Annotated in this window: 53 protein-coding genes and 2 pseudogenes (2 of these 55 only partly in view); 35 read left to right on the plus strand and 20 right to left on the minus strand. The window is 72.4% G+C overall.

Translation table 11 applies throughout. The annotated features are described in order from the left end of the window. From KWI83_RS00250 to KWI83_RS00270, 5 genes are all read right to left on the minus strand, one after another. Positions 1 to 639, minus strand: partial view of a CoA ester lyase gene (locus KWI83_RS00250; RefSeq protein WP_218512168.1) — the 5' portion only. 324 nt of this gene lie to the left of the window's left edge; 639 of the gene's 963 nt are visible here — the first part of the coding sequence; its start codon is at positions 637 to 639; its stop codon lies beyond the left edge, outside the window. Next, positions 636 to 2,663 (minus strand): protein meaA, encoded by a 2,028-nt coding sequence (locus KWI83_RS00255; RefSeq protein ID WP_218512169.1) that lies wholly within the window; start codon positions 2,661 to 2,663, stop codon positions 636 to 638. Before KWI83_RS00255 ends, KWI83_RS00250 begins: the two co-directional genes overlap by 4 nt. Before the next feature lie 8 nt (positions 2,664 to 2,671). Continuing rightward, positions 2,672 to 4,009, minus strand: coding sequence for a crotonyl-CoA carboxylase/reductase (gene ccrA / locus KWI83_RS00260; protein ID WP_218512692.1), 1,338 nt, complete (start codon positions 4,007 to 4,009; stop codon positions 2,672 to 2,674). A gap of 418 nt (positions 4,010 to 4,427) precedes the next feature. Continuing rightward, positions 4,428 to 5,234, minus strand: coding sequence for a TetR family transcriptional regulator (locus tag KWI83_RS00265; protein ID WP_256361594.1), 807 nt, complete (start codon positions 5,232 to 5,234; stop codon positions 4,428 to 4,430). Between the two features lie 160 nt (positions 5,235 to 5,394). Continuing rightward, positions 5,395 to 7,200: a 3-hydroxyacyl-CoA dehydrogenase family protein gene (locus KWI83_RS00270; protein WP_218512171.1), complete on the minus strand. Its 1,806-nt coding sequence runs from the start codon at positions 7,198 to 7,200 to the stop codon at positions 5,395 to 5,397. Positions 7,201 to 7,568: 368 nt separating this feature from the next. Between KWI83_RS00270 and KWI83_RS00275 the strand changes: the two genes are divergently transcribed. Next, the gene (locus KWI83_RS00275) at positions 7,569 to 8,150 is read left to right on the plus strand and encodes an adenylosuccinate lyase (protein WP_218512172.1); all 582 of its coding nucleotides are present in this window, start codon (positions 7,569 to 7,571) and stop codon (positions 8,148 to 8,150) included. 456 nt (positions 8,151 to 8,606) lie between these two features. On the opposite strand, the pseudogene KWI83_RS00280 reads toward KWI83_RS00275, so the two are convergent. From KWI83_RS00280 to KWI83_RS00295, 4 genes and pseudogenes are all read right to left on the minus strand, one after another. Beyond that, positions 8,607 to 9,122: pseudogene (locus tag KWI83_RS00280) on the minus strand (N-acetyltransferase family protein); the annotation flags it as partial. Beyond that, on the minus strand, positions 9,119 to 9,517 hold the full coding sequence (locus KWI83_RS00285) for a RidA family protein (RefSeq protein WP_218512174.1): 399 nt from the start codon (positions 9,515 to 9,517) through the stop codon (positions 9,119 to 9,121). The pseudogene KWI83_RS00280 and the gene KWI83_RS00285, both read right to left, overlap by 4 nt. A 57-nt stretch (positions 9,518 to 9,574) precedes the next feature. Continuing rightward, entirely contained in the window at positions 9,575 to 11,131 is a 1,557-nt protein-coding gene (locus KWI83_RS00290) for an alpha/beta hydrolase (protein ID WP_218512175.1), read from the minus strand. Positions 11,132 to 11,266: 135 nt separating this feature from the next. Beyond that, positions 11,267 to 12,304, minus strand: coding sequence for an Rv2578c family radical SAM protein (locus KWI83_RS00295; protein ID WP_218512176.1), 1,038 nt, complete (start codon positions 12,302 to 12,304; stop codon positions 11,267 to 11,269). A 179-nt stretch (positions 12,305 to 12,483) separates the two neighbouring features. Here KWI83_RS00295 and KWI83_RS00300 point away from each other — a divergent pair, with 179 nt between their 5' ends. From KWI83_RS00300 to KWI83_RS00355, 12 genes are all read left to right on the plus strand, one after another. After that, a complete protein-coding gene (locus KWI83_RS00300; RefSeq protein ID WP_218512177.1) occupies positions 12,484 to 12,927 on the plus strand; it encodes an SRPBCC family protein in 444 nt (147 codons plus the stop codon). Positions 12,928 to 13,089: 162 nt separating this feature from the next. Continuing rightward, positions 13,090 to 15,477 carry an MFS transporter gene (locus tag KWI83_RS00305; RefSeq protein ID WP_218512178.1) on the plus strand — a complete coding sequence of 796 codons (2,388 nt, stop codon included), beginning with the start codon at positions 13,090 to 13,092 and terminating at the stop codon, positions 15,475 to 15,477. A 140-nt stretch (positions 15,478 to 15,617) separates the two neighbouring features. Beyond that, entirely contained in the window at positions 15,618 to 18,065 is a 2,448-nt protein-coding gene (locus KWI83_RS00310; RefSeq protein WP_218512179.1) for a SpoIIE family protein phosphatase, read from the plus strand. 154 nt (positions 18,066 to 18,219) lie between these two features. Next, entirely contained in the window at positions 18,220 to 18,945 is a 726-nt protein-coding gene (locus KWI83_RS00315) for a class I SAM-dependent methyltransferase (protein WP_218512180.1), read from the plus strand. Positions 18,946 to 19,256: 311 nt separating this feature from the next. Next, positions 19,257 to 20,090: a M55 family metallopeptidase gene (locus KWI83_RS00320; RefSeq protein ID WP_218512181.1), complete on the plus strand. Its 834-nt coding sequence runs from the start codon at positions 19,257 to 19,259 to the stop codon at positions 20,088 to 20,090. Next, the gene (locus KWI83_RS00325; RefSeq protein ID WP_218512182.1) at positions 20,083 to 21,387 is read left to right on the plus strand and encodes a M20/M25/M40 family metallo-hydrolase; all 1,305 of its coding nucleotides are present in this window, start codon (positions 20,083 to 20,085) and stop codon (positions 21,385 to 21,387) included. The genes KWI83_RS00320 and KWI83_RS00325 overlap by 8 nt, the downstream gene beginning before the upstream one ends. A 4-nt stretch (positions 21,388 to 21,391) precedes the next feature. Then, on the plus strand, positions 21,392 to 23,356 hold the full coding sequence (locus KWI83_RS00330) for a prolyl oligopeptidase family serine peptidase (RefSeq protein ID WP_218512183.1): 1,965 nt from the start codon (positions 21,392 to 21,394) through the stop codon (positions 23,354 to 23,356). Further along, complete coding sequence (locus KWI83_RS00335; protein WP_218512184.1) at positions 23,353 to 24,276, plus strand: LD-carboxypeptidase; 924 nt, start codon at positions 23,353 to 23,355, stop codon at positions 24,274 to 24,276. Before KWI83_RS00330 ends, KWI83_RS00335 begins: the two co-directional genes overlap by 4 nt. A gap of 127 nt (positions 24,277 to 24,403) precedes the next feature. Next, complete coding sequence (locus KWI83_RS00340) at positions 24,404 to 26,188, plus strand: CocE/NonD family hydrolase (protein WP_218512185.1); 1,785 nt, start codon at positions 24,404 to 24,406, stop codon at positions 26,186 to 26,188. A gap of 31 nt (positions 26,189 to 26,219) precedes the next feature. Next, on the plus strand, positions 26,220 to 26,780 hold the full coding sequence (locus tag KWI83_RS00345; protein WP_218512186.1) for a GNAT family N-acetyltransferase: 561 nt from the start codon (positions 26,220 to 26,222) through the stop codon (positions 26,778 to 26,780). 225 nt (positions 26,781 to 27,005) lie between these two features. Beyond that, complete coding sequence (locus KWI83_RS00350) at positions 27,006 to 27,509, plus strand: phage holin family protein (protein ID WP_218512187.1); 504 nt, start codon at positions 27,006 to 27,008, stop codon at positions 27,507 to 27,509. Positions 27,510 to 27,515: 6 nt separating this feature from the next. Further along, positions 27,516 to 28,538, plus strand: coding sequence for an SDR family oxidoreductase (locus KWI83_RS00355; RefSeq protein WP_374106258.1), 1,023 nt, complete (start codon positions 27,516 to 27,518; stop codon positions 28,536 to 28,538). A gap of 12 nt (positions 28,539 to 28,550) precedes the next feature. Here KWI83_RS00355 and KWI83_RS00360 read toward each other — a convergent pair whose 3' ends face one another. Then, a complete protein-coding gene (locus tag KWI83_RS00360; protein ID WP_218512188.1) occupies positions 28,551 to 29,513 on the minus strand; it encodes an LLM class F420-dependent oxidoreductase in 963 nt (320 codons plus the stop codon). A gap of 162 nt (positions 29,514 to 29,675) precedes the next feature. Here KWI83_RS00360 and KWI83_RS00365 point away from each other — a divergent pair, with 162 nt between their 5' ends. The 13 genes from KWI83_RS00365 (at position 29,676) to KWI83_RS00425 (ending at position 39,363) form a co-directional block, all read left to right on the plus strand. After that, positions 29,676 to 31,322, plus strand: coding sequence for an NAD(P)/FAD-dependent oxidoreductase (locus KWI83_RS00365; RefSeq protein WP_218512189.1), 1,647 nt, complete (start codon positions 29,676 to 29,678; stop codon positions 31,320 to 31,322). Next, positions 31,319 to 33,166, plus strand: a complete 1,848-nt coding sequence (locus KWI83_RS00370) for a transketolase (protein WP_218512190.1) — start codon at positions 31,319 to 31,321, stop codon at positions 33,164 to 33,166. The genes KWI83_RS00365 and KWI83_RS00370 overlap by 4 nt, the downstream gene beginning before the upstream one ends. Then, complete coding sequence (ligD, locus tag KWI83_RS00375) at positions 33,163 to 34,089, plus strand: non-homologous end-joining DNA ligase (protein WP_218512191.1); 927 nt, start codon at positions 33,163 to 33,165, stop codon at positions 34,087 to 34,089. Before KWI83_RS00370 ends, ligD begins: the two co-directional genes overlap by 4 nt. A gap of 105 nt (positions 34,090 to 34,194) precedes the next feature. Then, entirely contained in the window at positions 34,195 to 34,548 is a 354-nt protein-coding gene (locus tag KWI83_RS00380; protein ID WP_218512192.1) for a gas vesicle protein, read from the plus strand. Positions 34,549 to 34,590: 42 nt separating this feature from the next. Next, positions 34,591 to 35,022: a gas vesicle structural protein GvpA gene (locus tag KWI83_RS00385; protein ID WP_218512193.1), complete on the plus strand. Its 432-nt coding sequence runs from the start codon at positions 34,591 to 34,593 to the stop codon at positions 35,020 to 35,022. After that, the gene (locus KWI83_RS00390) at positions 35,019 to 35,792 is read left to right on the plus strand and encodes a GvpL/GvpF family gas vesicle protein (RefSeq protein WP_218512194.1); all 774 of its coding nucleotides are present in this window, start codon (positions 35,019 to 35,021) and stop codon (positions 35,790 to 35,792) included. The genes KWI83_RS00385 and KWI83_RS00390 overlap by 4 nt, the downstream gene beginning before the upstream one ends. Positions 35,793 to 35,796: 4 nt before the next feature. Continuing rightward, a complete protein-coding gene (locus tag KWI83_RS00395; RefSeq protein ID WP_218512195.1) occupies positions 35,797 to 36,060 on the plus strand; it encodes a gas vesicle protein GvpG in 264 nt (87 codons plus the stop codon). After that, entirely contained in the window at positions 36,057 to 36,710 is a 654-nt protein-coding gene (locus KWI83_RS00400) for a DNA primase (RefSeq protein ID WP_218512196.1), read from the plus strand. Before KWI83_RS00395 ends, KWI83_RS00400 begins: the two co-directional genes overlap by 4 nt. Further along, entirely contained in the window at positions 36,707 to 37,789 is a 1,083-nt protein-coding gene (locus KWI83_RS00405) for an SRPBCC family protein (RefSeq protein ID WP_218512197.1), read from the plus strand. Before KWI83_RS00400 ends, KWI83_RS00405 begins: the two co-directional genes overlap by 4 nt. Next, the gene (locus KWI83_RS00410) at positions 37,786 to 38,112 is read left to right on the plus strand and encodes a gas vesicle protein (RefSeq protein ID WP_218512198.1); all 327 of its coding nucleotides are present in this window, start codon (positions 37,786 to 37,788) and stop codon (positions 38,110 to 38,112) included. The genes KWI83_RS00405 and KWI83_RS00410 overlap by 4 nt, the downstream gene beginning before the upstream one ends. After that, positions 38,109 to 38,897 carry a GvpL/GvpF family gas vesicle protein gene (locus KWI83_RS00415; RefSeq protein ID WP_218512199.1) on the plus strand — a complete coding sequence of 263 codons (789 nt, stop codon included), beginning with the start codon at positions 38,109 to 38,111 and terminating at the stop codon, positions 38,895 to 38,897. Before KWI83_RS00410 ends, KWI83_RS00415 begins: the two co-directional genes overlap by 4 nt. Further along, on the plus strand, positions 38,894 to 39,082 hold the full coding sequence (locus tag KWI83_RS00420) for a gas vesicle protein (protein WP_171109447.1): 189 nt from the start codon (positions 38,894 to 38,896) through the stop codon (positions 39,080 to 39,082). Before KWI83_RS00415 ends, KWI83_RS00420 begins: the two co-directional genes overlap by 4 nt. Next, the gene (locus KWI83_RS00425) at positions 39,079 to 39,363 is read left to right on the plus strand and encodes a gas vesicle protein K (RefSeq protein ID WP_218512200.1); all 285 of its coding nucleotides are present in this window, start codon (positions 39,079 to 39,081) and stop codon (positions 39,361 to 39,363) included. Before KWI83_RS00420 ends, KWI83_RS00425 begins: the two co-directional genes overlap by 4 nt. 14 nt (positions 39,364 to 39,377) lie before the next feature. On the opposite strand, the gene KWI83_RS00430 is transcribed toward KWI83_RS00425, so the two are convergent. The 3 genes from KWI83_RS00430 to KWI83_RS00440 form a co-directional block, all read right to left on the minus strand. Further along, positions 39,378 to 39,548: a hydrophobic protein gene (locus KWI83_RS00430; protein WP_218512201.1), complete on the minus strand. Its 171-nt coding sequence runs from the start codon at positions 39,546 to 39,548 to the stop codon at positions 39,378 to 39,380. Between the two features lie 40 nt (positions 39,549 to 39,588). Continuing rightward, the gene (locus tag KWI83_RS00435) at positions 39,589 to 40,410 is read right to left on the minus strand and encodes a class I SAM-dependent methyltransferase (protein ID WP_218512202.1); all 822 of its coding nucleotides are present in this window, start codon (positions 40,408 to 40,410) and stop codon (positions 39,589 to 39,591) included. 102 nt (positions 40,411 to 40,512) lie between these two features. Beyond that, a complete protein-coding gene (locus KWI83_RS00440; protein ID WP_218512203.1) occupies positions 40,513 to 42,009 on the minus strand; it encodes a bifunctional phosphatase PAP2/diacylglycerol kinase family protein in 1,497 nt (498 codons plus the stop codon). Positions 42,010 to 42,081: 72 nt separating this feature from the next. Between KWI83_RS00440 and KWI83_RS00445 the strand changes: the two genes are divergently transcribed. After that, on the plus strand, positions 42,082 to 42,753 hold the full coding sequence (locus KWI83_RS00445) for a histidine phosphatase family protein (RefSeq protein WP_218512204.1): 672 nt from the start codon (positions 42,082 to 42,084) through the stop codon (positions 42,751 to 42,753). Between the two features lie 387 nt (positions 42,754 to 43,140). Continuing rightward, positions 43,141 to 44,760 carry an ABC-F family ATP-binding cassette domain-containing protein gene (locus tag KWI83_RS00450; protein WP_218512205.1) on the plus strand — a complete coding sequence of 540 codons (1,620 nt, stop codon included), beginning with the start codon at positions 43,141 to 43,143 and terminating at the stop codon, positions 44,758 to 44,760. A 6-nt stretch (positions 44,761 to 44,766) separates the two neighbouring features. Here KWI83_RS00450 and KWI83_RS00455 read toward each other — a convergent pair whose 3' ends face one another. Continuing rightward, positions 44,767 to 45,882, minus strand: coding sequence for a Vms1/Ankzf1 family peptidyl-tRNA hydrolase (locus KWI83_RS00455; RefSeq protein WP_218512206.1), 1,116 nt, complete (start codon positions 45,880 to 45,882; stop codon positions 44,767 to 44,769). Positions 45,883 to 45,939: 57 nt separating this feature from the next. Here KWI83_RS00455 and KWI83_RS00460 point away from each other — a divergent pair. After that, positions 45,940 to 46,197: pseudogene (locus KWI83_RS00460) on the plus strand (DUF6158 family protein); the annotation flags it as partial. Positions 46,198 to 46,355: 158 nt separating this feature from the next. On the opposite strand, the gene KWI83_RS00465 reads toward KWI83_RS00460, so the two are convergent. The 4 genes from KWI83_RS00465 to KWI83_RS00480 form a co-directional block, all read right to left on the minus strand. Then, entirely contained in the window at positions 46,356 to 46,898 is a 543-nt protein-coding gene (locus KWI83_RS00465) for a type 1 glutamine amidotransferase domain-containing protein (RefSeq protein ID WP_218512207.1), read from the minus strand. A gap of 35 nt (positions 46,899 to 46,933) precedes the next feature. Next, the gene (locus KWI83_RS00470; RefSeq protein WP_218512208.1) at positions 46,934 to 47,389 is read right to left on the minus strand and encodes a CBS domain-containing protein; all 456 of its coding nucleotides are present in this window, start codon (positions 47,387 to 47,389) and stop codon (positions 46,934 to 46,936) included. 2 nt (positions 47,390 to 47,391) lie between these two features. Next, positions 47,392 to 47,772 (minus strand): DUF2795 domain-containing protein, encoded by a 381-nt coding sequence (locus KWI83_RS00475; protein WP_218512209.1) that lies wholly within the window; start codon positions 47,770 to 47,772, stop codon positions 47,392 to 47,394. A gap of 62 nt (positions 47,773 to 47,834) precedes the next feature. Then, the gene (locus tag KWI83_RS00480) at positions 47,835 to 49,628 is read right to left on the minus strand and encodes a thiamine pyrophosphate-requiring protein (RefSeq protein WP_218512210.1); all 1,794 of its coding nucleotides are present in this window, start codon (positions 49,626 to 49,628) and stop codon (positions 47,835 to 47,837) included. Between the two features lie 244 nt (positions 49,629 to 49,872). On the opposite strand from KWI83_RS00480, the gene KWI83_RS00485 reads away from it, so the two are divergent. The 4 genes from KWI83_RS00485 to KWI83_RS00500 all read left to right on the plus strand — a co-directional run bounded on the left by KWI83_RS00485 (position 49,873) and on the right by KWI83_RS00500 (position 54,004). Further along, the gene (locus KWI83_RS00485) at positions 49,873 to 50,685 is read left to right on the plus strand and encodes an RNA polymerase sigma factor SigF (RefSeq protein WP_218512211.1); all 813 of its coding nucleotides are present in this window, start codon (positions 49,873 to 49,875) and stop codon (positions 50,683 to 50,685) included. 228 nt (positions 50,686 to 50,913) lie between these two features. Further along, the gene (locus KWI83_RS00490; RefSeq protein ID WP_218512212.1) at positions 50,914 to 51,537 is read left to right on the plus strand and encodes a hypothetical protein; all 624 of its coding nucleotides are present in this window, start codon (positions 50,914 to 50,916) and stop codon (positions 51,535 to 51,537) included. A gap of 134 nt (positions 51,538 to 51,671) precedes the next feature. Continuing rightward, entirely contained in the window at positions 51,672 to 52,919 is a 1,248-nt protein-coding gene (locus tag KWI83_RS00495) for an aminotransferase class I/II-fold pyridoxal phosphate-dependent enzyme (protein WP_218512213.1), read from the plus strand. Then, entirely contained in the window at positions 52,916 to 54,004 is a 1,089-nt protein-coding gene (locus KWI83_RS00500) for an MBL fold metallo-hydrolase (RefSeq protein WP_218512214.1), read from the plus strand. Before KWI83_RS00495 ends, KWI83_RS00500 begins: the two co-directional genes overlap by 4 nt. A 75-nt stretch (positions 54,005 to 54,079) precedes the next feature. Here KWI83_RS00500 and KWI83_RS00505 read toward each other — a convergent pair whose 3' ends face one another. Together KWI83_RS00505 and KWI83_RS00510 are read right to left on the minus strand one after the other, a co-directional pair. Then, a complete protein-coding gene (locus tag KWI83_RS00505; RefSeq protein WP_218512215.1) occupies positions 54,080 to 54,706 on the minus strand; it encodes a DedA family protein in 627 nt (208 codons plus the stop codon). Next, the gene (locus tag KWI83_RS00510) at positions 54,703 to 55,476 is read right to left on the minus strand and encodes an MBL fold metallo-hydrolase (RefSeq protein ID WP_218512216.1); all 774 of its coding nucleotides are present in this window, start codon (positions 55,474 to 55,476) and stop codon (positions 54,703 to 54,705) included. The genes KWI83_RS00505 and KWI83_RS00510 overlap by 4 nt, the downstream gene beginning before the upstream one ends. A gap of 83 nt (positions 55,477 to 55,559) precedes the next feature. Between KWI83_RS00510 and KWI83_RS00515 the strand changes: the two genes are divergently transcribed. After that, the gene (locus tag KWI83_RS00515; RefSeq protein WP_218512217.1) at positions 55,560 to 55,961 is read left to right on the plus strand and encodes a hypothetical protein; all 402 of its coding nucleotides are present in this window, start codon (positions 55,560 to 55,562) and stop codon (positions 55,959 to 55,961) included. A gap of 103 nt (positions 55,962 to 56,064) precedes the next feature. Continuing rightward, positions 56,065 to 56,324: the beginning of a phage holin family protein gene (locus KWI83_RS00520; RefSeq protein ID WP_308121956.1), read on the plus strand. The gene runs 1,828 nt beyond the window's last position; only the first 260 of its 2,088 coding nucleotides appear in the window; it begins with the start codon at positions 56,065 to 56,067; the stop codon falls past the right edge of the window.

Genomic DNA, 56,324 nt, shown 5'->3' on the forward strand with positions numbered 1-56,324 from the left:
CAGGTAGGGGCCGTCGATCGCCTGGAGGTTGTTGGCGCGGGCGGCCATCAGGATCTTCATCAGGATGTAGTGGTAGGCGTCCGCCGGGTAGCCGGGCGGCTGCTCGCCCACGACCAGCGACTTCATGTTGATCGACGCCATGAAGTCGGCCGGGCCGAAGATGATCGTCTCGATGCGCGGCGAGGCCTGCGCGATCTCGTTGACGTTGTTCAAGCCCTGCGCGTTCTCGATCTGCGCCTCGATGCCGATCCGCCCGACCTCGAAGCCCATGGTCTTCTCGATCTGCGTCAGCAGCAGGTCCAGAGCGACGATCTGCTGGGCGTCCTGCACCTTCGGCAGCATGATGCAGTCCAGGTTCGGGCCCGCGCCCTCGACCACCGTCACGACATCGCGGTACGTCCACTCCGTCGTCCAGTCGTTGACGCGCACGACCCTCGTCTTGCCGGTCCAGTCGCCCTCGTTGAGGAACTTGACGATGGTGTGCCGCGCCTCCGGCTTGGCGAGCGGCGCGCACGCGTCCTCCAGGTCCAGGAAGACCTGGTCGGCCGGGAGGCCCTGCGCCTTCTCCAGGAAGCGGGGGTTCGAGCCCGGTACCGCCAGGCAGGAACGCCGGGGACGAAGGCGGTTGACCGTGGTCATGCGGGGACCTCCAGGGGGTCGAGCTTGTTCGCTGTGCGGATCTCGTCGACGATACGGCCGATGATCCCGGTGATGTCGAAGTCCTTCGGCGTGAAGACCGCGGCCACTCCGGCGGCCCTGAGCTGCTCGGCGTCGCCGTTCGGGATGATCCCGCCGGCGATCACCGGGATGTCGGTGGCACCGGCGTCGCGCAGCCGGTCCAGCACGTCCGGGACCAGCTGGGCGTGCGAGCCGGAGAGGATCGACAGGCCGACCGCGTGCACGTCCTCGGCGAGGGCCGCGTCCACGATCTGCTCGGGCGTCAGCCGGATGCCCTGGTAGACCACCTCGAAGCCGGCGTCACGCGCACGGACGGCGATCTGCTCGGCGCCGTTGGAGTGCCCGTCCAGGCCCGGCTTGCCGACCAGGAAACGCAGCTTGCCGACGCCGAGCTCCTGGGCGGTCAGATCCACCTTGCGGCGGACCTGGGACAGGGCGCTGCCCTGCTCGGCGGGGACGGCCACCGGCGCCGAGGAGACGCCCGTCGGTGCGCGGAACTCGCCGAACACCTCGCGCAGGGCCCCCGCCCACTCGCCGGTCGTGACCCCGGCGCGGGCGCACTCCAGGGTGGCCTCCATGAGGTTGTCGGTGCCCTTGGCGGCCTCCTTCAGCCGCTCCAGCGCCTTGCAGGGGCGGGGGTGGTTGAAGGGCGGCTGGTAGCGGGTGTCGCGCCAGTTCTGGAGCGCGGTGATGACACGGGCCTCGACCGCCGGGTCGACCGTCTGGATCGCGGTGTCCAGGTCGGCGGTCAGCGGGTTCGGCTCGGTCGTCTCGAAGATGTTGACGCCGACGATCTTCTCCTCGCCGGACTCGATCCGCGCCCGGCGCTCGGCGTGCGAGGCGACGAGCTGCGACTTGAGGTAGCCGGACTCGACGGCGGCCATCGCGCCGCCCATCTCCTGGATGCGGTCGATCTCGGCGAGGGACTCCTCGACGAGTTCGCTCACCTTCGCCTCGATCACCTTCGAGCCCTCGAAGATGTCGTCGTACTCCAGCAGGTCGCTCTCGTGGGCGAGCACCTGCTGGATGCGCAGGGACCACTGCTGGTCCCAGGGGCGGGGCAGGCCCAGGGCCTCGTTCCACGCGGGGAGCTGGACGGCACGCGCGCGGGCGTCCTTCGAGAGGGTCACGGCCAGCATTTCGAGGACGATCCGCTGGACGTTGTTCTCCGGCTGCGCCTCGGTCAGGCCGAGGGAGTTGACCTGGACGCCGTAGCGGAACCGGCGGTGCTTGGGGTTCTCGATGCCGTACCGCTCGTGGGTGATCCTGTCCCAGATGCGGCCGAACGCACGCATCTTGCACATCTCCTCGATGAAGCGGACGCCCGCGTTCACGAAGAAGGAGATGCGGCCGACGACGTCGCCCATGCGCTCCTGCGGCACCTGGCCGGAGTCACGGACGGCGTCCAGCACGGCGATCGCGGTGGACATCGCGTACGCGATCTCCTGCACCGGCGTGGCGCCCGCCTCCTGCAGGTGGTAGCTGCAGATGTTGATCGGGTTCCACTTCGGGAGGTGGGAGACCGTGTACGCGATCATGTCCGTCGTCAGGCGGAGGCTCGGCCCCGGCGGGAACACGTGCGTCCCCCGCGACAGGTACTCCTTGACGATGTCGTTCTGGGTCGTGCCCTGGAGCTTGGTGATGTCCGCACCCTGCTCCTCCGCGACGACCTGGTAGAGCGCCAGCAGCCACATGGCCGTGGCGTTGATGGTCATCGAGGTGTTCATCTGTTCCAGGGGGATGTCCTGGAACAGCCGGCGCATGTCACCGACGTGCCCGATCGGCACGCCGACCCGGCCGACCTCGCCGCGGGCGAGGATGTGGTCGGAGTCGTAGCCGGTCTGGGTCGGCAGGTCGAACGCGACCGACAGACCGGTCTGACCTTTGGCGAGGTTGCGCCGGTACAACTCGTTGGACGCCTCGGCCGTGGAGTGACCGGCGTATGTGCGCATGAGCCACGGCCGGTCCTTCTGACGCTCACTCATGTGTGCCCTCAGATGTTCCGGAAGCGGTTGATGGCGTCGAGGTGCTTGGCGCGCATCTCCTGGTCGCGCACGCCCAGGCCCTCCTCGGGGGCCAGGCAGAGGACGCCGACCTTGCCCTGGTGGGCGTTGCGGTGGACGTCGTGGGCGGCCTGGCCGGTCTCCTCCAGCGGGTAGACCTTCGACAGCGTCGGGTGGATCTTGCCCTTGGCGATGAGGCGGTTGGCCTCCCAGGCCTCGCGGTAGTTGGCGAAGTGGGAGCCGATGATCCGCTTCAGGGACATCCACAGGTAACGGTTGTCGTACTGGTGGTCGTACCCGGAGGTCGAGGCGCAGGTGACGATCGTGCCGCCCTTGCGGGTGACGTACACGCTGGCGCCGAACGTCTCGCGGCCCGGGTGCTCGAAGACGATGTCGACGTCCTCGCCGCCGGTCAGCTCACGGATGCGCTTGCCGAACCGCTTCCACTCCTTGGGGTCCTGGGTGTGCTCGTCCTTCCAGAACTTGTAGTCCTCGGCGCTGCGGTCGATGATCAGCTCGGCGCCCATCTTCCGGCAGATCTCGGCCTTCTGCTCGCTGGAGACGACACAGATGGGAGTCGCTCCGCCCGCGAGCGCGAACTGCGTGGCGTACGAGCCCAGTCCGCCGCTCGCGCCCCAGATCAGGACGTTGTCGCCCTGCTTCATCTGGGCGCCGTTGCGGGAGACCAGCTGGCGGTACGCGGTGGAGTTGACCAGGCCCGGCGCGGCGGCCTCCTCCCACGACAGGTGGGCGGGCTTGGGCATCAGCTGGTTGGACTTCACCAGCGCGATCTCGGCGAGGCCGCCGAAGTTGGTCTCGAAGCCCCAGATGCGCTGCTCGGGGTCGAGCATGGTGTCGTTGTGGCCGTCGCTGGACTCCAGCTCGACGGACAGGCAGTGCGCGACGACCTCGTCGCCGGGCTTCCAGGAGTTGACGCCCGGGCCGGTGCGCAGGACGACGCCCGCGAGGTCGGAGCCGATGATGTGGTACGGCAGGTCGTGGCGCTTGGTGAGCTCGCTGAGCCTGCCGTAGCGCTCCAGGAAACCGAAGGTGGACAGCGGCTCGAAGATCGAGGTCCACACCGAGTTGTAGTTCACCGAGGAGGCCATGACGGCCACCAGGGCCTCGCCGGGGCCGAGTTCCGGCACCGGCACCTCGTCCAGGTGGATCGACTTGCGGGGGTCCTTGTCGCGGGTCGCGAGGCCCGCGAACATCTCCGTCTCGTCCTTGTGCACGGTGATCGCGCGGTACGACTCGGGGAGCGGAAGGGCGGCGAAGTCCTCCGACGCGGAGTCGGGCGACTGGATCGCGGCCAGGATGTCCTTCATGGTCACGGTGTTGCCTCCGGCGGTGAGCGCCCTGAGGGAGGGGCGCTGAGGGTTACGTCGGTGCTGCTGAGGGATGAGGGGTGCCGTCGGTTCGGCGGGTGGTGCTTGGTTCGGCAGCGCTTTGTGGCGCGGGAGGTTGCCTGTGACGCAGGCGTCCGGGCGCGCAGGCCATCGGCTTGCGGGGACAGCCGGCGTACGAAAGGTCGCTGCACGCCGGCCGCCCGGACTCCTTCAACGTATGACACCGCGTGTCAGCTGACAAGGCACTGAGTGCCAGAAGTTGCTCTCAGATGAAATCTTTACGCAACAAATGAGCGATGATCGATCGAACGGCCCCGGAGAGGGCTCCGAAAAGGGGCCCTGACATGGCAAAACGGCCACCCGGTGGGGTGGCCGTTGTCACAGCGGGGAAGGGCGCTCAGCGGTCCTTGAGCGCCTCCTCGATGGCCCGCATGACCTCGTCCAGCGGGACGTCCGTGCGGGCGACCGTCACCAGCACCTCGCCCTGCGTGGCGACCGAGGCGGGGGCCGGCTTCGGCGCCGCGGCACGTCCTATCCCGATCCCCGCCCCGAACGTCTTGCGCACGATCGCGAAGGCGTGGTCCAGCTGGGCCTCCACGTCCCCCTGGCCGCCCGCGCGCAGCCAGCGCCGCAGCACGTGGTTGTGGGCGGTGACGACGGCGGACGCGGCGACCTCGGCGAGCAGCGGGTCGTCGCCCACGTCGTCGTGCGCGTGCTCGTCGAAGTGGCCGAGCAGATAGCGGGTGAAGAGGCGCTCGTAGCGCGCCACCGAGGCGATCTCGGCCTCGCGCAGGGTGGGCACCTCGCGGGTGAGCTTGTAGCGGGCGACCGAGATCTCCGGCCGGGCCGCGTACATCTTCATGACTTCCTTGATCCCGCGGCACACCGTGTCGAGCGGGTGCTCGTGCGCGGGTGCCGCGTTCAGCACCGCCTCGGCCCGGATCAGGGTGTCGTCGTGGTCGGGGAAGATCGCCTCTTCCTTGGAGCGGAAGTGGCGGAAGAAGGTGCGGCGGGCGACCCCGGCCTGGGCCGCGATCTCGTCGACGGTGGTCGCCTCGTAGCCCTTGGTCGCGAACAGCTCCATGGCCGCGGCCGCCAGTTCCCGGCGCATTTTGAGCCGTTGGGCGGCGGCGCGACTGCCCGCGGCACTTTCCGGCGCGTCGGGCGTGGCTGGTGTACGTGAGGACTTGGCGGGCTGGGACATGCCCCGAACGTACTGCATGCGCGCAGCTCGATGCGCAGGCCCGGGGTTTCCCCCGCCCCTGACGGGCGGGGGAGTGCCGGGCCGGGCGACCTGCGGACGGCCGCCCGGCTCCAGCAGCCCACCCCACTCCGCGCCCGTTCGGAACCAGTCACCGGGGCGGTCAGCGGCGGGCATATTCGCGGAAGCCGCGGCCCGTCTTGCGGCCGAGGCAGCCCGCGGCCACCAGGTGCTCCAGCAGGGGCGCCGGGGCGAGGCCCGGGTCGCGGAACTCGCGGTGCAGGACCTTCTCGATGGCCAGCGAGACGTCCAGACCGACCACGTCCAGCAGCTCGAAGGGGCCCATCGGGTAGCCGCCGCCCAGCTTCATCGCGGCGTCGATGTCGTCGAGGGACGCGTAGTGGTCCTGGACCATCTTGATCGCGTTGTTCAGGTACGGGAAGAGCAGGGCGTTGACGATGAATCCCGCCCGGTCGCCGCAGTCGACCGCGTGCTTCTTGATCTTCACGCAGACCTCGCGGACCGTCGAGTGGACGTCGTCGGCGGTCAGCACCGTACGGACGACCTCGACCAGCTTCATCGCCGGTGCCGGGTTGAAGAAGTGCATGCCGATCACGTCCTGGGGACGCGAGGTGGCGCGGGCGCAGGCGACGACCGGCAGCGACGAGGTGGTCGTGGCCAGCACGGCACCCGGCTTGCAGACCTTGTCCAGTGCGGCGAACAGCTGCCGCTTGATCTCCAGGTCCTCGGCGACCGCCTCGACGGCCAGATCGACGTCGGCGAAGGCGTCGTAGGAGCCCGCCGGGGTGATCCGGTCCAGGGTCTGCGCCGCCGCCTCGGCGGTCAGCCGGCCCTTGTCGACGGAGCGGGACAGCGACGTGCCGATACGGGCCTTGGCCGCCTGCGCCTTCTCCTCGCTGCGGGCGGCGAGGACGACGTCGTACCCGGCCTTCGCGAACACCTCGGCGATGCCGGAGGCCATGGTGCCGGAGCCCGCGACACCGACCGAGCGGACCGGGCGGCCGGGGACCTGAAGGTCACCGGAGAGCGGGGTCTGGGCGTCGTGGACGACGGTGGCGCTGCCCGGAGCCTCGTAGGTGTAGAAACCGCGGCCCGACTTGCGCCCCGTCAGGCCCGCCTCGCTGAGCTGCTTCAGGATCGGCGCGGGGGCGTGCAGCCGGTCGTGGGACGCGGTGTACATGGCGTCCAGGACCGTGCGCGCGGTGTCGATGCCGATCAGGTCGAGCAGGGCGAGCGGGCCCATGGGCAGGCCGCAGCCGAGCCGCATCGCGGCGTCGATGTCCTCGCGGGAGGCGTACTTCGCCTCGTACATCGCGGCGGCCTGGTTGAGGTAGCCGAACAGCAGTCCGTCGGCGACGAATCCGGGCCGGTCGCCGACCGCCACGGGCTCCTTGCCGAGCTGGATCGCGAGGTCCGTGACCGCGGCGACGGCCTGCGGCGCGGTGAGCACCGAGGAGACCACCTCGACCAGCCGCATCGCCGGGGCCGGGTTGAAGAAGTGCAGGCCCAGCACACGCTCCGGACGTGCCGAGTCGGCGGCCAGCCGCGTGACGGACAGGGCGTTGGTGCCGGTCGCCAGGATCGTCTCCGGGCGCACGATGCCGTCCAGCTCGCGGAAGATCTGCTGCTTGACCTCGTACGACTCCGGCGCCACCTCGATCACCAGGTCGGCGTCGGCCGCCGCCCGCAGGTCGGTGGAGGTGCGGACGCGGGCGAGGGCGTCCGTGCGCTCCTCCGCGGTCAGGCGGCCGCGCTCGACGGCGCGGGCGGTGGAGGACTCCAGCGTGGCGACGCAGCGCACCGCCTGGGCCTCGCTGATGTCGATGCCGACGACCTCGCGGCCGGCCTTGGCCAGGACTTCGGCGATGCCGGTGCCCATGGTGCCGAGGCCGACGACGGCAATGGTCTTGAGCGGGGACAGAGGGCTGTCGGACAGGGGAGTGGCCATCGCGGGACTCCTGGAAATGAGGTGACGACTGGGAACGCGCCCGGGTGCGCCGAAGAGGCGCACCGGGTGCGTGAGGAGTGCGGGTGATGCCGGGCTGCGAGCGCACACGCCCGGTGCCGTCACTGCGGACGTGCACACGTCCGAGGAACGGTGATGACCGACCGGCCCTGTCCCGTGGCCGAGTCGTACTGCGGTACCTGGTGTACCGAACCGACTGCTCTCGCGGCGGCTGCGTCACCAGGCCGTCGCGAGCAGGGGTGCGAGCGGGTAACTCGCTCGTCTGAGCTTAACTTGCGGGTAACGAGCACGCCAGTCCTTGTCTTTGTGATGCAGGTCCCTTGGGCCGAGATCGTTTGTACGCTCGGGTCATGGACGAGGAGTTGCGATCGCTCACGGAGCGCTTACGGCGGGAGTCCGGGGGCTCCGCGGAGTACGAGCGGCTGGTGGCGACCGGGGATCGCGACGAACTGGCCGCAGTGCTCACCGCGCCCGGGCAGCCGCTGTGGGCGAGGGAGTTGGCCGCGTTCCGACTGGGCCTCGCGGGCGACCGGCGGGCCTTCGAGTCCCTCGTCCTCCTCCTCAACCACCGCGATCCACCGCGCTGCGCCTCCGCCGCCCATGCCCTGGCCCGCCTCGGCGACCCACGCACGGCCCGCGCGGCGGCCGCGCTCGCGACGAACGAACTACGGGTGGCTTATGCCCTGCACCCCGTGCGTCTGCTCGTGGAGCTGCGGGCCCCCGAGTCCGTACCCGCCCTGATCACGACACTCCAACGCCGTCTCCGCCCGCACGACCCCTACCGCCGCGTGGCCCTCGCGTGCGTGGAGGGGCTGGGGGCACTGGGGGACGCCCGGGCCAGGCCCGTACTGAACGAGGCCGTCGCGCACCCGGCCCTGGCGGGGGCCGCGGTTGCTGCGTTGGCGCGGATTCCTGGGCAGCGGCGGGGGTGAGGGCCGCGGGTCGGCGCGGGGCGCGCTGTCCGGTGTCCGGTGACTGGTGCGGCGGGTCGGCGCCGGGCGTGCCCTCCGGTGTCCGGTGACTGGCGTGCCGGCACGTCGGGCGACTTCCGTGGGTCCGCGTGGGGCGACTCCTGCGCCTCCGCGTGCGGCGCCTGGCGCGCGTGCGCGTTCGGTGACTGGCGTGCGGCCGTGTCCCGCGCGTGCGCGTTCGCCTGCTGCGGTGCCCTCGCCCATCCGGCTCTGGGAGGGGCTGCGTTGGCGCGGTTCCTGGGCGGCGGCGGGGGTGAGGGCCGCGGGTCAGCGCGGGGCGTGCTGTCCGGTGTCCGGTGACTGGCGTGCCGGCACGTCGGGCGACTTCCGTGGGTCCGCGTGGGGCGACTCCCACGCGTGCGCGTCTGGTGACTGGCGTGCGTGTGCGTTCGTCGACTCCCGTGCGGCCGCGTCCGTCAACTCCCGTGAGTACCGCACCTCCGGCACCTCCACCCCCTCCACCTCGAACGGCTCCACCGCGCCGTCCGCGGCGAAGCCCGACCGTTCGTAGAAGCGGCGCGCGGGGGCGTTGTCCCGGAGGACCCACAGGAGCATGCGCGGGTGACCGGCGGCGCGGCAGCGGTGGAGTGATTCCCGCAGCAGGGACTGCCCGATGCCCTCGCCGTACCGCTTGGGGTCCACGTAGATCGCGTACAACTCGGCGTCGGACGTGTGGACTTCTCCGTCCCGGTAGGGGCCGTGGCAGGCCCAGCCGACGACCTCGCCGTCCTGCTCGGCGACCAGGTTCACCACACGGCCGTCGCCCTGCCCGAGGCGGGCGCGGTGGCGCGCGGCGTCCTCCGGGACGCTCAGCGCGTCGAGGTGGGACTGCGGCATCAGGCCCCGGTACGCGGTCTGCCAGCCGCCGACGCGGATCTCGGCCACCCGGTCGCAGTCGGCCAGGGTCAGCTCCCGGATGTGCACCCCCGTCATACGGCCACCACCGCGAACGCCTCGATCTCCATCAGGAACTCGGGGCGGACCAGCCCGGCCACCTGCACGGCCGACGCGGCCGGGAGTCGGTCGTCGGGTATGTGCTCGGCGCGGGCCGCGCGGATCGCGGGCATGTGCGCCATGTCCGTGACGAAGTAGGTGAGCTTGACCACGTCGTCGAACGTGGCGCCGGCCGCGGCCAGGCAGCGGCGCAGGTTCTCGAAGACCTGGCGGGCCTGGGCGGCCGGGTCGCCCGCACCGACCGGTTCGCCGCGCTCGTCGAGCGGGAGCTGTCCGGCGACGGCCACGAAACGGCCGGTGCCCATGACGACGTGCGAGTACTGCGCGGCGGCGGCGACCCCGTCAGGGGCGGGGATCCTGGTCAGCTCACTCATGCGTCCATCGTGGACCATGGGACTGACAACGCCCCCGACGGGCCCTCACCTCACGACTCAGCCACGGAAGCCCACCAGCCCGTGCAGCGTCGAACCCCGCGACTGCTCGGCGGACTTGGCGGTCAGCGGCTTCGGGTCGGGCAGCGCCGCGCACACCGCGTCGGCCTCCCCACGACCGCGCGGCACCGTGCCGTCGGTCAGGTAGGCCGCCAGGTGCCGGTCGAGGCAGGTGTTCCCGCTCAGTGTGATGCCGTGGTTGCCGCCGTTCTCCTCGACCACCAGGCTGGAACCGCGCAGCAGCCGGTGGAGCGTCGCACCGCCCTGGTACGGCGTGGCCGCGTCGTGCGTCGCCTGGAACAGCAGGACCGGCGGCACCTGGCTGTTGGCCACGTTCACCGGCCGCAGCGGCTCCGTCGGCCAGAACGCGCACGGTGCGTTGTACCAGGCGTTGTTCCAGGTCATGAACGGCGCCTCCGCGTGCACCGCCCAGTTGTCCTTGCGCCACTGCTGCCAGTCACGCGGCCAGCCGACGTCCCGGCACTGCACCGAGGTGTAGACGCTGTAGCTGTTCTCCCCGGCCGCGTCGACCGCGCCGAAGTCCTCGAACGCCTCGACCAGCGGGGCGGGGTCCTTGTCGTTGACGTACGCGGCGAACGCCTCGGCGAGGTACGGCCAGTAGCCGTTGTAGTAGCCGCCGGGCAGGAACGTGTCCTCCAGCTCGGCCGCGCCCACCGTGCCGCCCGCGGGCTTCTTCGCCAGCGCCGCCCGCATCGCGTACCACGTGGCCTCGATCCGTTCCGGGTCGGTGCCCAGTCTGTACGTGGCGTCGTGTTGGGCGACCCACGCCATGAAGGCCCGGTGCCGGTCGTTGAAGGCGTGGTCCTGCGCGAGGTTGTTGTCGTACCAGACGCCGGTGGGGTCGACGACCGAGTCGAGGACCATGCGCCGCACCCGGTCCGGGTGCAGCTTTGCGTAGACCGCGCCGAGGTAGGTGCCGTACGAGTAGCCGAGGTAGTTGATCCGCGGCGCCCCGAGGGCGCGCCGGATCCGGTCCATGTCCTGCGCGGCGCTGAGCGTGTCGATGTACGGCAGCACGCGCGCGTACTTCTTGCCGCAGGCCTCGGCGAAGGACTTCGCGCGCGTGAGGTTGGCCCGCTCGACGGCCGGGGTGGACGGCAGGGAGTCGGGGCGTACGGGGCTGACGTGGCCGGGATCGCAGTTCAGCGCCGGTTTGCTCGCGCCGACGCCGCGCGGGTCGAAGCCGACGACGTCGTACTGGGCCGCCACCGACTTGGGCAGCGCGGAGGCGACGAACCCGGCGAGGGTCCGACCGCTGCCGCCGGGCCCGCCGGGGTTGACCAGCAGCGGCCCCTGGTACTTCTGCGCGGTGTGCGGGACGCGGGACAGGGCGAGGGTGATCTTCGGCCCGTCGGGGTTCGCGTGGTCGAGCGGTACCTGCAGGGACGCGCACTGGAGCGTCGGGTAGTCGGCGGTGCCGCACTTCTTCCAGGTGAGCGTTGCGGCGGGCGGGGCGCTCGCCTGGGCGGGGACGGCCGTGAACGTCCCGGCCACCACGACGGCGGCGCCGCACAGCGCGGCTGCGCGTTTCTTCATGGGGTCCTCCCAGGACGGAGGGTCGCGGACCGCGAGTTCCGCGGCCCTCGCCGCATCGTCCCGGCAAAAGCCCCTGGAGGAACGCGTTATGCCAGTTCTTGACCCGATTGGGTCGCGAGGTGCGCTCGAACGCTCTCAGGTCAGCGAAAGTTGGGTCTGTTCGGGTATCGCCGGAGGAGCGGGCTCCGGCTCCCGGATCCGCCGGGGCATCCCCGCGCGCGTGGGGCCGATGCCGTACTCCTGGGCCAGCTCGTGCACCTGACGGGTGATCCGGCGCTGGTACCACTTGGGGGCGTAGGCGCCGTCGGCGTACAGCCGTTCGTAGCGGCGCACCAGGTGGGGGTGCTCACGGCCGAGCCAGGCCATGAACCACTCCCGCGCCCCCGGGCGCAGATGCAGCACCAGCGGGGTGACCGACGTGGCCCCGGAGGCCGCGATCGCCCGCACGGTGTCCCTCAGTTGGGCCGGGTGGTCGCTCAGGAACGGTATCACCGGCGCCATCAGCACACCGCACCCGATGCCGTGCTCGCCGAGCGTCCGTACGACGTCCAGGCGCCGCTCCGGCGCGGGCGTGCCCGGCTCCACGGTGCGCCACAGCTGGGCATCGGTGAAGCCGACAGACACCGAGATGCCGACGTCCGTCACCTCGGCCGCCTGCGTCAGCAGCTCCAGGTCGCGCAGGATCAGCGTGCCCTTGGTCAGGATCGAGAAGGGGTTCGCGTGGTCGCGCAGGGCGGTCAGGATGCCCGGCATCAGCCGGTAGCGGCCCTCCGCCCGCTGGTAGCAGTCGACGTTGGTGCCCATCGCGATGTGCTCGCCCTGCCAGCGGCGAGCGCCGAGCTGGCGGCGCAGCAGCTCCGGCGCGTTCACCTTCACCACGATCTGCGAGTCGAAGCCGAGACCGGTGTCGAGGTCCAGATAGCTGTGGCTCTTGCGAGCGAAGCAGTACACGCACGCGTGCGTGCAGCCCCGATAGGGGTTCACCGTCCACTCGAAGGGCATGCGGGAGGCCCCCGGCACCCGGTTGACGATCGACCGGGCCCGCACCTCGTGGAACGTGATGCCGGCGAACTCGGGGGTGTCGAAGGTACGAGTGGTCACCGCGTCCGCGCCGAACAGCGCGGCGTCGGCCGGGCTGTCGCCGGATCCCAGGGTGAGGTTCTCCCAGCGCATGACGCCTCCTCGGTAGCACTGGGCCCACAATAGAACATGTGTTCCCATGATCGTGCGAGCGTCACCTCCGATCGCGTGGCGAAACCCGATCGATCACTTCCGGGCCCCCGATTTGGCCGCCGGGGACCGGGGTGGTTGGCTTGCCCCAACCCCGAGAACTCAGGTGCTGGAGGAACTCCATGGCGCAGGTCGAGGCCACTACGGAACGGGTCGTCGCGGCGGACCCGGAGAAGGTGTTCGACACCCTCGCCGACTACAGCGGCACGCGCGCGAACCTGCTGCCCGAGCACTTCAGCGAGTACGAGGTGCGCGAGGGCGGCGACGGTGAGGGCACCCTCGTCCACTGGAAGCTGCAGGCCACCAGCAAGCGGGTCCGTGACTGCCTCCTGGAGGTCACCGAGCCGACCGACGGCGAACTGGTCGAGAAGGACCGCAACTCCTCCATGGTCACCACCTGGCGGGTCACCCCGGCCGGTGAGGGCGCGTCCCGGGTCGTGGTGACCACCACCTGGACCGGCGCCGGTGGTATCGGCGGCTTCTTCGAGAAGACCTTCGCGCCCAAGGGGCTCGGCCGGATCTACGACGCGATCCTCGCCAAACTCGCCGCCGAGGTGGAGAAGTAACCCAAGGGGTGACCCAAGAGGCCGGTCTCGAAAGGGTGTTGGCCTCTCACCGGTTCGAGTGGTCTCCACGCCGGGCGGTATGACGCCGTAACTCGTCGCGCTTGTTGGTAGTTGTCGCTTTTACGCGGGAATGGTGCAGCAGCGCGACGAGGGGAGCGGCACGTGGGCGGGACCACTCTGGTGCAGGACGAGCCGGTCGCGGCGACGCCCCCGCGGCTCCCGGCGCCACCGACCGCCCAGGCCGTCGAACTCGGCCCGCGCCGGGTGCGGTTGGTCTTCTTCGCGCTGATGCTCGCGCTGCTCCTCGCCGCCCTGGAGCAGATGATCGTCGCCACCGCGCTGCCGAAGATCGTCGGCGAACTGCACGGCCTGGACAAGATGTCCTGGGCGATCACCGCCTATCTGCTCACGGCCACCGTAGGACTGCCGATCTACGGCAAGCTCGGCGACCTGCTCGGCCGCAAGGGCGTCTTCCAGTTCGCCATCGTCGTCTTCGTCGTCGGCTCAGCCCTCGCGGGCCGCGCCCAGACCATGGACCAGCTGATCGCCTTCCGCGCGGTGCAGGGCGTCGGCGCGGGCGGCCTCATGATCGGCGTCCAGGCGATCATCGCGGACATCGTGCCGCCCCGGCAGCGCGGCAAGTTCATGGGGCTGATCGGTGCCGCCTTCGGCCTCGCCTCCGTCGCCGGACCGCTGCTCGGCGGCTACTTCACCGACCACCTCTCCTGGCGCTGGTGCTTCTACATCAACGTGCCCTTCGGCCTGGTCACCATGGCCGTCGTCGCCGTCGTCCTCAAACTCCCCACACCCCAGGCCAAGCCCCGGCTCGACATCCCCGGCGCGCTGCTGCTCACCGTGGCCTCCACCTGCCTGGTGCTGCTGACCAGCTGGGGCGGCACCGAGTACGCCTGGACCTCCCGCGTCATCCTCGGACTCACCGCCGCCGCCGTGGCCGCCACCGTGCTGTTCCTCGTCGCCGAGCACTTCGCCGCCGAACCCCTCATCCCGCTGAGGCTGTTCCGCGACTCGGTCTTCAACGTCACCGGCCTGGTGGGCCTGGTGGTCGGCGTCGCGCTGTTCGGCACCGCCAGCTATCTGCCGACCTTTCTGCAGATGGTGGACGGAGCCAGCGCCACCGAGTCCGGGCTGCTGATGCTGCCGATGATGGGCGGCATCGTCGTCGCGTCGATCACTTCCGGGCAACTCATCAGTGCCACCGGCCACTACAAGGCCCACCCGATCCTCGGCAGCGCCCTCTCCGTCGTCGGCATGTGGCTGCTGTCCCGGCTCGAAGCCGACACGCCCCGGCTGCACTACAGCGTCTGGATGGCCGTGCTCGGCGCCGGGATCGGCATGGTGATGCCGGTGCTGATCCTCGCCGTGCAGAACTCCGTGCGCCCCGCCGACCTCGGCACCGCCACCAGCGCCAACAACTACTTCCGGCAGATCGGCGGCAGCGTCGGCGCCGCCGTCTTCGGCACCCTCTTCGCCGACCGGCTCACCGACGCCCTCGCCGACCGGCTGCCCCCGCGCGCGGGCGCCGCCCTGCCCGACGCCGAGTCCATCACCCCGCAGGCCGTCCACGCACTGCCCCCGGCGCTGCGCGACGGCTACGTCCAGGCCTACGCCGACGCCATGCCGAGGATCTTCCTGTACCTCGTGCCCGTGCTCGTCGTCGGCCTGCTCCTGACGTTCTTCCTCAAGGAGAAACCCCTGGTGACCCACCACACCCCCGAGACGGACACCGCGCCGGTGAACGCCCGCATCCCGCAGGCCCGTTCGCCGTACGCCGCCGGAATCGCCGTCTGCGGAACGGTGCAGCACCCCGACGGGACCGTCCTCCCGCGCGCGGCCCTCACTCTCATCGACGTCGCCGGACAGCAGATCGGCCGGGGCGCCAGCGGCGACGACGGGCGCTACGCGCTGGCCACGCCGGGCTCCGGCTCCTACGTCCTGATCGCGGCGGCGGGCGGCCACCAGCCGCAGGCCGTCTCCGTGACCGTCGGCGAGCGCCCCGTCGAGCTGGACGTCGTCCTCGGCGGCGCCGGACGCCTCGCCGGAAGCGTGCTCACCGCCGACGGCACGCCCGTACGCGACGCCACCGTCACCCTCACCAACGTGCACGGCGAAGTCGTCGCCGGCACCCGCAGCGGACGCGAGGGCGGCTACGTCATCACCGAACTGGTCGCCGGTGAGTACACCCTCGCCGCCGGCGCGCCCGCGTTCCGCCCCGCCGCCCTCCCCGTCACCGTCCAGGCCGCCCGCGAGACCCGCCAGGACATCGAACTCGCCGGTGGCGCCGTGCTGCGCGGCACCGTCCGGGCGAGCGGCGGGCGGCCCGTGGAGGACGCGCGCGTCACCCTGCTGGACGCGGCCGGCAACGTCGTCGACACCCTCACCACCGGGCCCGACGGCACGTTCCGGTTCGTCGACCTGTCCTCCGGCGAGTACACGGTCATCGCGGCCGGGTATCCGCCTGTGGCCACCGTGCTCCACGTGGCGGGCGGGGGACGCACGGAACGGGACCTCCAGCTGGGCCACGAGGACTGAGCCGCCCGGGGGCGCTCGACCGTGCGCCCGCGCGCCCGGGGCATCAATTCCCGTATTGCCGCACATCGCGTACGGCCGCGCCGTACGGTGGTGACCGGGGCACAGATCTTGCACAGTCGTGGGGAGAGAGGGCCTGGGCCATGGAGCATGGCACCGACCGGGAAGCAGCTCCCAGCCATCGGGCCGGAAGCGGTGCGCCGGCGGGACGGGTCCCGCTGGCCGTGGTCGTGGTGGACCGCGAGGGCCTGGTCTCCCACTGGAGCACCGGCGCGCGGCGGCTGTTCGGCACCGCCAAGGAGTCCGCGATCGGCCGCCCGGTGAGCGACCTGCTGCCCGTCTCCGGCGCGCTGCCCGTGGACCAGGAGGACTCCCCGTACGGGCCCTACGGGGCGTACGACGGTCTCGGCCCGGACCTCGGGGCCTCGATCGGCGGTGGGCTGTCCTACCCGGCGGCGGGCAGTGCCCGCGTCACCGTGCCCGACGGCGACCGGGTCGACGTGCTGTGGTGGGCGTACCCGCTGGTGGGTCCCGGCGGGGAGCGGCTGCTGGTGCTCGCCGCCGACGCGGCCGCGCTGCGCCCGCACGAGACGGACGAGGACGGGGCCGTCGAGCGGATCGCACCGGCCTTCGCCCTGCACACCGACTTCCCCGGAGCCGACGAACTGGCCCGCAGGCTTCCCGAGATCCTGCCCAGCATGAGCGTCGAGGAGAGCGCCCGGATCGTCGCGCAGGTCCTCGAACTGGGCTATCCGATCCTGGAGTTCAGCCAGAACGACCGCGTGCCGGTCACCCCCGACTGGGGTGTGCCCCGGCGCGCCGAGCGCAGGGCACGGCGGGAGCGGCTCGTCCGGGCCATGGCCGCGGGTGAGCCCGTACCCAAGGAACTCCAGGACGAGGGCGAGGACCTGGAGTACGCGGCCGTACGCGAGCGCCTGGAGTTCCTCAACGAGGTCAGCGGCAAGATCGGCACCTCGCTCGATCTGGCGCAGACGATCGTCGAGGTCAGCAAGGCCGTCGTACCGCGCTTCACCGATGTCGCCGGCACCTATCTGCGCGAACAGGTCGTCGCGGGCGAGGGCTTCCCGGACGGTGTGCCGGACACCACCACCATGTGGCACCGGGTGGCCGTCGAGCACACCGACGAACCCGGCCGCTGGGACGACGTCGTCCCCGTCGGTGAGGCCATGCCGTTCCCGGCGCACACACCGTTCTTCCAGTGCATGACCACCGGCGAACCCGTCCTGGTGCCCCGGATCAGCGAGCAGATGGGCCACGCCATCGCCTCGCAGTTCGAGAAGCGGGACATCCGGCCGCTGATCACGGGCCGCAGCATGCTGGTCGTACCGCTGAAGGCACGCAATGTGGTGCTCGGCTTCATGATCCTGCTGCGGCATCCGGAGCGCGCCGAGTTCAACGACATGGACCGCGTCACCGGCGCCGAACTCGCCGCCCGCGCGGGCCTCGTGCTCGACAACGCGCGCATGTACACCTACCAGGAGAGCGTCGCCGAGACCCTCCAGGACAGCATGCTGCCGCACATCCCGCCGCGCATGGCGGGCTGCGACATCGCCACCCGCTATCTGCCCGGCACCCTGCTCGGGCGGGTCGGCGGCGACTGGTTCGACTCGGTGAAACTGCCCGGCGCGCGCACGGCGCTCGTCGTCGGCGACGTCATGGGGCACGGGCTCAACTCGGCCGCCATGATGGGCCAGTTGCGTACGGCCGTACAGACCATGGCCGCCCTCGACCTGCCGCCCGCCCAACTGCTGCGCAACCTCGACGACCTCGCCCAGCGGCTCGGCGACACCTACCTCGCGACCTGCCTGTACGCCGTGTACGACCCGATCGCGAGCGAGCTGCGCATCGCCAACGCGGGCCACATTCCACCCGTGCTGGTCCGTGCCGAGGACGGGCGCAGCGAGCTGCTCGACCTGCCCACCGGCGCCCCCATCGGCATCGGCGGCGTGCCGTTCGAGGCGGTACGCGTGCGCGTGGCGCCCGGTGACCGGCTGGTGATGTGCACCGACGGGCTGGTCGAGGTGCGCGGCGAGGACATCGGCGTCGGACTCGCCACGCTGTGCGAGTCGGCCGCCCACCCGGCCGCGTCCATGGACGACGCCTGCGACACCATCATCCGCGCCCTCAACACCCGCGGCGGCCGCAAGGACGACGTGGCCCTGCTGATGGCCCGACTGGGCGGCATCGAGCCCGACGACGTCGCGGAATGGCGGTTCACCCTGGACGCGGCCGAGGTGGGCCGGGCCCGTGCGGTGGTCCGCGAGCAGCTGCACGAATGGGGTCTGGCGAAGCTGGCCGACAACGCCGAGCTGATGGTCAGTGAACTGGTCACCAACGCCGTACGGCACTCCCACCGCGGGCCGGTCGAACTGCGCCTCGTGCGCGGCGACACCCTGCTGTGCGAGGTGGACGACGACGATCACGACCTGCCGACGCTGCGCAGCGCCGGGCCCGGCGACGAGACCGGACGCGGACTGCGTGTGGTGAGCACCCTCGCGCGCGAGTGGGGCGCCAGCCGTACCGGGGCGGGCAAGACCGTCTGGTTCGAACTCACGCTGCCGCGCCGCTGACGCGGTCCAGCAGGGGCGGCGTACGCCGGTCGAACGCGCCGTGAAGGTCTGCGCGTGCGCTCTCCGTGTTCTTGTGACCGCGCGCCGGGCGCGATAGACCGTACTGGCCCGTCACTCGCGGCGGGAAATCGACGTCGGACCAGGGGAGTTGGCCATGAGCGTGACGAGTCGGTACCGGGAGGCCTGGGAAGGGTTCTGGCGCGAGGCGCCCGGTGAGCAGGGCTCCGTGTTCTGGGACGCCGAGCCCGCGCTGACCGCCGGACGGCATGTCGCCCTGTTCGAGCCGCACCTGGCCGACCCCGGGCTGCCGATGGTCGACCTGGGCTGCGGCAACGGCACCCAGACCCGTTTCCTCACCGGCCGTTTCCCGCGCGTGGTCGGCGTCGACCTGTCCGAGGCGGCCGTCGCGCACGCCGAGCGGGCGGACCCGGCGGGGCAGGCGACGTACCGCGTGCTGGACGTCGCCGACAGGACCGAGACGGAGGCCCTGCACGCGCAGCTCGGCGACGCCAACGTGTACATGCGCGGCGTACTGCACCAGTGCGAGCCCGCCGACCGGCAGCCGCTGGTCGACGGGATCGCGACGCTGGTCGGCGAGCGCGGCCGGGTCTTCCTCGTCGAACTTGCCGAGGCAGCCAAGCTCGTCCTGCGGGGCCTGGCCCAGCGCCCGGACGGCCCGCCCGCCAAGCTCGCCCCGGTCTTCCGGCACGGCATCGCGCCCGGCGAGGTCGCCGACGCCGCGGTGCCCGAGTTCCTGACCGCGGCGGGCCTCACCGTGCTGGCGAGCGGTGAGCTGCCGCTGACGACCACGGAGTCCGGTCCGGACGGCAATCGGATCGAGCTGCCGTCGAAGTGGCTGGTGGCGGGCCGCACCGCCTGACGCGGGCCCCGCACGGCAGCGGGCCGGGGCGCGTGTGGCAGTACGCCGACGTGCCCGACATGGCGGCTGCCGGCGCTGACGCCGGGGTGGGTCGCGTCGAGCAGCTGACGCGGCCCGTCTCCCGCAGGGACGCGCCCGCCCTGCGCAGGGTGCCAACGCCGCATCACGACATCGGGGGCCTGCTCGCGCCGTTACGGGGGCGGGCACGCGAACGAGCCTGACGGTGCTCGCGGCGCCCGACACCGACGGAGCGGCCGGTGCGCGGCCCGCATCCTGGTCGGGCGTCGCATCTCCGCGTAACGTGACGCACCATGAAGATCCTCATCAGCGCCGACATGGAGGGCGCCACCGGTGTCACCTGGCCCGCCGACGTGCTGCCCGGGACACCCCAGTGGGAGCGCTGCCGGTCGATGTTCACCTCGGACGTGAACGCCGCCGCGCTCGGGTTCTACGACGGCGGCGCCGACGAGGTACTCGTCAACGAGGCGCACTGGACCATGCGCAACCTGCTGCTGGAGGAACTCGACGAGCGGGTGCAGATGCTCACCGGCCGGCACAAGTCGCTGTCGATGGTCGAGGGCGTGCAGCACGGGGACGTGGACGGGATCGCGTTCGTCGGCTACCACGCGGGCGCCGGCGCGGAGGGCGTCCTCGCGCACACCTACCTCGCCAACTCCATCACCGGCGTGTGGCTGAACGACGTACGGGCCGGCGAGGGGCTGCTGAACGCCCATGTCGTGGCCGAGTACGGGGTGCCCGTGGTGCTGGTGACCGGCGACGACGTCGCCTGCGAGGACGCGCTCGGGTACGCGCCCGAGGCGCTGAAGGTCGCCGTGAAGGACCATGTGTCGCGGTACGCGGCCGTGTGCCGTACGCCCGCCAGGACCGCCGCCGACATCCGGGCCGCCGCCAAGGAAGCCGCCGCGCTGGCGGTGCGGTACGAGCCGGTCGCGTCCGGACCGTACACCGTCGCGGTCGAGTTCGACGCCGAGCACCTGGCCATGGCGGCGACCGTGGTGCCGGGCGTCGACCGAATCGGGGAGCGGAAGGTGGCGTACACCTGCGCGACCATGTACGAGGGGATCCGCACCTTCAAGGCGGTCACCACTGTCGTCTCGGCCGCCGTGGAGGAGCAGTATGGCTGATCAGCGGGCGCTGGACGAGGTCGTGGAGTTCACTTCCGACCTCATTCGTATCGACACCACCAACCGGGGCGGCGGCGACTGCCGGGAGCGGCCCGCCGCCGAGTACGCGGCGGAGCGGCTGGCCGGGGCGGGCCTGGAGCCGACGCTCCTGGAGCGCACCAAGGGGCGGACCAACGTGGTCGCCCGCATCGAGGGCACCGACCCGTCCGCCGACGCGCTGCTCGTGCACGGGCATCTGGACGTCGTCCCCGCCGAGGCCGCCGACTGGAGCGTGCACCCGTTCTCCGGAGAGGTCCGGGACGGGGTCGTCTGGGGCCGGGGCGCGGTCGACATGAAGAACATGGACGCGATGATCCTCGCCGTCGTGCGGTCCTGGGCCCGGGAGGGCGTACGGCCCCGGCGGGACCTCGTCATCGCGTTCACCGCCGACGAGGAGGCCAGCGCCGAGGACGGGTCCGGCTTCCTCGCCGACCAGCACGCCGTGCTGTTCGAGGGCTGCACCGAAGGCATCAGCGAGTCCGGGGCGTTCACCTTCCACGACGGGGCGGGCCGCGAGATCTACCCGATCGCGGCCGGTGAGCGCGGCACGGGCTGGCTGAAGCTGACCGCGCGCGGGCGGGCCGGGCACGGCTCCAAGGTCAACGGCGAGAACGCGGTGACCCGGCTGGCCGCCGCCGTCGCGCGGATCGGCGCGCACGAGTGGCCGCTGCGGATCACCCCGACCGTCCGGGCGGCGCTCACCGAACTCGCCGCGCTGTACGGCGTCGACACCGACCTCAAGGACGTCGACCGCCTGCTGGAGAAGCTCGGCCCGGCCGCGAAGCTCGTCGAGGCCACCGTCCGCAACAGCGCCAACCCGACCATGCTGAACGCCGGTTACAAGATCAACGTCATTCCGGGCGAGGCCGTGGCGTACGTCGACGGACGCTGTCTGCCGGGCGGCGAACAGGAGTTCCGCGACACCCTCGACCTGCTCACCGGGCCGGACGTGGAGTGGGAGTTCGACCATCGCGAGGTCGCGCTGCAGGCGCCGGTCGACTCGCCGACGTACGCCAGGATGCGGGCGGCCGTCGAGGCGTTCGCGCCCGAGGGGCACGTCGTGCCGTACTGCATGTCGGGCGGCACCGACGCCAAGCAGTTCTCCCGGCTCGGCATCACCGGCTACGGCTTCGCGCCGCTGAAGCTGCCCGAGGGCCTCGACTACCAGGCCCTCTTCCACGGCGTCGACGAGCGGGTGCCCGTCGAGGCGCTGCACTTCGGCGTCCGCGTCCTCGACCGTTTCCTGCGGGACGCCTGACCACATGGGGGAGAACGTGCAGACCCTGCCGTACGGTTCCTGGCCCTCGCCCATCGACGCGGCCCTCGCCGCCGCGCACGACGGGCACCCGGAGTTCGTGGGCTTCGTCGGCGACGAGGCGTGGTGGACCGAGCCACGGCCCACCGAGGGCGGCCGGCGCACACTGGTGCGGCGGCACGCCGACGGCAGGGAGGTGTCCGTGCTGCCCGCGCCGTGGAACGTGCGCAGCCGGGTCATCGAGTACGGCGGACAGCCCTGGGCCGGTGCCCTCGTCGACGGCCGCCCCCTCGTGGTGTTCGTGCACTTCGCCGACCAGCGGCTGTACCGGTACGAGGAGGGCGCCGAGCCGCGTCCGCTGACGCCCGTCTCGCCGGTCGGCGGCGGGCTGCGGTGGGTGGATCCGCAGCTGCGCGTGGAGCGCGGCGAGGTGTGGTGCGTGCTGGAGGAGTTCACCGGCGACGGACCCACCGACGTGCGGCGCGTCCTGGCCGCCGTGCCGCTGGACGGCTCCGCCGCCGAGGACCGGGACGCCGTACGCGAACTCAGCGACGACCGGCACCGGTTCGTCACCGGGCCCCGCCTCTCGCCGGACGGGCGGCACGCGGCGTGGCTCGCCTGGGACCATCCGCGGATGCCGTGGGACGGTACGGAGCTGGTGCTCGCCGAGGTGACGGACGACGGCACGCTCGCCGTGCCCCGCACGGTCGCCGGTGGCCCCGAGGAGGCCGTCGCGCAGGCGGAGTTCGCCGCCGACGGCTCCCTGCTGTACGTCAGCGACCGCACCGGCTGGTGGAACCTCTACCGCGACGGCCGGCCGCTGTGCCCGCGCGAGGAGGAGTTCGGCGGGCCGCTGTGGCGCATCGGCCACCGCTGGTTCGCGCCGCTGGACAGCGGGCTCGTCGCCGTCGTGCACGGCCGGGGCGCCACCGCCCTCGGCATACTCGACCCCGAGACCGGCGAGGTCGTCGACGCGGCCGGTCCCTGGACCGAGTTCGCGCCCGCCCTCGCGGTGCACGGCGAGCGCGTCGTGGCCGTCGGGGCCAGCCCGCGCAGCGCCTACGAGGTGGTCGAACTGGACGCCCGTACCGGCCGCGCGAGGGTGATCGGCGCAGAGCACGACGACGTGGTGGACCCGGCGTACTACCCCGAACCGCAGATCCGCACCTTCACCGGACCCGCCGGACGCGAGATCCACGCGCACGTCTACCCGCCGCACAACCCCGGCTGCGTCCCGCCCGGCGCCGAGCTGCCGCCGTACGTCGTCTGGGCGCACGGCGGGCCGACCGGCCGCGCCCCGCTCGTCCTCGACCTCCAGATCGCCTACTTCACCTCGCGCGGCATCGGGGTGGCCGAGGTCAACTACGGCGGCTCGACCGGCTACGGGCGGGAGTACCGGGAGCGGTTGCGCGAGCAGTGGGGCGTCGTCGACGTCGAGGACTGCGCGGCCGTCGCGCTGGCCCTCGCCGAGGAGGGCACAGCCGACCGCGACCGGCTCGCCGTGCGCGGCGGCAGCGCGGGCGGCTGGACCGCGGCCGCGTCGCTCGCCATGACCGACGTCTACGCCTGCGGCACGATCATCTACCCGATCCTCGACCTCACCGGCTGGGCGTCGGGGGAGACCCACGACTTCGAGTCGCGGTACCTGGAGAGCCTGGTCGGACCGCTCGCCGAGGTGCCCGGCCGGTACGCGGAACGCTCGCCCGCCGAGCACGCCGACCGGATCACCGCGCCCTTCCTGCTGCTCCAGGGCCTGGACGACGTGATCTGCCCGCCCACCCAGTGCGAGCGGTTCCTCGTACGGATGGCGGGGCGGCACGTGCCGCACGCGTACATCGCCTTCGAGGGCGAGGGGCACGGATTCCGCCGGGCCGACACCATGATCCGCGCGCTGGAGGCGGAACTGTCCCTGTACGCCCAGGTGTTCGGGCTCACTCCGCCCGGTGTCCCGACGCTGGAGCTGTCCAAGTGAAGGAGCTGGTACGACCGCTCCGGCTGGCCCCCGGGGCCCGGGTGGCCGTCGTCGCGCCGAGCGGGCCGGTGCCCGAGGAGCGGTTGCAAGCAGGGCTCGACGTGCTGCGCGGCTGGGACCTCGACCCGGTGGTGGCGCCCCATGTGCTGGACCGGCACGGCGAGTTCGACTACCTGGCGGGCACGGACGCCGACCGGGCCGCCGACTTCCAGGCCGCCTGGTGCGACCCGTCCGTGGCCGCCGTGCTGTGCGCCCGCGGCGGGTACGGGGCGCAGCGGATGGTCGACCTGCTCGACTGGGACGCGCTGCGGGCGGCCGGACCGAAGGTGTTCGTCGGCTTCAGCGACATCACCGCGCTGCACGAGGCGTTCGCCACCCGGCTCGGCCTGGTCACCCTGCACGGGCCGATGGCGGCCGGTGTCGACTTCCTCAAGAACGCGCGGGCGCAGGACCACCTGAAGGCCACCCTCTTCACGCCGGAGACGGTCCGCACGATCGCCTCCGGTGGCGGCGCGCTGGTGCCCGGGCGGGCGCGGGGCGTCACGTTCGGCGGCTGTGTGAGCCTGCTCGCCGCCGACCTCGGCACGCCGTACGCCCGCGGCGGTGCCCGGGGCGGGCTGCTGATGATCGAGGACGTGGGGGAGGAGGCGTACCGTCTGGACCGGATCCTGACCCAACTCCTGCGCGCCGGATGGCTCGACGGGGTCGCGGGGATCGCCCTCGGCTCGTGGCTCGGCTGCGGACCGTACGAGAAGCTGCGCCGGGTGTTCGCCGACCGGCTGGGCGGGCTCGGGGTGCCGGTGGCGGAGGAGTTCGGGTTCGGGCACTGCGAGGGGGCGTTGACGGTTCCGTTCGGGGTGAGGGCGGAGCTGGACGCGGAGGCGGGGACGCTGACGCTGGAGAAACCGGCGCTGCGCTGAATCTCCGTCAATTTCGAATGCAGAAACCGTTGTCACGGTGATTGACCGTGCGTGACACGTGTCACAGCATGGCAACCGGCCAGTACTTACTGGTCGGTATCCGGGTTGTCCTCAGCGTGGAGGTCTCGTGTCCCGACGTGTGCCCAGATCCCGTGCCGCCCTCGCCGCCGCTCTCGGCGCCGCGCTCACCGCACCCCTCGCACTCACCGCCCCCGCCACCGCCGCGACCGGCCAGTACACCGTCACCGCCCTGAAGTTCACCGTCCAGGCGGGCGGCCGCACCTGCACGATCGACGCCGACCTCTACCGGCCCGCGGGCGTGGACAGCGCCCACCCCGCCCCCGCCGTCCTCGCCACCAACGGCTTCGGCGGCAGCAAGAACGACGGATCCACCGGCGCCATCGGCCGGAACTTCGCCCAGCGCGGCTATGTCGGGCTCGTCTACTCCGGACTCGGCTTCGGCCGTTCGGGCTGTCTCATCTCGCTCGACGACCCGGCCATCGACGGGAGGGCCGCCTCCCAGCTGCTGGACTTCCTCGCGGGCAAACGCGCCGCCGACGACGGCACCAGCGCCGACTTCGTCACCCTGGACCGGCCCGGCGACCCGCGCGTCGGGATGATCGGCGGCTCCTACGGCGGGGCCGTCCAGCTCGCCACCGCCTCCGTCGACCACCGTGTCGACGCGCTCGTGCCCATGATCACCTGGAACGACCTGGCGTACTCGCTCGCCCCGAACAACGCCGTCGGCGCCGGAAGGGTGCCCGGCGTCTTCAAGTGGCAGTGGACCAACGGCTTCTACCTCATCGGCGAGGGCCAGCCGCTGCTCCAGCCGAGCCTCGACCCGTCCCGCATCAACTCCCTGGCCTGCCTGCACTTCGTCACCCAGGCCTGCGACACCGTGCGCACCCTCAACTCCGGCCGCTACCCGCCCGACCGGACCGAGGAACTGCTCGACTACGCCCACAGCGTCTCCCCGGTCTCCTATCTGCACCGGGTCCAGGCACCGACCCTGCTGGTCCAGGGGCAGGCCGACAGCCTGTTCAACCTCAACGAGGCGACCAGGACGTACAAGACGCTCAAGGCCCAGGGCACGCCGGTGAAGATGATCTGGCAGTCGTGGGGACACAGCGGCGGCACCGGCGACCCGGCGGACGGCGAGCTCAACCTCGGGGCGGGCAACCTGGAGACCAGTTACGTCGGCAAGCGGATCCTGGCCTGGTTCGACCGCTATCTGCACAAGAGGACGGCCGTCGACACCGGGCCCGCCTTCGCCTACTACCGGGACTGGGTCAGCGACCCCGGCAGCCGGTACGCCACCGCCGACCGGCTGCCCGGGCTCGGGCAGAAGCTGTACCTCTCCGGCGACGGCAAGCTCGTCGACAACCGCAGGAAGGTCGAGCGGGGGAGCCGGACGTACACCAACTGGCTGATCCCCACGAGCCATTCGGAGAGCGCTCTGGCCGGGATGCTCGGGCTGCCGGACCCGGCGCCGTACGACACCAAGGGCACCTACCTCGGCTGGACCAGTGAGCCGCTCGCGCGGGCCGTGGACGTCGTGGGTGAGCCCAGGGCCACGCTGAAGGTGCTCTCGCCGAAGGCCGGGCGGACGCAGGCCTCGGGGGACGCGGCCGACAAGCTGGTGCTGTTCGCCAAGCTGTACGACGTCGCCCCGGACGGCACGCAGACGCTGGTGCACCGGCTGGTCGCGCCGGTCCGGGTGCCGGACGTACGCAGGCCGTTCACCGTGACGCTGCCGGGGATCGTGCACCGGTACGAGCAGGGGCACCGGCTGCGGTTCGTGATCGCGGCGAGTGACGGGGCGTACTTCGGCAACCGGGGGATCAAGCCGGTGACCGTGGTGAGCGCGCCCGGCGACACCGGGGTGCTTCAGCTGCCGGTGGTCCGCGACTGACGCCGCCCGCGGCCGGCCGTAGGGTGGCGGGATGCCGCACATCGCCTCCCGCCACCTCGCCGAGGGCCCCCGCGTGGGCATACGCCACTTCACCCACGAGGACGGCGCCGAGTTCACGGCACGGGTCCGGGAGAGCAAGGATCTGCACCAGCCGTGGCTCTTCCCGCCGGACACCGCCGCGGCCTACGCCCGCTATGCCGGCCGGTTGATCGAGGACCCGACGAAGGCGGGGTTCCTGGTCTGCGAGACGGCCACGGGCGCCCTCGCCGGATACATCAACATCAACAACATCGTCGGCGGCGCCTTCCAGAGCGGTGCTCTCGGATACGGCGCCTTCGCGCACGCCGCCGGGCGGGGCCTGATGCGCGAGGGCCTGAACCTGGTGATCGACCACGCCTTCGGGCCGATGCGGCTGCACCGGCTGGAGATCAACGTGCAGCCGGGCAACACCGCGTCCATCGCCCTGGCCCGCGCCTGCGGATTCCGCCCGGAGGGCTTCTCGCCGAACATGCTCTACATCGACGGCGCCTGGCGGGACCACGAGCGGTGGGCGCTCACCGTCGAGATGCGGGCTTGCGGTCGATCTACCTGAGTGCTGTGGCGGCGACGCCTCGTACGGCGTCGGGAAGAACGCCGCGCATGCGGAACATCGTGGTGATCGACGCCCCCTCCAACCTGGACCTGCTCCCGCCCGATCCCGGCACCGTGTCCGGCTGTTACAAGCGAGGCGGGCTTCGAGGCGGCCGACCCGCGGAGGCAGCAGCTGGGGCGGGGAGACGCGGCGTTACACGGGGTTGCGCACGGGTACCCGGCGGGCATGGACCGCATGGATCATCTGGAGCACCTGGACAAGCATCTGGTCGACGAGCTGGCACAGGTCGCGCGGGAGACGATCCGCGACGAACTGCGGGAGCAGACGCGCAAGCAGCGCCGCAAGGCCACGCTGTACGCCGCGTCCGGGGCCGTCGCCCTGTACGCGGGCGCCGCCGTCGCCCTCGCGGTCGGCCTGGCGCTCGCCGCCGCCCTGCCGGGCTGGGCCGCCGCGCTGATCACCGCGGCGATCCTCGGTGTCGTCGCCTACCTGCTGCGCGGCGCCGCCCGGCCGCACGCCGCCGGGACGCCGCACGGGCGCGCCGAGCTGGCGGCGGACCGGGACCGCGCGCACGGCGCCGCCCCGCCCGCCGGTCCGCCCGGCGGACTCAGCAACGCGTCGTACCCGTCGGTGCGGCCCCTCCCGCCGCCCCCGGCGGGCGCGGACACGCCGGGCACGCTGCCGCCGCCGGACCGCATCGACCCCGAGAACCCGCACCACCGGGCGTGATGCGGGGTGCGCACATCGATCGGACGGGGCAGGGCCGTCGTCGTGACCGGAGCCACCGCCGGGGTGGGCCGGGCCACGGCGGTGGCCTTCGCCGCGCGGGGTGACCGGGTCGCCCTGCTGGCCCGCGGGCGCGAGGGGCTCGCCGCGGCGGCGGACGAGGTGCAGCGCGCCGGCGGTGAGGCGCTCGTCGTGCCGGTCGACATGGCCGACGCCAAGGCCGTCGACAACGCCGCCGAGCAGGTCGTGGACGCCTTCGGGCGGATCGACGTATGGGTCAACAACGCCTTCGCCGGAGTGTTCGCGCCGTTCACGGAGATCACGCCGGACGAGTACCGGCGGGTGACCGAGGTGACGTATCTGGGCTATGTGTTCGGTACGCGGGCCGCGCTGCGGCACATGCTGCCCCGGGACCGGGGCACGATCGTGCAGGTCGGTTCGGCGCTGGCGTACCGGGGGATCCCCCTGCAGTCGGCGTACTGCGGGGCCAAGCACGCGATCCAGGGGTTCAACGAGTCGCTGCGGTGCGAGCTGCTGCACCAGGGCAGCGGGGTGCGGACGACGATGGTGCAGCTGCCCGCGCTCAACACCCCGCAGTTCGACTGGGTGCTGAACCGGATGCCGGGGCGGGCCCGGCCGGTGGCTCCCGTGTATCAGCCCGAGGTCGCGGCGCGGGCGATCGTGCACGCGGCGGGGCACGGGCGGCGCCGGGAGTACTGGGTGGGAGGTTCGACGGTGGGCACCCTGATCGCCAACGCCGTCGTTCCCGGGGTGCTGGAGCGGTATCTCGCCCGGACCGGGTTCGACGCGCAGCAGGAGCCGGGGGAACACGGTGGGGTGGGGAACCTGTGGAGCCCGGCGGACGGGCCCCACGGGCGGGACTTCGGGACGTACGGGCGTTTTGACGAGGAGGCGTGTCCTGCCAGCCCACAGGGCTGGATGTCGCGCAATCGCGGGCGTGTGGCGACGGCACTCACCGTCGGTGCGGGCGTCCTGGCCGCACGCAAACTGACTGGCCGGCTCGGCGACTGACTGGCATGGCCCTCAGTGGCTCTGCTGGAGCTGGGGCAGCACCTTCGTGCGGTAGAAGTCGAAGAAGGCGCGCTGGTCGGGGCCGATCTGGTTGACGTAGACCCGGTCGAAGCCCGCCTCGGCGAAGGCGCTGAGCGCGGACACGTGTTCGTCGACGTTGTCGCCGCAGACCGTGTTCTCGCGGATCATCTCCTCGGTGATCAGCGGCTCCAGCTGCTCGAAGTGACGCGGCGAGGGCAGGATCTGGCCCATCTCGCCGGGCAGCAGCTGGTTCGACCACAACCGGCGGACCGTACGGACCGCTTCGTCCCGGTCGGTGCCGTAGCAGACCTTCGTGCCGCCGCTCACCGGCTTGGCGCCCCCGCCGCCCTTGCGGAACTGCTCCACCATCGACTCCTCGGGCATCATCGTGATGTAGCCGTCGCCGACGCGGGCCGCCAGTGCCGTCGCCTGAGGGCCGAAGCCGGAGATGTCGATCTGGACCGGCTCGTCGGGCACGGTGTACAGGCGGGCGTTCTCCACCTTGTAGTGCGTGCCGTAGTGGCTGACCTCCTCGCCCGTGAACAGCTTGCGCATCACCTGGATGGCCTCCTCCAGCATGTCCATCCGGACGGAGGCGGGCGGCCAGGTGTGGCCGACGATGTGCTCGTTGAGCGCCTCACCCGTGCCCACACCGAGGCGGAAGCGGCCGTTGGTCATCACCGCGCTGGTCGCGGCGGCCTGCGCCACCACCGCCGGGTGGATCCGGACCGTCGGGCAGGTCACCGCGGTCTCGATCGGCAGGGACACCGCCTGGGAGATCGCGCCGATCACCGACCACACGAACGGGCTCTGGCCCTGGGCGTCGTTCCAGGGGTGGTAGTGGTCCGAGATCCACAGGGTCTCGAATCCGGCCTGTTCGGCCATCCTCGCCTGTTCGACAAGGTCAGCGGGGCCGAACTCCTCGCAGGAGAGGAAGTAGCCGTACTCGGGCATGGAACACCTCCGCGTCGGGGCGGGTGGGGTCGGGTCACCGGCCGGGTAACCGGCCGCCCGAGCGGCAAACGCCCGGCCGAACGGGGGGTCCGTGCGGGTTTGGGCGCCCTGACCAGGGGGACGCGGAAAACCTCGTACGAGACGACCGCCGGAGGCGAAACCGTGAGTCGACCCCGCATCGTGATCGTCGGTGCCGGCTTCGCCGGCTACCGCACGGCCCGCGTCCTGTCGCGGCTGGCCCGGGACAAGGCCCACATCACCCTGCTCAACCCGACCGACTACTTCCTGTATCTGCCGCTGCTGCCCCAGGTGGCCGCCGGGATCCTGGAGCCGCGCCGGGTCACCGTCTCCCTCTCCGGCACCCTGCCCCGGGTGCGGCTCGTCCTCGGCGAGGCCGACGGCATCGACCTCGACGCGCGGACCGTGCACTACTCCGACCCCGAGGGCGGAGGCGGCACGCTGGAGTACGACCGGCTGGTGCTCGCCGCGGGCAGCGTCAACAAGCTGCTGCCCATCCCCGGCGTCGCCGAGCACGCCCACGGCTTCCGCGGCCTGCCCGAGGCGCTCTACCTGCGCGACCACGTGACGCGGCAGGTGGAGCTGGCGACCTCCGCCGACGACCCCAAGAGCTGTGCCGCGCGCTGCACCTTCGTGGTGGTCGGCGCGGGCTACACCGGGACCGAGGTGGCCGCGCACGGGCAGATGTTCACCGACGCGCAGGTGCGCAAGCACCCCCTGCGCGAGGGCATGCGGCCGCGCTGGATCCTGCTGGACGTCGCCGACCGCGTCCTGCCCGAGCTGGACGAACGGCTCTCCCGCACCGCCGACCGGGTGCTGCGGCAGCGGGGCGTCGACGTGCGGATGGGGACCTCCGTGAAGGAGGCCACGCACGGCGGCGTACTGCTGACCGACGGGGAGTACGTCGAGACCCGCACGCTGGTGTGGTGCGTGGGGGTACGGCCCGATCCGCTCGTCGAGTCCCTCGGGCTGCCCATGGAACGCGGGCGGCTGCTCGTCGACCCGCACCTCCAAGTGCCGGGCCGCCCCGAGGTGTTCGCCTGCGGGGACGCCGCCGCCGTGCCCGACCTCGACAACCCCGGTCAGTACACGCCGATGACCGCACAGCACGCCTGGCGGCACGGCAAGGTGTGCGCCCACAACATCGCCGCGTCGTGCGGCGCGGGGGAGCGGCGGGCCTACCGGCACCGGGACATGGGGTTCGTGGTGGACCTCGGCGGCGCCAAGGCGGCGGCGAATCCGCTGGGGGTGCCGCTGTCCGGGGTCGCCGCCGGGGCGGTCACCCGCGGCTACCACCTCGCCGCCATGCCGGGCAACCGGGTGCGGGTGGCGGCGGACTGGCTGCTGGATGCCGTACTGCCGCGCCAGGCCGTGCAGTTGGGGCTCGTACGGTCCTGGTCGGTGCCGCTGGACACGGCCTCACCGGAACTGGCGCGGGTGCCGGCCGGGTCGGAGGCCGGGGCGGAGGCCGGGTCTGGGACCGGGACGGGGCCTGGCGCTGCCGCCACCCCCGGCCCCGAGGCCGGGGCCGAGGCCGCGAAGAATCAGCCGGGCGGTGAACCGGCCAAGAATCAGCCGGGTGGTGAGGCCGCGAAGAATCAGCCGGGTGGTGAGCCCGCCAAGAACCAGCCGGGTGGTGAGCCCGCCAAGAACCAGCCGGGTGGTGAGCCCGCCAAGAACCAGCCGGGTGGTGAGCCCGCCAAGGAGCAGCCCGTCCCGGAGCCCGGCGAGGACCATCCCTCCCCGGGCCCCGTGAAGCGCGCCGACATCCCCGACGAAGGAGACCGATGAACACCCGTGAACTCGTCGAGCTGGCCCAGCAGTTGCGCGTGGACAGCGTGCGGGCCTCCGCCGCCGCAGGCTCCGGGCATCCGACGTCGTCGATGTCCGCCGCCGATCTGATGGCCGTACTCCTGGCCAACCACCTGCGCTACGACTTCGACCGCCCGGACCACCCGGGCAACGACCGCTTCGTGCTGTCCAAGGGACACGCCTCCCCCTTGCTGTACTCGGCCTACAAGGCGGCCGGCGCCATCGACGACGCCGAGCTGCTCACCTTCCGCAAGCTGGGCAGCCGCCTCGAAGGGCACCCCACACCGCAGCGGCTGCCGTGGGTCGAGACGGCCACCGGTTCGCTGGGGCAGGGACTGCCGGTTGGCGTCGGGATCGCGCTGTCCGGCAAGCGGCTCGACCGCACGGACTACCGCGTGTACGTGCTGTGCGGGGACAGCGAGCTCGCCGAGGGCTCCGTGTGGGAGGCCGCCGAGCACGCCTCGTACGAGCATCTCGACAACCTCACCGCGATCATCGACGTCAACCGGCTGGGCCAGCGCGGCCCCACCCGGCACGGCCACGACCTCGACGCCTACGCCCGCCGCTTCCAGGCCTTCGGCTGGCACACCATCGAGGTCGACGGGCACGACGTGGACGCGATCGACCGGGCGTACGGGGAGGCCATCTCCACCAAGGGCCAGCCGACCGCCGTCCTGGCCCGCACCCTCAAGGGCAAGGGAGTCGAGGGCGTCCAGGACCGCGAGGGGTTGCACGGCAAGCCGCTGCCCGAGGCCGACGAGGCCGTCGCCGAACTCGGCGGCCCCCGCGACCTGCGTGTCTATGTGCAGGAGCCGCCGACCGCGCGCCTGCTGCACGCCGTCCGTGAGGAGCATGTCGAGCTGCCCCGCTTCGACAGGGGCGAGGAGGTGGCGACCCGGGACGCCTACGGCAAGGCGCTCGCCGCCCTCGGTGCCGGACGCGGTGACGTCGTCGCCCTCGACGGCGAGGTGAGCGACTCCACGCGGTCCGAGGCCTTCGCCAAGGAGCATCCCGAGCGGTTCTTCGAGTGCTACATCGCCGAGCAGCAGATGGTCGCGAACGCGGTGGGCATCGCCTCGCGCGGCTGGGTGCCGTACGCCTCGACGTTCGCGGCCTTCCTCACCCGTGCCTACGATTTCGTCCGCATGGCCTCGATCAGTGGAGCCGGGATCAACCTGGTCGGCTCCCACGCGGGCGTCGCCATCGGCCAGGACGGGCCCTCGCAGATGGGTCTGGAGGACCTGGCGATGTTCCGGGCGGTGCACGGCTCGACCGTGCTGTACCCGTGCGACGCCAACCAGACCGCCCGTCTCGTCGCCGCCATGGCCGACCTGGACGGCATCCGCTATCTGCGCACCTCACGCGGCAAGAGCCAGGTGATCTACGGCCCCGACGAGGAGTTCCCCGTGGGCGGCAGCAAGGTGCTGCGTTCCTCCGGGTCCGACCGGCTCACCCTCGTCGCCGCCGGCGTCACCGTGGCCGAGGCGCTGGCCGCCGCGGACGCGCTGGACCGTGAGGGCATCCAGGTGCGGGTGATCGACCTGTACTCGGTCAAGCCCGTCGACCGGCTGACGCTGCGCCAGGCCGCCGAGGAGACCGGCTGCCTGGTGACCGTCGAGGACCACCACCAGGAGGGCGGTCTCGGGGACGCCGTCCTCGAACCCTTCCTCGACGGGCGTCCCATGCCGCGCCTGGTGCGTCTCGCGGTGCGTACGATGCCGGGTTCGGCGGCGCCCGACCAGCAGCTGCACGCCGCGGGCATCGACGCCGAGTCGATCGCCGCCGCCGTACAACTGCTGGTCGAGCAGGCGGTCGTACGGTGAGCGGTGATGACGTCCACACCGTGCGGGCGGGTCGGCGCACCGTCGAGGTGCACCGGCCGGACAAGGTGCTCTTTCCCGGCGGCGACGACGCCAAGGAGTACACCAAGCGCGATCTCGTCGACTACTACCGGGCCGTCGCGCCGTTCATGCTGCTGCACCTGAGGGGCCGTCCACTGATGCTCCAGCGGCATCCGGACGGCCTCGACGGCCCGGAGTTCATGCAGAAGAACACGCCGGAGAACTATCCGGAGTGGATCACCCGCGTCGAGGTGCCCAAGGAGGGCGGCACCGTCCGCCACACCGTCTGCGACGACGCCGCCACCCTCGTCCACCTCGCCGACCAGGCGTGCCTCACCCTGCACCGCTGGCTGTCCCGGACCGGCCGCCTCGACCGCCCGGACCGGATGGTGTTCGACCTCGACCCGTCCGGCGACTCCTTCGCGCCCGTGCGCGAGGCGGCCTGGCAGCTCGCGGAGCTGCTCGACGAACTGAAGCTGCCGTCGGCGCTGATGACCACCGGCTCGCGCGGCCTGCACATCGTCGTGCCGCTCAACGGGCACCACGGCTTCGACGAGGTACGGGAGTTCGCCCGGGACGTCGCCGACACCCTCGCCGCCGCGCATCCCGACCGGTTCACCACCGCCGCCCGCAAGAGGGACCGCGGCGAGAGGCTCTACCTCGACGTGCAGCGCAACGCCTACGCCCAGACCGCCGTCGCCCCCTTCACCGTACGGGCCAGGCCCGGCGCGCCCGTCGCCGTGCCGGTCGCCTGGGACCAGCTCGACCACCCCGACTTCGGGCCGCGCCGCTGGACCATCGCCGACGCCGTGGACCAGGCCCGCGCCAACCCGTGGGCCGGGCTGATGAACCGCGGGCGCGCCCTCGGCCCGGCCCGGCGTCGGCTCAACGCGTTGCGTGGCTGACACACGTACCGCTGCTGCGCAGGCGTGATACGTCCTGCGGCGAATGCGTGTGCGTTCCGGAGGTTTGGCCAAGGGACGTGCGGCCACCCGAAGTTCGAGGTGGCCATGACGAACACGAAGAACACGTCGAATGCGCAGAATTCACGTAACTCCCCCAAGAACACGGAAGAAGGTACGGCGGACGACCGGCCGAGCCCCATGCAGGTGCTGCGCAACGCGCGCATCCAGCTGGCGGAGCTCACCGGTATGACCGTCGAGACCGTGTCGTCCTTCGAACAGACCGAGGACGGCTGGTCCCTGGAGGTCGAGGTCCTCGAACTCGCCCGCGTGCCGGACACGATGAGCCTGATGGCGAGCTACCAGGTCGATCTCGACCCCGACGGACAGCTCACCGGCTACCGGCGCGTTCGCCGTTACGAACGCGGGCGGGCCGACTCACACAGGCCGGGCGGCCGCTAGGCCGCCCGGAGCCACACCCAGCGACAAGGAGGAACAGCCGGCATGACCGTTGTACCGGCACAGCAGACCGGCGGTGGAGGCGGCAGCAGCGGCCTCTACGACGTGCTTGAACTTGTGCTCGACAGGGGGCTCGTGATCGACGCCTTCGTCCGCGTCTCCCTGGTCGGCATCGAGATCCTGAAGATCGACGTCCGGGTCGTCGTCGCCAGCGTCGACACCTATCTGCGCTTCGCCGAGGCCTGCAACCGGCTCGACCTGGAGGCCGGTCCGCGCAAGAGCCCCGGCCTGCCCGACGTCGTCGGCGAGATCACCGAGTCCGGCGCGCGCGGCAAGTCCAAGGGCGCGCTGTCCGGCGCCGCGCAGACCGTCTCCGACGCCTTCAAGCAGGCGCGTGAGGACGGCGAGGCCGAGCCCCGGCCGCGCGCCCGCAAGACCACGTCCACGTCCTCGCGCCGGAGGGAGGAGCAGGAGTGAGCACCTACGTCTACGGCATCGCCGCGAGTTCGCATCCCGCCCTCCCCGACGGCATGGGCGGCGTCGGGGACCCGGCCCGGCCCGTGCGCATCCTGAAGGAGGGCGACCTGGCGGCGATCGTCAGTGACGCGCCCGAGGGGCTGCGCCCCAAGCGCAAGGACCTGCTGGCCCACCAGAACGTGCTCGCCGAGGCCGGATCGGCCGGGTGTGTGCTGCCCATGCGGTTCGGCAGCGTCGCCCCGGACGACGGGGCGGTCACGGGCGTGCTGACCGAGCGGGCCGAGCACTACAAGGAACGCCTGACGGCGCTGGACGGCCGGATCGAGTACAACATCAAGGCCAACCACGTCGAGGAAGCCGTCCTGCACCAGGTGATGGCCGAGAGCCCCGAGATCCGCGCCCTCGCGGAGGCCAACCGGAAGACCGGGGGCGGCAGTTACGAGGACAAGCTCCGGCTCGGCGAGATGGTCGCGGCAGCGGTCAAGGCCAAGGAGGCCGAGGACGCGCTCGCGCTGCAGCGGGCGTTGGAGCCGGACGCGGAGGCGGTCGGCGTGGGCCCGGAGTCCACCGGCTGGCTGGCCAACGTGTCGTTCCTGGTGGACCGGCGGTCGGCGGAGAACTTCCTGGCCGCCGTGGAGCGGGCCCGCAAGGACCTGCCGCACCTGGAGGTGCGGGTGAACGGCCCGCTGCCCCCGTACAGCTTCGTCGAACCCGGCCCCACCGAGCCTGCGGGCAGCACGGTGGGCGGCGCGGACACCGGGGCCGGGTGAGGACATGGGCCTGATCTCGGAGGTGCTGCTGCTGCCGTTCGCGCCGGTGCGCGGCAGCGCCTGGGCCATCCGGCAGGTGCTCCAGGAGGCAGAGCGGATCTACTACGACCCTGCCACGATCCGGGCCGAACTGGCCCGGCTGGAGGAGCGGCTGGAGGCCGGGGAGATCAGCGAGGAGGAGTTCGACCGGGAGGAGGACGAACTCCTCGACCGGCTGGAGATCGCTTCGCGCAACAGCGCGGGAACGGGCAACGGGACAGCACGATGAACCGAGTGGGACTGGGCCTCGCGGTAGGGGCCGGATACGTCCTCGGACGGACGAGGAAACTGAAACTGGCGTTCGCCGTAGGCACGCTCGTCGCCGGCAAGCGGATGAATCCGGGCCCGCGGGCGCTCGCGGACCTGGTGTCCGGGCAGCTGCGGAACAACCCGCAGTTCAAGGAGCTCGGGGACCAGCTCCGCCAGGACCTGCGGGGCGTCGGCGGCGCGGCGACGGGCGCCCTGCTGGAACGGCGGCTCGACGCACTCGCCGACCGCCTGCACGACCGGACGGCGGGACTGCGCGAGCGGCTCGGCGCAGCCGCACCGGAGGGACGGGACCCCGGGTACGACGACGAGGAACCGGAGGCCGAGGAGCGGTACGGCGAGGAGCCGGACGACGCGGACGAGCCCGCCGCGGAGGGACCCCAGGAGGCGGCCCGGAAGAAGGCGGACCCGAAGGAGCTCCCGGCCAAGAAGGCCGAGACGAAGAAGGCGACCGCGAAGAAGGCGCCCGCGAAGAAGGCCGCCAAGAAGACGCCCGCGCGCAAGGCCGCCCCGGCGAAGAAGGCCGCGGCCAAGCGGACCGCCGCCAGGAAGACGGCGTCCGCCAAGACGGCCGCAGCCGTCCGTTCGCGGGAGGGGGGCGGTGAGCGGTGACCGAGAGCCTTGGGTCCGTCCGTGGCAATGCGGTCGCCGACGTGGGCCGCAGCGAGGCCGCCGAGCGGCTGAAGGCGGAGGCGCAGGAGTACCTCGCCGCGCAGGCCACCCGGCTGCTCACCGGCCTCGGCCGCAGGCTCGGCGAGACGACCGTCAAGCTGAACGACATCGCCGAGGGCCGCAGCCCCGGCTTCGCCCGGCTCGCCCTCGACGGCGGCCGCAAGCTCGCCGAGGGCAAGGGCCCGGTCCGCTCGGCGCTGGAACTCGGCGCCTCCCGGGCCAAGGACAACGTGGTGGGCACGCTGAAGAACCTGACCGGCGGCAAGGGCGGGCGCAAGGGCGGCTCCGGCCACCGGCCCACCGTGATCATCGAGCACGTCGACGTGGGAGTGCCGCTGCGCACGGCGTACGACCAGTGGACCCGCTACCAGGACTTCAGCACCTTCGCCAAGGGCGTCAAGAGCGCCGAGCGCGCCGACGACACCACCTCGGACTGGCAGCTGAAGGTCTTCTGGTCCAACCGCAGCTGGAAGGCGCACACCACCGAGCAGCTCCCCGACGACCGGATCGCCTGGACCTCGGAAGGCGCCAAGGGCACCGCCAAGGGTGTCGTCTCCTTCCACCGGCTCGCCGACAACCTCACCCGGGTCCTGCTGGTGATCGAGTACTACCCGAAGGGCCTGTTCGAGAAGACCGGCAACCTCTGGCGTGCCCAGGGCCGCCGCGCCCGGCTCGATCTGAAGAACTTCGCCCGCCACATCACCCTCCGGGGCGAGGCGGAGGACGGCTGGCGCGGGGAGATCCGCGACGGCGAGGTCGTACACGGTCATGACGAGGCCGTCACCGAGGAGGCCGAGCCGGAGGACGGCGGGTACGACGGGTACGACGGGTACGACGGGTACGACGGGTACGACGGGTACGACGAGGAGCCCGAAGAGGACTACGAGGACGAGGAACCCCGCGCGGAAGGGGAACCCGGACCGGAGAAGGAGACCGAGGAACCGGAGGAGACCGAGGAGATCGAGGAGATCGACGACGAGTACCGGGACGAGTACGCCGACGCCCGGAGCCGTCGATGACGTCACCGACCCGCCTGCCCGGGCCCTACGGCCACGACGGCGGCGCCAACCTCGCCGACATCCTGGAGCGGGTGCTCGACAAGGGCGTCGTCATCGCCGGCGACATCCGGATCAACCTGCTCGACATCGAACTGCTCACCATCAAGCTGCGGCTCATCGTCGCCTCCGTCGACAAGGCGAAGGAGATGGGCATCGACTGGTGGGAGGACGACCCGGCCCTGTCGTCGGGCGCTCGTCGCAAGGAACTCGCCCGGGAGAACGCCGAGTTGCGCGAGCGGCTGGCGGCGCTGGAGACCGGCCGCACACAGGAGGAGAGCCCATGACCGGACTGCGGTACGTGTACGCCGTCTGCCGCCCCTTCGACGCGGCCCTGCAGTCCCAGCTGACGGGCGTGGCGGGCGCGCCGCCCAAGCTGCTGCACCACCACGGCCTGGTCGCGGTGGTCAGTACGGTGCCGGAGAGCGAGTTCGCCGAGGAGCCGCTGCGCGCCCATCTGGAGGACCTCGACTGGCTCGCCGCCACGGCCCGGGCCCACCAGGGCGTCATCGACGCGCTCACCACGGTGACGACGCCGCTGCCGCTCCGGCTGGGCACGGTCTTCCACGACGACAGCGGCGTACGGATGATGCTGGAGGCCCGCGAGGGCGATTTCCTGCGCACTCTGGACCGGCTGGCGGGCCGGGTGGAATGGGGCGTGAAGGTGTACGTGGAATCGGCGGCCGAGGAATCCGCTCGATCCCCGCAGGGCCCGGAGACGGAAAACGGGCGGGCGGCCGGAAAAGCCACGTCCGGACGCGACTATTTGCGCCGCCGCAGCCGAAGCCTCCAAGAACACGAGTCGGGCCTGAGAAAAGCCGAGGAGTTCGCGGACCGGCTGCACGAAAGGCTCGCCGCGCACGCCGAGGACTCCCGGCTGCACGCCCCCCAGAGTGCCCAGCTCTCCGGTGCCTCGGGCCGCAATGTGCTGAACGCGGCCTATCTGGTGCCGCGCGCCCAGTCGGAGGAGTTCGTGGAAATCGTGGACCGCACGAAGGGCGAGATGCCGGGGGTCCGGGTGGAACTCACCGGCCCCTGGGCGGCCTATTCCTTCGCGGGGGAGAAGCCGTGACGGTGATCGAACGACGTGAGATCGCCCTGGTGGACCTGCTCGACCGGCTGCTGGCCGGGGGCGTGGTGATCACCGGCGACATCACCCTGCGCATCGCGGACGTCGACCTCGTCCGCATCGACCTCAACGCACTGATCAGCTCCGTGAACGCTCAGGTTCCGGCCCCCTGGGGTGATCCGACGTGACAGCTGCCCGCAAGCGACTCGACCTGGAGCCCGACACGGTCGAACGCGACCTGGTCAAACTCGTCCTGACCGTGGTGGAGCTGCTGCGCCAGCTGATGGAGCGGCAGGCACTGCGCCGGTTCGACGAGGGGGACCTCAGCGAGGAGCAGGAGGAGCGGATCGGGCTCACGCTGATGCTGCTCGACGACCGTATGGCGGAGCTGCGGGAGCGCTACGGACTGCGGCCCGAGGACCTGAACCTGGACCTCGGGCCGCTCGGACCTCTACTGCCCCGGGAGTGACACCCCGGGTCAGTTCACCACCGGTACCACCGTCCCCTGCTTCCGGACGCGGTTGTGCCACGGAGCAGGAATCCCAGAAGCCACAGGACCAGCACCGCAATGGCGATCCACCACAGCACCTCCACGGCGAAACCGGCGCCGAAGAGAATCAGCACGAGAAGCAGTACGAGCAGGATGGGAACCATAATGAACCTCCTGCCGTTCGAGTTTCCCGAAAAAGCTTCTTCAGCCTTCCTTGCGGCACAGAATTTCTCCGTGCAGAACGCCGAACCAGCCGTCGGCCGCTTTCCCCCACTCCCGCCAGGCCGCCGCCATCGCCCGCAACTGCTCCTCGGTCGCGTGACCGCCCTCGACGGCCAGCCGCGCATAGGCCGACGCCAGCGTCCGGTCCGCCCACAGGCCGCTCCACCACTCCCGCTCGTCCGGCGTGGCGAAGGTCCAGGTGCTCGACGTGGCCGTGATGTCGCTGAGTCCGGCCCGCAGCGCCCAGGCCTTCAGCCGCCGCCCCGCGTCCGGCTCACCCCCGTTGGCGCGGGCCACTCGCCGGTACAGCTCCAGCCAGTCGTCCAGGCCGGGTGAGGCGGGATACCAGGTCATCGCGGCGTAGTCCCCGTCACGGACGGCGATCAGCCCACCCGGTCGCGTCACCCGCGTCATCTCGCGCAGCGCCCGCACCGGATCACCGACGTGCTGCAGCACCTGATGGGCGTGAACCACACAGAACGTGTCGTCCGGGACGTCCAGTGCGTGTACGTCGGCGACCGCGAAGTCCACGTTGGTCACTCCCCGGTCCGCGGCCGTGGCGCGCGCCCGGTCCAGGATCTCCGGCGCCCGGTCGACGCCGGTGACGTGCCCGTCCGGGACCAGCGCGGCCAGGTCGGCGGTGATGGTGCCGGGCCCGCAGCCGATGTCCAGGATCCGCATGTGCGGCTTCAGGGAGCCGAGGAGGTACGCGGCCGAGTTGGCGGCGGTCCGCCAGGTGTGCGAACGCAGCACCGACTCGTGGTGTCCGTGCGTGTAGACGGCGGTCTCCTGCGCTTTCGGCATGGCGGTACCCCTTCTCGTCGAAACCGGTCGGCGTCCTCCGTCACCGTACGCGCTGGACCGAATGATGAGACAGGGGGTTTTGCCATGTGGACTGACGTCGAGTCAGTTCTGCTGGGGCAGCAGCCGGTAGACCACCAGCGCCTCCGGCACCTTCTCCAGCGTCACCTCGCCCTCCACCTCGGTGACCTCGCCGTCGTAGGCGAGGAGCGTGCCGGGGGCGACGCCGGACAGCCGCAGCCTGCGGACCTGGACGGCGGCGTGGGCGGGGGAGCGGGTCAGCGGGCCGGCGAGGGCGGCGGCGAGCAGCCGCAGCGCGGGTCCCCGGCCGCCGTGCACGACGCGGACATCGAGCCGGCCGTCCGCGAGGTCCATCCGGCGGGCCGGTGCGAGCCCCCTCCGGTGGTAGGTGCCGTTCCCGGCGAACAGCAGCCACAACGGCCGTGGCCTGCCGCCCAGTTCGGCCTCCAGTGGGTGCCGGTCGGCGCGCAGGACGCGCAGCGCCGCGAGCACCCCGGCGGGCCAGCTGCCGATCCGGTGCGACCAGCGGTCCCGCTCGCGCACCAGCTCCGGATAGACGCCCAGGCTGCACGTGTTGACGAACACGCCCTGCTTCTCGCCGCAGACGAACCGGCCCACGTCCACGCGGACCGCGTCGCCCTCCTCAACGGCTCTGGCCAGCGTCCGGACGTCCTCCACACCGAGGTCGTGGGCGAAGTGGTTGAGCGTGCCGCCCGGCAGCACGGCGAGCGGCAGACGGCGGCGCAGGGCGATCTCGGCGGCCGCGTTCACCGTGCCGTCGCCACCGCACACGCCGAGCACGCGGGCCCGGGCGGCCGCCTTCTCCAGTTCGTCCGGCACGTCCTCCGGCACGCACTCGACGACCTCCGCCCGGGGCAGCGCGTCCCGCAGCGCCCGCACCCGGTCGGAGTTGCCCGCCGCCGAGTTGGCGACGACGACCAGCCCCTCGCCCTCGGGCAGCGCCGGGGCGTCGGCGCGCGGCCGGGGCGGCGGGGCGACCTGGTCGCGGGTCGGCACCAGCCCTCGTACGGCGAACGCGGCACCCACGCCGAGGGCCGCGCCCGCCAGCACGTCGCTCGGGAAGTGGACGCCGGTGTAGACGCGGGACATGGCCACCGAGAACGCGACCGGGGCGACCACGGCACCCCAGGCGGAGGACTCCATGGCCACGCCGGTCGCGAAGGCCGCGGCGGAGGCGGAGTGGCCGGACGGGAAGGACGTGGTGATCGGCTGCCGCTTCAGATGGCGGACGGTCGGCACGGGGTCGAGGACCGGGCGGGAGCGGCGCACGCTGCGCTTGCCGATGGTGTTGATGGTGGCCGAGGCCAGGGCGAGGGAGGCCACCCCGCGTACGGCGGCCCGGCGGGCCCTCGGGGTGCGGCCGGCCGCGATGACGCCGGCGGTCGCGAACCACAGCAGACCGTGGTTCGCGCTGCGGCTCAGCCTGGGCAGGACGGGTTCGGCGGCGGGCCAGTGCCGTGCGGCGGCGAACTCGAACAGCCGGCAGTCCAGCGCGAGCAGCCGGTCGCGCAGGGCGTGGCGGCCGGGTTTCGGGGCGGTGAGATCGACGTCTGGGCTCATGTAGGGGCGGGTACCCTGAAGTGGCCGTTTTCTGCCCGGCCGGTGGTGACCGGCACTCGGAGGAACCCCTGTATGCGCCTGCTGCTCGTCCGCCACGGCCAGACCCCGTCCAACGTCGCCTACGTGCTGGACACCGCCGTCCCCGGCCCCGGCCTGACCGAGTTGGGCGAACGCCAGGCCGCCGCCCTGCCGGGCGTGCTCGCCGACGAGGACATCGAGGCCGTCTACGCCTCCACGCTCGTCCGTACCCAGCTCACCGCCGCGCCGCTCGCCGCGGCCCGCGGCCTCGACGTGATCGTCCGTGACGGCATCCGTGAGCTGTCGGCGGGCGACCTGGAGATGCTGCCGGGCGACTCGGAGCGCGGCGAGGAGTACATGCGGATCGTGTTCGCCTGGGCGGACGGGCGGACCGACCTGCGGATGCCGGGCGGGGAGAGCGGCGCGGAGGCGCTCGCGCGGTACGACGCCGTGGTCGCGGAGGCCGCCGACAGCGGCGCCGGGACGGTCGCCATGGTCAGCCACGGCGCGGCGATCCGTATGTGGACGGCCGCCCGCGCCGACAACGTCGACGTGGCCTTCGCCGCCGCCCACCCCCTCGACAACACCGGTGTCGTGACCCTCGAAGGCTCCCCGACCGACGGCTGGAAGGCCCTGACCTGGGCGGGCGCGACGGTCGCACCGGCGGGCGAGGGCGGCCCGACCGGCCGCCCGATGGACGAAACCGCTCACACCGGGACCGACTAGCCGTCACGCCGACGAACGGGCGCGCCGAGCAGGGCCAGCGGGTGCGGGGCCGGTGAGCGGGTGCGGAGTGTGGTGGGGTGCTTGGTTGGTGGGGGTGCCGGGCCATTGAGCGGTGCGGAGTGTGGTGGGGGTGCCGGGCCGTTGAACGGTGCTGAGCGCGGTCGGGGCACCGGGCTGGCGAACGGATGCCGGGCGCGGTCGGGGTGCCGGAGGGGTGAACGGTTCCACGAGCGCCCCCCTCTGCGAGCGCGCCCGTCGCCTGCGCGCCCCCTCTGCGAGCGCGCCCCCTCAGCGGGCACGCCTCCCAGGAACGCCCGCCTGCCAGGAACGCGCGTCTGCTGATAACCGTTTGCCCCGTCTCACGGCCCGCCCGCACAATGCGGCCCCATGGGACATCTGGAAGCCGCACACATCGAGTACCACCTCCCCGACGGGCGAGCCCTGCTCGGTGATGTGTCCTTCCGGGTGGGCGAGGGCGCCGTCGTCGCCCTCGTCGGGCCCAACGGCGCCGGGAAGACCACCCTGCTCCGGCTGCTCTCCGGCGAGCTGAAACCGCACGGCGGCACCGTCACCGTGAGCGGCGGGCTCGGTGTGATGCGGCAGTTCGTGGGATCCGTACGGGACGACACGACCGTACGCGACCTGCTGGTGTCGGTGGCGCCGCCCCGCATCCGCGAGGCCGCGAGGGCCGTCGACGCGGCCGAGCACGCCATCATGACCGTTGACGACGAGGCCGCCCAGCTGACGTACGCGCAGGCGCTCGCCGACTGGGCCGAGGCGCGCGGCTACGAGGCGGAGACGCTGTGGGACATGTGCACCACGGCCGCGCTCGGGGTGCCGTACGACAGGGCGCAGTGGCGGCAGGTGCGGACCCTCTCCGGCGGTGAGCAGAAGCGGCTCGTGCTGGAGGCACTGTTGCGCGGCACCGACGAGGTGCTGCTGCTCGACGAACCCGACAACTACCTCGACGTACCCGGCAAACGCTGGCTGGAGGAGCGCCTCGACGAGACCCGCAAGACGGTGCTCTTCGTCTCCCACGACCGCGAACTGCTCGCCCGCACCGCCGAGAAGATCGTCTCCGTCGAACCCGGCCCGGCAGGCGCCGACGCCTGGGTGCACGGCGGCGGCTTCGCCACCTACCACGAGGCCCGGCGTGAACGGTTCGCCCGTTTCGAGGAGTTGCGCCGACGCTGGGACGAGAAGCACGCCCAGCTGAAGAAGCTCGTGCTGAACCTGCGTCAGGCCGCCTCCGTCAGCCATGAGATGGCCTCCCGCTACGCCGCCGCCCAGACCAGGCTGCGCAAGTTCGAGGAGGCCGGACCGCCGCCCGAGCCGCCGCGCGAGCAGGACATCACCATGCGGCTCAAGGGCGGCCGTACCGGGGTGAGGGCCATCACCTGCGCGGGACTCGAACTCACCGGCCTGATGAAGCCGTTCGACCTGGAGGTCTTCTACGGCGAACGGGTCGCCGTCCTCGGCTCCAACGGCTCCGGCAAGTCCCACTTCCTGCGGCTGCTCGCCGGGGACGACGTGGCCCACACGGGCGAGTGGAGGCTCGGGGCGCGGGTCGTGCCCGGCCACTTCGCGCAGACGCACGCCCACCCGGAACTCATGGGCCGCTCCCTGCTCGACATCCTGTGGCGTGAGCACGCCCAGGACCGTGGCGCCGCCATGTCGCGGCTGCGCCGCTACGAGCTGACCGGCCAGGCCGAACAGACATTCGACCGGCTCTCCGGCGGCCAGCAGGCCCGCTTCCAGATCCTGCTGCTGGAACTGCAGGGCGCCACCGCCCTGCTCCTCGACGAGCCGACCGACAACCTCGACCTGGAGTCCGCCGAGGCGCTCCAGGAGGGCCTGGAGGCGTTCGACGGCACGGTCCTCGCGGTCACGCACGACCGCTGGTTCGCCCGCTCCTTCGACCGCTTCCTGGTCTTCGGCAGCGACGGCCGGGTCCGCGAGACCCCGGAGCCGGTCTGGGACGAACGGCGGGTGGAGCGGGCGCGCTGACCGGGCTCACGTCCACCGCAGCAGCGCGCCCAGGCCGCCCACCGGCACGTCCTGCTCCCGGGCCGCCTCGACGGGGGCCAGCGAGATCGCCGGGGCGGCCGTCGCGACCGCCGACCTGATCAGGGCGTCGTCCGCGCGGGCGGACCAGGAGTGCTGCTCGCCAAGGATCTTCAGGTCCGTGCGGCGGACCGCCAACTGGTCGGGGTCCTCGCCGATCCACACCTCGCGGTGCGTGTCCCCGCCGTCCGGGCGGACGACCAGCTCGTCGATACGGTGCTCACGCGCCGCCTCGATCACCGCGGGCACGCCCTCCGCCGCCCCGGCGCGGCCCTCGTCGTCCGGCGCGCGGGCGGCCAGGAACCGCTCCAGCTCCGCCTCGGCGTGCCGGCGCACATGGGTGGCGCGGGCCTCCTCCACGTCCGCGTCCAGCAGCCTGCTGCCCGCGCCGTGCGGCGCCTCCACCACGCGCTCCAGCAGCCGCTGGGGCAGCCGCTCGTGCACGGCCCGCCGCTCCCGGTTCTCACCGACGAGAATCAGCAGGTCGGCGCGGGTCTCCTCCTCGCACACGGCGAGCGCGTCGGCGATCTCCGCCGCGTTGTGCTCCCAGGTGTTCTCCACCCGCAGCTGGAAGTGCCGCTCCGACCAGTCCACGGTGCTCGTCCGGTGCACGGGCCACTGGCGTCCGGTGACCGAGCCGGCCGTCTCCCGGGCCAGCGCGCTGCGCAGCTCGAAGTCGGCGCCCCTGCGGTCGATGTACGCCACCACGGCCACCGCGTCCTCGCCGGTCAGGTCCAGCAGCGGGGTGGCCCGGGGCAGCGACGCCCACTCGGCCCAGCCGGCCTGCGGGGCGCGGGCCAGCGGCGGGTCGAGGACCACCTCGCCCGCACGGGCGAACAGGGCCCGGCCGTGCGGCTCCGGCGAGTGCTTCAGCTCCTCGATCGCGTCCCGCACGGCACGGCAGGTCGCCTCGTCGGCGCCCTGCCCCGCGAGTTCCCGGGACATCGCCTCGGCCGTCAGATGCCGCTCGTGGGGTGTGTCCTCCGTGTGCCGTGAGAGGTCGACGTACGCGGAGGCCCAGGGGCCCGGATGTTCGTAGAGTGGATGCAGGAACGCGAGATCCATGGCTCCCTCCCGGTTGCCGCTCGGGGATAGTGCTTGCCGGGCGGGTACCCGTACCGCATGAGAGAACACGACGAGCGGGGCACCACGATGACCGGAGTCGACCCGGGCCGGCTGGATGACCAGCAGCTCATGAAAGAGCTGGAGACCATCCACCGCACGCGCCACGACACCCTGCTGTACGGCTCGAACGACGCGCTGCGCACGCACAACGAGCGCATGGCCCAGCTGGAGGGGGAGTACCTGCGCCGCAACCCGCGCCGCTTCGTCGCCCCCGGCCGCACCCGTGACGGCGCCCGGGATCGCGCCGGGGACGGCTCCTGCGACTCCCGCGACGAGCAGGCCCCGGTCGGCAAGTGGGGGCCGGGCAGCGCGGCGCCCCGCGAGTCCGGCCCGGACCGCAGCCCGCGCGCGTGATACGGCTCGGGCCGGGCTCCGCGGTGCGGAACCCGGCCCTGCTCGGTCCGGTCGCGCGGTTACGCGGTCTCCTTCGCGAACACCTCCAGAAACGTCTCGCAGAACGCCTTCAGGTCGCCCGGCTTGCGGCTGGTGACGAGCTTGTTGGTGCCGTGGTCGCACACCTTCACCTGCTCGTCCACCCAGGTGCCGCCCGCGTTGCGGATGTCCGTCCGCAGGCTCGGCCAGGAGGTCAGCACCCGGCCCCTTACGACGTCGGCCTCGACCAGCGTCCACGGCGCGTGGCAGATCGCCGCGACCGGACGGCCCTGCTCGAAGAAGTCCCGGACGAAGGCCACGGCCTTGGGGTCCATCCGCAGGAAGTCCGGGTTGGCGACCCCGCCCGGCAGCACCAGGGCGCCGAAGGAGTCCGCGGAGGTCTCGCCCACCACCTCGTCGACGGGAAACGTGTCCGCCTTGTCGAGGTGGTCGAAGGCCTGGATCTCGCCGCTCTTCGTCGACACCAGCACGGGTTCGTGCCCGGCGTTGGCGGCCGCCTTCCAGGGGTCGGTCAGCTCGACCTGCTCGACTCCCTCGGGCGCGGTCAGAAACGCGATACGCATGATGCTTCAGCGTCCTTCCGTTTTCTTGACGGGCCTCACACCGGGCCCCGGATGTCGGGGGCGGGGCGTGCGGCGTCGTCCGGGGCGGCCCTGGTGATGTCGGCGAGGGCGCTGTCCGGGTCCTGGGCCACCGCCAGGTCCCCGAGGCTCACCATCCCGACGGGCAGGCCGTTCTCGACGACCGGGAGCCGGCGTACGGCCTTCTCGCGCATCAGCGCCACCGCCGTCGACACCGGGTCCTGGGGCCCGACCACCACCGGGTCCGGCGTGCACACCGACGCGGCGCTCACCGTGAGCGGGTCCAGGCCCTCGGCGACCGCCCGCACGGTGATGTCCCGGTCGGTCAGCAGCCCGACCACGCGCTGCCCCTCGACCACCACGACATCGCCGATGTCCTGGGAGCGCATCAGCTGCGCCGCCTCCACCAGCGAGGCGTCCGGACGGACGGCCACCACCCCCGGTGTCATCACTTCACGCACGTAGTCGGCCATTGTCACGTCTCCCTCCGCCGCTCTCCGCGGGTCAGGGCCTCGGCCAGCTCCTGCACGTTGCCGTAGCGGGCCGAGCGGGGCAGCCGCCGCAGCGGCTCGATCAGGGCGTCGGGCGCGTTCCGCCGGCGCAGGGTGCTGATCAGGTCGCCCGGGCCCGCGGGGAACGCGGTGCGGCCCAGAATCCGGCCCAGCTCCAGCCGGACCTCCGCCAGCGAGCCCGGCATGACCGGGCCGCCCGCGATGCGCGGGTCGTCCTCGGCGGTGGGCTCGGGGTCGTGCCACTCCTCCGAGCGGGTGGGGTGGCCCGACCTGAGCAGCCCTTGCAGTTCGTGCTTCATCTCCTCGTCCCGGTGGACGCTGAGCCGGTCACTGCCTCGCTGCATGGTGTGCTCCAGATCTTCGGGGTCGCGCACCGCGTACCCGGAGGGCGGGCGGCGACACAGGGTTACTTCTTCTCCCGTCCCGGCAGGAACTCCTGCACCTTTGCCTTGAACCCCTGCTTGACCATGGAGCCCCGGTCGGCGTCGCCCTTCAGGATCGACGCGGCCGTCGCCTGCATCTGCTCCCACGTGGCGTGCGGCGGGATCGGCGGCACCGCCGGGTCGGTCAGGAACTCGATCACCGCGGGACCGTCGGCCTCCAGACCGGCCCGCCAGCCCGCCTCGACGTCCTCCGGCTTCTCCACCCGGACCCCGGTCAGGCCCAGCGAGCGGGCGAAGGCGGCGTACTGCACGTCCGGCAGCTGCTGCGAGGGCAGGAAGGACGGCGCACCCTCCATGGCCCGCATCTCCCAGGTGACCTGGTTCAGGTCGTGGTTGTTCCACACGGCGACCACCAGCCGCGGATCCTGCCAGCGGCCCTGGTACTTCGCCGCCGTGATCAGCTCCGCCAGCCCGTTCATCTGCATCGCCCCGTCGCCGACCAGCGCGATCGCGGGCCGGTCCGGGTGGGCGAACTTCGCGCCGATCGCGTACGGCACCCCGCAGCCCATCGTCGCCAGCGTCCCGGACAGCGAGGAACGCATGCTGCCGCGCATCGTCAGATGGCGGGCGTACCAGTTGGCCGCCGAACCCGAGTCGGACGTCACGATCGCGTTGTGAGGCAGCAGCGGATCCAGCGCCCGGGCCACGTACTCCGGGTTGATCGGGTCCGCCGACAGCCCCGCCCGGCGTTCCATCACCTGCCGCCAGCGCTGCACGTTGTCGCACACCGTCTCGTGCCACGCGCGCCCACGGTCGGTGTCCAGCAGCGGGATGAGCCGCTGGAGGGTCTCCCTGGCGTCGCCGACGAGATTCACCTCGTACGGATAACGCATCCCGACCATGTGCGGGTCGATGTCGATCTGCACCCCGCGCGCCTGGCCGAACTCCGGCATGAACTGCGTGTACGGGAACGAGGAGCCGATGGTCAGCAGCGTGTCGCAGTCACGCATCAGCTCGTACGACGGACGGGTGCCCAGCAGGCCGATCGCGCCGGTGACGTACGGCAGTTCGTCGCTCAGCGCGTCCTTGCCGAGCAGCGCCTTGGCGACGCCCGCGCCGAGCAGCTCGGCGATCCGCTCCACCTCCGCGCGCGCCCCCGCCGCGCCCTGACCGATCAGGACCGCCACCTTGTCACCGGCGTTGAGGACCTCCGCCGCCCGGTGCAGCGACTCCTCGGAGGGGATCGCCGTCCACGCGCTGCGGTCCAGGCTGGAGGGCACCATCTTGAACTCGTGCGTCGGCGGCGAGTAGTCGAGCTCCTGCACGTCCCCGGGGATGATGACCGCGGTGGGGGCGCGGCGCGCGTACGCGGTGCGGATCGCCCGGTCCAGCACGTTCGGCAGCTGCTCGGGCACCGTCACCGTCTCCAGGAAGTCCGAGGCGACGTCCTTGAAGAGCGAGTGCAGGTCCACCTCCTGCTGGTACGAGCCGCCCATCGCCGTACGGTCCGTCTGGCCGACGATGGCCAGCACCGGCACATGGTCGAGCTTGGCGTCGTACAGCCCGTTCAGCAGGTGGATCGCGCCTGGTCCCGACGTGGCCGCGCACACCCCGAGACGGCCGCTGAACTTGGCGTAACCGACCGCCTGGAACGCCGACATCTCCTCGTGCCGGGACTGGATGAAGCGCGGGTGGTCGTCGGCGCGGCCCCAGGCGGCGAGGAGGCCGTTGATCCCGTCGCCGGGGTAGCCGAAGACGTGTTCCACCCCCCACTCGCGCAGTCGCTGCAGGACGTGGTCGGAGACCTTGGTGCTCATGGAGGGACCTCCAGGACGTGACGACATGGGCTGCACTCACTACGAGTCACCCTCCGCGCACCCGGAAAACCCCGGTACGGGTGTTTGCGCCCAGGGGCCGAGGGCAGGCGCGGCACAGTGCTTCGGACAGGAGGCACGTCCGTGGGAGGCCCGACCGGCCCGCGCGCGTCTGTCCGCGCACCGTGCACGCGCTCCCACGGTGACCGTCCAACGCACAGCACTTCCCAGGGAGTTGCGACGCACCATGCGAACCACCCCAGCGAGCGCCGAGCACCACCCCCACGACGACGCACCCGACACCGCCGACGCCTTCCGCCGCCTCACCGAACTGCCCGACGGACCCGAGCGCGACGCGCTGCGCGACGAGATCGTCGAGGCCTGGCTGCCCATGGCGGAACGGCTGGCCGGACGGTTCCGCAGCCGCGGCGAGAGCTACGAGGACCTGCGCCAGGTCGCCGCCCTCGGGCTGGTCAAGGCCGTCGACCGGTACGACCCCGCGCGCGGCAACGCGTTCGAGAGCTATGCCGTGCCCACGGTCACCGGCGAGATCAAGCGGCACTTCCGGGATCACATGTGGACGCTGCATGTGCCGCGCCGGGTGCAGGACCTGCGCAATCGGGTGCGGATCGCCGTGCAGGAGCTGTCGGCGGGCGTCCAGGGGGCCGGTGCTTCCGGGCGGCAGCCGAGTGTGGCCGAGATCGCCGGGCATGCCGACATGAGCGAGGAGGACGTGCGGGCCGGGCTGGAGGCGCTGGAGAGCTTCAGCGCGTTGTCGCTGGACGCGGAGCTGCCGGGCAGTGAGGACGGGTACTCGCTCGGCGACGCGCTCGGCTCGGCGGATCCCGCGCTGGACACGGTGGTGGACCGGGAGGCGGTGAAGCCACGGCTGGCGGCGTTGCCGGAGCGGGAGCGGGCGATTCTCTACATGCGGTTCTTCCGGGACATGACGCAGAGCCGGATCGCCGAGCAGTTGGGCATTTCGCAGATGCATGTGTCCCGGTTGCTCAGCCGGTCGTGTGATCGGGTGCGGGAGGAAGTGATGCGGGGGGCCGCCTAGGGGGTGCTTGCACGCTGCCGGGTGCGGGTGCGTTGTGGCTGGTCGCGCCCACGCGGCGGAGCCGCAGATGGATACAGCCCCGCGCCCCTGAGGGGCGTTGTTCACCTGGTCGGGTGTCTGGTTGCCGCCCATGGGGGTGCGGGGGCGCGCGTGCTGTTGACGGGCGGGCTGTGATGGCTGTGGGGGTGCGGGCCTCGTGCCCCCTCGTCGGTCTAAGGAGCCCGTCTCATGTGGCGCAGCGTCCGTGTCCTGTCCGTGGTCGTCATAGCCGGGGTCGCTCTGGGCGGGGCCGTTCCCCCTGCCTCGGCGGACCCGGGAGCGGAGGTGTCGCCTGCCGCCGCCGAGCCGGGCGGTACCGTCACCGTGGCCGTGGTCTGCGACGCCGTCGGTGGGGCGCCGCCCGAGGTGATCGAGGCGAGCTCCACGGCCTTCGCCGAGGGCACGGTGCAGTTGCAGCGGGTGTTCGGCGAGGACGGCGAGGCGGCCGGGCCCGCGTATCGGGGGACCGCCCTCGTCGCGGCCGCCGACGAGTTCGCGGCCGGTCCGGACGGCGCCCGCGAGGATTCGGGGTGGACCGTGGACGGCACCTGCCCTGGGGCGGCCGGTGCGCAGGGCAAGTCGTGGAGCGCGACCTTCACCGCCGTGCCCGCGGCGGGCGGCGGCACGTCGGCCTGCGCGGAGCCGACGGAGTGGTGCGGCGGTGCCACGGTGGAGCACGGGGTGCACGCGGGCGGGGGCGGGGCCTTCAGCGACTCGGTGCCCGCGCTGGTCGCCGGTGGGCTGCTGATCGCGGGGGCGCTCGGTGCCGCCGGGCACCGGCTGTGGCGCAGGGACACGCCGGGGGACGCCTGAGGCGGGGTCCGGCTGGGTACGCAGAGCGCGAGAGCACGACCGGCACCGTACGAACGACGCACCATCGGACGCCCCGACTCGGTCCGCGGGCGACACGGCACCGGCACGGCACCAGGGACTGCGCGGAGGTACGGATGCGGCGGACGGAACCGGAGGGCCACGGCCCCGTCCGCTACGGGCCGCCCCTCCCCGACGACGGGCTGCCCGTGCTGCCGGAGCTGTCCGCCGTCCTCGCGGCCGCCGCGGGCCGTGCCGGGAGCGAGCCCGTGGGCGGCGGTGCCGCGCTGCTGGACGCGGCCTGCGGGTACTGGGAGCGGCGGGGGCTGGCCACGGGGCCCGAGCATGTCGTGGCCGCTCCCGGAGCGCCTGCCCTGCTGCTGGCGCTGACCGCCGCACTCGGCGGTGACGTCCTGGTGCCACGGCCCTGTGCCGCCTGGTGGGCGCCGTACGCACGCCTGCTCGGCCGGCCGGTGTTCCATGTGGCGACGTCCGCGGAGTGCGGGGGCGTACCGGATCCGTACGCCCTGCTGGAGACCGTGCGCCGGGTGCGGGCCGAGGGCGGTGATCCGCGGCTGCTGGTGCTGTCCGTCGCCGACGACCCGACGGCCACGGTGGCGCCCCCCGAAATGCTGCACGAGACCGTCGAGGCCGCCACCGGTGAGGGGCTGCACCTGGTCAGCGACGAGACCTGGCGCGACACCCTGCACGCCCCGCACGACACGGTGCTGCTCAGCCCCGCCGAGATGCTGCCCGACGGGGTCACCGTCGTCACCGATCTGGCTGGTGCCCTGCTGCCGCCCGGCTGGCCCGCCGCCGTCGCCCGGTTCTCCGAGGGCGGGGCCCAGGCGGGGCTGCACGCGCGCGTGCTGGATGTGCTCACCGCGCTCGGCGCGCGCGTCGCCGGACCGGTCGCCGCCGCGGCCACCTACGCGCTGGGCGAGGCCGAGCCGCTCGGCGCCCATGTGGACGCCGTCGTACGCCTGCACGCGCGCGTGGCCGAGGCCGCGCACCACGCCGTGGTCGCCGCGGGCGCCCTCTGCCGGCCGCCGCAGGCCGGCCGGCACCTGTACGTCGACCTCGGCCCGCTGCGCTCGGGGCTCGCCGCGCACGACGTGGGGGACGCCCAGGAACTGGAGGACTTCCTCGCCGCCCGGCTCGGCATGCCCGCGCCGGGCGGCCACCGCTTCGGCGACGACCTGGCCGCACTGCGCGTACGGCTGTCCACCGGCCCACTGCTGGGCGGCACGGACACCGAGCGCGCGGAATGCCTCGATTCACCCGCGCCGTTGGAACTGCCACACGTGGAACGTGCGTTGGTCAACCTGAAGTCGGTCCTTGACGATCTCCGTGACGACGCTCAGCGATGGGAGCCTCCTCGATGACGCAGCAGTCCGAGTCGACCACGAGCACGCCCACCCAGGAGGCCGACGATCCGGCGGCCAGGCCGTCGGCGGCATCGGCGACGTCGCCGCTCCCGCCCCCGTTCCCGCCGCTCGCCGAGCCCCGCCCGCTGGGCGAGCGGCGCGTGTGGCCGCGGACCTTCCACGACCGGCTGACCGCCCCGCTGCCCGGGATCAAGACCCTCGCCCGGTTCGCCCGCGAGGGTGCCGTACGGCCCGGCCGCGAGGGCCTCGCCGACATCCCCCGGCTGCCCTTCGAGCCCGGCCCGCTGCCCCGCGTCGACGCCCGCACGGTCGCCGTCACCTGGGCGGGACACGCCAGTTGGGTGGTGCGCATCGGCGGGCTCACCGTGCTCACCGACCCGGTCTGGTCCCGCCGCATCCTGGGCACCCCGGCCCGGATCACGCCGGTCGGGGTCGCCTGGAGCGCACTGCCGCGGATCGACGCGGTGGTCATCAGCCACAACCACTACGACCACCTGGACGCCCCCACGTTGCGCAGGCTCCCGCGCGAGACGCCGGTGTTCGTCCCGGCCGGGCTGGGCCGCTGGTTCAAGCGCCGCCGGTTCACCTGCGTCACCGAGCTGGACTGGTGGGAGGCGGCCGAACTGGACGGCGTCCGCTTCGACTTCGTCCCCGCCCACCACTGGTCCAAGCGCACCCTGGCCGACACCTGCCGCACCCTGTGGGGCGGTTGGGTGCTCACCGACCCCGACGGCAGGCGGGTCTACTTCGCGGGCGACACGGGATACGGCCACTGGTTCACCCGCATCGGCCGCCGCTACCCCGGCATCGACCTCGCGCTGATGCCGATCGGCGCCTACGACCCGCGCTGGTGGCTCAGCGACGTGCACTGCGACCCGGAGGAGGCGGTGAGGGCTGTGCAGGACCTGGGCGCGCGGCGGATGGCACCGATGCACTGGGCGACGTTCGTCCTGTCGGCGGAGCCGGTCCTGGAACCGCTCACGCGGGTGCGGACGGCATGGGAGAAGGCGGGGCTGAACAGGGAGGACCTGTGGGATCTGCCGGTCGGATCCTCGAAGGTGCTCGACAGCAACGCCCCTTAAGGGGCGCGGGGCTGTATCAATGTGCGGCTCCGCCGCGTGGGCGCGACCGGCCACAACGAAGGCGCAGATCCCCACTCACCCGGCCGACCACTGCCGAACCCGCCGCCACAAACCCGGCATCGCACTGATGACCAGCGTCAGCGCCACCACTGCCACCACCCCCTCCCACGGCTCGGGAAACAGCGACCCACCGAGAATCCCGATCAACTGATACGTCACCGCCCAGGCCAGACACGCGGGCAGATTGCCGCGGGTGAAACGCCGCAACGGCCACTGCGCCAGCAGGCAGGCCAGCATCACCGGCAGTCGGCCCGCCGGCACCAGCCGGGACAGCACCAGCACGGCGACCCCGTGCGCGGCGAGCTTCTCCTGCGCCCGCGCCAGCCGGTCCTCCGGCGCCCGCGCGCGGATCGCCGCCAGCCAGCGCGAGCCGTTCTTCGAGTCCAGGCCGCGCCGCCCCAGCCAGTACAGCGCGCCGTCGCCGAGGAACGCCGCCAGCGACGCCGTCACGAACACCAGTGCCAGCGAGAACGGCGCCGTCTGGTGAAAGGCGACCACCGCCGCCGAACTCACCAGCGCCCCCGTCGGCACGACCGGCACCAGCGCCCCGATCAGCACCAGCAGGAACAGCGACGGATAGCCGATCGCCTGCTGCGTGGACTCCGCCGGTATGGGCGTCGTGGCGGCCGCGAGCCAGCTCACCGGGCGACCTCCGGGCGCACTCTCTCCCCGTGCCGGAGCAGATGTACCGCCACCTGCGGCGCCCGTCGCGCCGCGAGGCGCACGAACTCGTCGCCGGGCGCGTGGAACTCGTGCGGGCGTACGGCGTCCATGCCGATCGGCCAGTACGTGCCGAAGTGCACCGGCACCGCGCTGCGCGGCGCCAGCCGGGCCAGCGCCTCGGCGGCCAGCGCCGGGTCCAGGTGCCCGTGGCCGAGGTACGGCCCCCAGCCGCCGACCGGCAGCAGCGCCACGTCGACCGGCCCGACCTCCGCCGCCATCGTGTCGAACAGCCCGGTGTCCCCGGCGAAGTAGGTGCGGGCCTCGCCCTCGATGACATAGCCGAGGGCGGGACAGCGGTGCGGGCCGATCGGCAGCCGCCGTCCGTCGTGCCGCGCGGGCACGGCCCGTACGGTCAGACCGGCCACCCGGGTGGCGTCACCGGGCGCCATCTCGGTCAGGCGCAGATGGGTGAGCCGGCGCAGCGCCGGTACCGCCCGGGGTGCGCCCCGGGGTACGAGCAGGCGCGTGCCGGGCGCGAGCCGGGCCAGCGACGGCACATGGAGGTGGTCGGCATGCAGGTGGGAGACCAGGGCGACGTCCGCGCGCCACGCGTCGTGCGGGGGGAGCGCGCCGCGGCGGCGGCGCAGATGGGCGAGCCTGCGGGCGAACAGGGGATCGGTGAGCGCGCGTATGTTCGAGTCCGTGATCGTGCAGGTGGCGTGCCCCCACCAGGTGATCTCCACCGGCACCTCTTTGCCTCCTTCGCGCCGCTCCCCGAAGCCTACGGGCAGGAGTAGGGTCGGCGGCGAAACCCGGAGGTGAAGGGGGCGCCATGGGAGCACTGCGCGTCACGGCGATCGCCAGTCTCACGCCGCTTGCGGAACTGGACGCGGACCCCTTCCTGGTCGACTCCCGCAGCCAGCACGCGATGTGCGCGCGGTGGGCCGCGGAACGGGGGTACGTCGTCGCCCGGCAGTTACTGGTGTGCGGGCTGCGCCCCGACCACTGCGCCCTGTGGGACGGCGTACGGCCAGGGCGGGACGTCTTCGTGGCGCCGAGCCGCCGCGTGCTGGAGAGCGCGCTGTCGGACGTCGAGGAGTTCACCGCGGAGTGCGCCCGGCGGGGCGTGCGGGTGGAGACGGTGGGGCGGGCCGAGCCGTCGTACGACGCGCAGATGAAGGCACGGGTCCATCGGCGGCTGTCGATGCCGACGGCCGGGTACGACGGGCGCTGACGGTTCGTCGCATCCGGGCACCCATCGGTTCCGGCACGCGTTGTGACAATCTGGACGACGCAGGCCTGCTCCGGCGGCGGGCCGGGACGTGAGGTGTGCGGGGGTGCTCGGAGGGCGTTGGCGGCGGGTCGTCAGCCAGGTGGGGCGGAGCGTCGCGGTGTGGGCCGTCAGCACGGTCACCATGCTCGTGCTCGCCGGGATCCTGCCCGACTTCCAGTTGCAGAGCGCCGACGGCGACAGCGCCACCACCATCGCCGTGACCGCCGCGTTCGCGGCCGGTGCCTTCGGCCTGCTGTCCGCCGTGGTCTGGCCGCTGCTCGTACGGCTCCTGCTGCTCGTTCCCGCGCTCGTGCTCGGGCTGCT

The organism is Streptomyces sp. TRM70350 (assembly GCF_019219825.1).
Lineage (GTDB): Bacteria > Actinomycetota > Actinomycetes > Streptomycetales > Streptomycetaceae > Streptomyces.

Bases quoted from the DNA above. Each gene is read 5' to 3' on its own strand.
- KWI83_RS00255 (WP_218512169.1), bottom strand. From the start codon at position 2,663: ATGAGTGAGCGTCAGAAGGACCGGCCGTGGCTCATGCGCACATACGCC.
- ccrA (WP_218512692.1), bottom strand. From the start codon at position 4,009: ATGAAGGACATCCTGGCCGCGATCCAGTCGCCCGACTCCGCGTCGGAG.
- KWI83_RS00265 (WP_256361594.1), bottom strand. From the start codon at position 5,234: ATGTCCCAGCCCGCCAAGTCCTCACGTACACCAGCCACGCCCGACGCG.
- KWI83_RS00270 (WP_218512171.1), bottom strand. From the start codon at position 7,200: ATGGCCACTCCCCTGTCCGACAGCCCTCTGTCCCCGCTCAAGACCATT.
- KWI83_RS00275 (WP_218512172.1), top strand. From the start codon at position 7,569: ATGGACGAGGAGTTGCGATCGCTCACGGAGCGCTTACGGCGGGAGTCC.
- KWI83_RS00285 (WP_218512174.1), bottom strand. From the start codon at position 9,517: ATGAGTGAGCTGACCAGGATCCCCGCCCCTGACGGGGTCGCCGCCGCC.
- KWI83_RS00290 (WP_218512175.1), bottom strand. From the start codon at position 11,131: ATGAAGAAACGCGCAGCCGCGCTGTGCGGCGCCGCCGTCGTGGTGGCC.
- KWI83_RS00295 (WP_218512176.1), bottom strand. From the start codon at position 12,304: ATGCGCTGGGAGAACCTCACCCTGGGATCCGGCGACAGCCCGGCCGAC.
- KWI83_RS00300 (WP_218512177.1), top strand. From the start codon at position 12,484: ATGGCGCAGGTCGAGGCCACTACGGAACGGGTCGTCGCGGCGGACCCG.
- KWI83_RS00310 (WP_218512179.1), top strand. From the start codon at position 15,618: ATGGAGCATGGCACCGACCGGGAAGCAGCTCCCAGCCATCGGGCCGGA.
- KWI83_RS00315 (WP_218512180.1), top strand. From the start codon at position 18,220: ATGAGCGTGACGAGTCGGTACCGGGAGGCCTGGGAAGGGTTCTGGCGC.
- KWI83_RS00320 (WP_218512181.1), top strand. From the start codon at position 19,257: ATGAAGATCCTCATCAGCGCCGACATGGAGGGCGCCACCGGTGTCACC.
- KWI83_RS00325 (WP_218512182.1), top strand. From the start codon at position 20,083: ATGGCTGATCAGCGGGCGCTGGACGAGGTCGTGGAGTTCACTTCCGAC.
- KWI83_RS00330 (WP_218512183.1), top strand. From the start codon at position 21,392: ATGGGGGAGAACGTGCAGACCCTGCCGTACGGTTCCTGGCCCTCGCCC.
- KWI83_RS00345 (WP_218512186.1), top strand. From the start codon at position 26,220: ATGCCGCACATCGCCTCCCGCCACCTCGCCGAGGGCCCCCGCGTGGGC.
- KWI83_RS00350 (WP_218512187.1), top strand. From the start codon at position 27,006: ATGGACCGCATGGATCATCTGGAGCACCTGGACAAGCATCTGGTCGAC.
- KWI83_RS00360 (WP_218512188.1), bottom strand. From the start codon at position 29,513: ATGCCCGAGTACGGCTACTTCCTCTCCTGCGAGGAGTTCGGCCCCGCT.
- KWI83_RS00370 (WP_218512190.1), top strand. From the start codon at position 31,319: ATGAACACCCGTGAACTCGTCGAGCTGGCCCAGCAGTTGCGCGTGGAC.
- KWI83_RS00380 (WP_218512192.1), top strand. From the start codon at position 34,195: ATGACGAACACGAAGAACACGTCGAATGCGCAGAATTCACGTAACTCC.
- KWI83_RS00385 (WP_218512193.1), top strand. From the start codon at position 34,591: ATGACCGTTGTACCGGCACAGCAGACCGGCGGTGGAGGCGGCAGCAGC.
- KWI83_RS00395 (WP_218512195.1), top strand. From the start codon at position 35,797: ATGGGCCTGATCTCGGAGGTGCTGCTGCTGCCGTTCGCGCCGGTGCGC.
- KWI83_RS00400 (WP_218512196.1), top strand. From the start codon at position 36,057: ATGAACCGAGTGGGACTGGGCCTCGCGGTAGGGGCCGGATACGTCCTC.
- KWI83_RS00410 (WP_218512198.1), top strand. From the start codon at position 37,786: ATGACGTCACCGACCCGCCTGCCCGGGCCCTACGGCCACGACGGCGGC.
- KWI83_RS00415 (WP_218512199.1), top strand. From the start codon at position 38,109: ATGACCGGACTGCGGTACGTGTACGCCGTCTGCCGCCCCTTCGACGCG.
- KWI83_RS00430 (WP_218512201.1), bottom strand. From the start codon at position 39,548: ATGGTTCCCATCCTGCTCGTACTGCTTCTCGTGCTGATTCTCTTCGGC.
- KWI83_RS00435 (WP_218512202.1), bottom strand. From the start codon at position 40,410: ATGCCGAAAGCGCAGGAGACCGCCGTCTACACGCACGGACACCACGAG.
- KWI83_RS00440 (WP_218512203.1), bottom strand. From the start codon at position 42,009: ATGAGCCCAGACGTCGATCTCACCGCCCCGAAACCCGGCCGCCACGCC.
- KWI83_RS00445 (WP_218512204.1), top strand. From the start codon at position 42,082: ATGCGCCTGCTGCTCGTCCGCCACGGCCAGACCCCGTCCAACGTCGCC.
- KWI83_RS00450 (WP_218512205.1), top strand. From the start codon at position 43,141: ATGGGACATCTGGAAGCCGCACACATCGAGTACCACCTCCCCGACGGG.
- KWI83_RS00455 (WP_218512206.1), bottom strand. From the start codon at position 45,882: ATGGATCTCGCGTTCCTGCATCCACTCTACGAACATCCGGGCCCCTGG.
- KWI83_RS00465 (WP_218512207.1), bottom strand. From the start codon at position 46,898: ATGCGTATCGCGTTTCTGACCGCGCCCGAGGGAGTCGAGCAGGTCGAG.
- KWI83_RS00470 (WP_218512208.1), bottom strand. From the start codon at position 47,389: ATGGCCGACTACGTGCGTGAAGTGATGACACCGGGGGTGGTGGCCGTC.
- KWI83_RS00475 (WP_218512209.1), bottom strand. From the start codon at position 47,772: ATGCAGCGAGGCAGTGACCGGCTCAGCGTCCACCGGGACGAGGAGATG.
- KWI83_RS00480 (WP_218512210.1), bottom strand. From the start codon at position 49,628: ATGAGCACCAAGGTCTCCGACCACGTCCTGCAGCGACTGCGCGAGTGG.
- KWI83_RS00485 (WP_218512211.1), top strand. From the start codon at position 49,873: ATGCGAACCACCCCAGCGAGCGCCGAGCACCACCCCCACGACGACGCA.
- KWI83_RS00490 (WP_218512212.1), top strand. From the start codon at position 50,914: ATGTGGCGCAGCGTCCGTGTCCTGTCCGTGGTCGTCATAGCCGGGGTC.
- KWI83_RS00495 (WP_218512213.1), top strand. From the start codon at position 51,672: ATGCGGCGGACGGAACCGGAGGGCCACGGCCCCGTCCGCTACGGGCCG.
- KWI83_RS00500 (WP_218512214.1), top strand. From the start codon at position 52,916: ATGACGCAGCAGTCCGAGTCGACCACGAGCACGCCCACCCAGGAGGCC.
- KWI83_RS00515 (WP_218512217.1), top strand. From the start codon at position 55,560: ATGGGAGCACTGCGCGTCACGGCGATCGCCAGTCTCACGCCGCTTGCG.